The following is a 55,466-nucleotide window of genomic DNA, read 5'->3' on the forward strand; positions in this document are numbered from 1 at the left end:
AGTTCGCCAACCATCCGCTGCTGCTGTGCGGCTTCCGCCCCTTCTTCCTGTACACGGCCGGCTATGCCGTGCTGGCGCTGGGCGTCTGGCTGTTGCTGTTGTCCGGCCTGCTGCCGGCGCCCGACCTGGCCGGCGGCCTGCCGGCCTGGCACGCGCACGAGATGATTTACGGTTTTGCGATGGCCTCGGTGGCCGGCTTCCTGCTGACGGCCGTGCCGGAGTTCACGGGCGGGGCCGGCTTCGGCCGGAAGCGGCTGCTGGGCCTTGCCCTGCTGTGGCTGGGCGCGCGCCTGGCCTTCGGCCTGTCCGCCTGGCTGGGCGTGTGGCCGGCGGCCCTGTGCAACCTGGGGCTGAGCGCCGTGCTGCTGGCCACGCTGGCGCCGCCGATCTGGCGCGATCCGGGGCGGCCGCAGATGAGTTTCCTGTACGCGCTGGCCGCCCTCGGCCTGCTGGAGGCCGGCTTCTTCGTCGCCGGCGCGCGCGGCACGGCGGCGATGCCGTGGATGTACGCGGCCAACGGCGTGGCGATGATACTGATCGTCGCCACCGTCAGCCGCATCTCCATGCGCATCGTCAATGGCGAGGGCGCCGGCGCCGGCTATCTGGCGCGGCCGCCGCGGCGCAATCTGGCCACCTGGAGCATCGCGCTGTGCACGGCGGCCGAATTCTTCCTGCCGGGCAGCCCGGTGGCGGGCTGGCTGGCGCTGGCCGCCGCCGCCGCCATCCTGAACCTGCTCAACGACTGGCACATCGGCCGCGCGCTGCTGCAGCGCTGGGCGCTGATGCTATACCTCGTGTACTGGCTGATGGCGGCCGGGTATGCCGTGATGGGCGCCAGCCTGCTGCTCGACGGCGCGCTGGTGTCGGCCGGGCGGCATGTGCTGATGGCCGGCGCGATGAGCCTGGCCATCTTCACCGTGATGTGCATCGCCGGGCGCAACCACGCCGGCTATGCGCTGGAGCGGCGCCTGTGGGTCGTGGCGGCCGCTTGCGCCATCGTCGCGGCGGCGCTGCTGCGCGTGGCGGCGGCGCGCGCCCCCGCCCTGCTGGCGCTGGCCGGCCTCGTGTGGATGGGCGGCTTCGCGCTGTATCTGGCCCATTCCTGGCGCATCCTGTCCGGGCCGAGGCCGGACCGGGCCGACGGCTGCGACGGTCCGGTGCGCGCCGTCGCCGAGGCCAGCGATTTCGCCTGCTGAGGGCGGCGCCTTTTTTCGATCGCGCCTGCCGTTCATGGTATCTTCCGTGGCTGTCGTTTCCATGCAAAGAGCAGTGTCATGAATGTGAAGTCGGGTAAGCAGTTCGTCGCCAAGCTGCATCTGTATATCGGCCTGTGGCTGGGCGGCGTCTTCGTCGTGCTGGGCCTGACCGGCACGGCCATCGCCTGGCTGCCGGAGCTGGACGCCGCGCTCAATCCCGCATTGCTGCAGTCCGTGCCGCGTTACGCCGGCGCGCCCTTCCAGGTCACGTCGCGCACGGTGCAGGAGGTCGTCGAGCGGCTCAGCGGCGATACGGCCTATGGCCGGCCGGCCCAGCTGAACACCCCGGCCGATGGCCACGATGTCTACGTCGCCTATTACCGCGTGCCGCCGGCGGCCGGCGCCGGCCCCGCCACGCAGACGCGGCTGCGCCAGGTGATGCTCGACGCCGATACGCTGCAGGTCAAGGGCGAGCGCGAATGGGGCAGTTACGGCCTGTCGCGCCCGCTGCTGATGCCGACCTTGTTCCATTTGCACCGCTACCTGCTGTCCGGCGAGGTCGGCAAGATATTGACTGGTATCACCGGCGTGGCCTTGCTGGCGCTGGCGTTCAGCGGCCTGGTGCTGTGGTGGCCACGGCCGAACTGGCAGGCGCTGCGGCGCGCGCTGCGCATTTCCTACGGCGGCTCGTGGCCGCGCCTGCATTATTCCCTGCATAAGACGAGCGGCTTCTTCGCCGCTCCGGTGCTGGCCGTGCTGGCGTTTTCCGGCATCTACATGAATCTGCCGCAGATGGTGTTGCCGGTCGTCGGCATGCTGGCGGAGCTGTCGCCCGGCGATAAGGTGAGCAATGCCGCGCCCGGCGCCCATATCACGCCCGGCGCGGCGATGGCGGCGGCGCAGGCGCTGTATCCGAATGGCCGGGTGTCGCGCATCGCGCTGCCGGCGCAAGCGGGGCTGCCCTATGAAATCCGGGTGCGCCAGCCGGACGAGGTGGCGAAAGGCGACGGCGCCACCCGCGTGACGCTCGACGCCGTCAGCGGCAAGCTGCTGCGCGTGCGCGATCCCTTGCTGGCGCCGGGCGGCGAGCGCTTTCTCGGCTGGCAGTATCCGCTGCATAGCGGCCAGGCTTTTGGCGCGCCGGGACGGGCCTTCATCAGCGTCTTCGGGCTGCTGCCGCTGGGGTTTTTCCTGACGGGCGTGCTGATCTGGATGAAGCGCCGGCCCGCGGCCAGGAAGCGCTGACCGCTTCCCCGCCGGCGCCGGAAGGTTTGGCGAATAGTTGCTATCATCTGCGTCTGGCCAAAGCCGCGTCCGCCCGACGCGACCATTACTTGAGATGATATGACCGCAACGACCTTTACCCCCGCCTATTTCAACGAACTCAGCGTCGGCACGCTGCCGGCCCACATGGGCATCGTCATCACCGCCATCGGCGAGCGCACCCTGAGCGCGCACTTCGAGGTCGCGCCGCACCTGCTGGCGCCGAACGGCTATCTGCACGCCGGCAGCGTCGTCACGCTGGCCGACACGGCTTGCGGCTATGGCTGCATCGCCAAGCTGCCCGCCGGCGCCGCCAATTTCACGACGGTCGAGTTGAAGTCGAACCACCTGGGCACGGCCCGCGAGGGCGTCGTCGTCTGCACGGCGACGCTGGTGCATGGCGGCCGCACCACGCAGGTGTGGGATGCCGTCGTGTCGGACCAGGCCAGCGGCAAGACCATCGCGCTGTTCCGTTGCACGCAGATGATCCTGTATCCGAAGTAAGCCGGCGCGGCGGCGCGCCCGGGATCGCGCCGCCACCGGCTGAACGTGCTAGCCTTGTAGCGGGCAGCAAACGCCGGGGCGGGAGATGACTATGCGTAAACACATCAAAAAATGGGCCGGCATCGCCGTGCTGCTGGCCTCGACGCAGGCGCAGGCGCAAACGCCGTACACGGACGATGCCACCTACCGGGGCCTTGGCGCCAAAGCGGGCATCGACAGGATAGTCCACACCTTGATACCGCTGATCCAGGCTGACGCGCGCATCAGCGAAAGTTTCCAGGACAGCGATATGCTGCAACTGGCCGAGCGCCTGGCCGAGCAATTGTGCGAATTCAGCGGCGGGCCGTGCAAATACACGGGCAAATACAAGGGCAAGGATATGGAGTCGGTGCACATCGACCTCAAAATCAGCAATGCCCAGTTCAACGCGCTGGCCGAGGATTTGCAGATTGCCATGGAGCGCAACGGCATCGCCGCCGCCGTGCAAAACAAGCTGATCGCCAAGCTGGCGCCGATGCAGCGCGCCATCGTCACGCGCTAGGGCGCGCGCCTACAGCCTCACCCAGTTGCCCTTGTACAGAATCGGCCCGCTCGGCCCGTTCGGGTCCGGCGAGCCGCCCTTCGGCTCCAGGCTGACGGCCAGCAAGGCGACGTCGGGGCCCAGCGCCCGCTCGGACAGCGCCAGCCGCACGCTGCCGCGGTCGGCCAGCAAGCCCAGCGAACGGGGATTGCCGCGCGTCGGCACGGCCCACAGTTGCAGCGTCTTGTCGGCGGCCACGGGCGCGCCGCCCAGCACGCGCACGTCGAGCGCGCCGTGGCGGCGGTCGGCCGTCAGCAGCAGTACCGCGCGGGCCTGCCCGTCGCTGAGCGTGGCGACATAACTGATCTGCGGCGCATTCAGCGTCGTCGTCACCAGCGCCAGCGCCAGCAGCGCGGCGGCGGCGCTGGACGCCGCGCCCAGCCCGCGCCAGAACGCCAGCGACTGGCTGCGCCAGAATTGCCAGGCCGGCGCCGCGCGCAGGTGCAGGCGCCGCTCGATGTCGCGCCACACCTGGCGCGGTGGCGCCACCGGCGCGGTGAATTCGGCCATCGGCGCCAGGCGCCGCTGCCACTCGGCGGTGGTGTTGCGCAAATCCGCGTCCTGCAGCAACCAGCCCTCGAAGCGGCGGCGCGCGCCGCCCTTGAGCGTGCCCAGCACATATTCGGCGGCCAGTTTTTGCCGCAAGGGAGCGTTGCCGCGAATGTTCATGGCTGCTCCCGCGCCGCCAGGCAGGTGCGCAGGCGCTCCAGGCCGCGGCGTATCCAGGTCTTGACGGTGCCGACCGGCAGCGCCATCTGCTGCGCCACCTCGCTGTGCGACAAGTCGTGGAAATAGGCCAGCGCGATCACCTGCCGGTGCAGCCCTTCCAGCGCCGCCATGCAAAAGGCCAGCGCCTTCGCGTCGCCGCTCATTTGCAGCGCCTCGATCGGCGTGGCCTGGGGATCGTGTAATGCGTTCATGACTTCGCTATCAAATTGTTCGGCGTCGATTTCCACCGCGTCTGCGCTGCGCCGCAACAGGTCGAAAGCCTTGTTGCGCACGATGGTCGCCATCCACGTCAGCGGCGCGGCCAAATGGCTCTGGTAGGTGGCGGCGTGGTTCCAGACGGCGACGAAACCCTCTTGCAAGGCTTCTTCCGCGAGCTCTTGCTTATGCAATATACGCAGCGCGAAGCCGAACAGTTTCGCCGACGTGGCGTCGTAGAGCTGGCGGAAGGCGGCGGCATCGCGTTTCCCGACGGCGAGCAGCCAGGTTTTCAGTTGCTGCGGATCGGCTTGTCTGGTATCCATAAACGCGGCTTGGGCTGCGGTCGGTGAAAAGGGAGAAGCAAACTGGAGGGTATACCAAGTTCGCCGCGCCGGCTTGCCCGGTGTTGACGTTCGCCCACAAACGGGCAATTGGCCCTGGAAAGTTTCGCCCGTTTCGGTCAAGCTGTGTTGATACGCAACAAACACCACAATCTGCCCAGGCAGCGGGGGGAAGGATGCGACAAGCGGAGCGTTTGGCGGGCCTGGGCGGCGCGTTGCTGGCGGGCGCGCTGCTGTGCGCCGACGCCGCCGCGCAACCGGCGGCGCCCGACTTGGGCAAGTTGCTCGCCACGGGCGGCGTCAGCCAGTTGGAGGGCGCGGGCGGCGGCGGCATCACGCCGTGGGCGCTGATCACCGGCTACGGCAGCCGCGACAGCTACGGCGCGAACGCCCATTACACGGCTGTGCGCAGCCAGGACTACGGCCTCGATGCCTACGGCGTGGCGGTGGGCCTCGCCGACCGCGTCGAGCTGTCGCTGGCGCGCCAGCAGTTCCGTGGCAGCCTGGCGCCGCTGGCGCAACTGCGCATCCAGCAGGACATCGTCGGCGTCAAGCTCAGGCTGGCCGGCGACGCCGTCTACGACCAGGACCGCTGGCTGCCGCAGATCGCCGTCGGCGCCATGTACAAGCGCAACCGCGGCGTCGGCGGCCTGGGCGCGCTGGGCGTCGGCAATGTCCGGCAACTGGGGGCGAAGGACGACCGCGGTGTCGACTATTACGTCGCCGCGACGAAAATCCTGTTTGAATACAGTCTGTTATTGAACGGCACCCTGCGCGCCACCAAGGCCAACCAGATGGGCATACTCGGTTTCGGCGGCGACCGGGGCGACAACTACCAGGCGATGGCCGAGGTGTCGGCGGCCTATCTGATCAACCGCAAGCTGGCGGCCGGCGTCGAGTACCGGCGCAAGCCGCACAACCTGGGCGTGGACCGCGAAAAGGCTTACTACGACGTGTTCCTGGCGTATTTCCCCAACAAGCATGTGTCGGTGACGGCGGCTTACGCCGTGCTGGGCGACATCACGGTGTTCAATCCGCAGCGCCAGCACGGCTGGTACCTGTCCTTGCAGACGGGGTTTTGAGGCTGGGCTCAGCCCTGCAGGGCCTGTTCCAGCAGCTTGTGCAGCGCGGCGAACTCCGGCTCGCCGACGTAGCGCTTGATGATTTTGCCCTGTTTGTCGATGACGAAGGTGGTCGGCGTCAGCGCCACGTCGCCGTAGGCCTTGGCCGCTTCGCCGGAGACGTCGATGGCGACCTTGAACGGCAGTTGGCGCGTTTCGGCGTAGTTGACGACGTAGTTGGCGGGGTCGTATTTCATCGCCACGGCGACGAATTCCAGGCCCTGCGCCTTGTACTTATTGTACGTTTCGACCATTTTCGGCATCTCGGCGATGCAGGTGGTACACGAGGTGGCCCAGAAATTCACCATCACGACCTTGCCCTGCAGGCTTTGCGGCGTGATTTTCTCGCCCTTGATGCCGATGAAGGTCACTTCGGGGGCGCTGGTGCGCGTGTTCAGCGAAAAGTAGGCGGCGGCGCCCATCGCGGCAAGCGCGACGACGGCGATGGCCGGCTTGATCCAGGATGGCGAGGCGGTGGTGGTGGCGGACATGGGATTCTCGGGCGATATTCGACGGATGCACGGATTATAGCCCGGCCGGCTTAAGCCGGCCTTAGAGCCGGCCGGGCCGGCCCGCGGCCTTACTGGCTTTTCGCGGCCGGCGCCGGGTCCGGCTGCAGGCGCTTCAGTTCTTCTTCGCTGATGTAGTCGAACAGCTTGACCACTTTCTGCACGCCGCCGACGCCGCGCGCGACGTCGCTGCCGATGCTGCCTTCGCGCTGGGTCACGCGGCCCATCATGTAGACCGTGCCGCGCTCCGTCACCACCTTGAAGGAGTTGGCGGAGATGGTTTTCATGTCGACCAGGCTGGCCTTGACCTTGGTGGTGACCAGCGCGTCGCTGGAGCGCGAGGTGAAGCTCGACGGGCCGGCGATTTCCAGCTCGTTGGCGACGCCCTGCACGCCCTCGATGGCGCGCACTTCGCGCTCGACGGCGGCCTTCATCGCCTCGTCGCGCACCTCGCCGGTCAGCAGCACGCGGCGGTTGAAGCTGGCGACGTTGACGTGGCCGGCCTCGCCGACGATGTTCGGCACCCGCACCTCGCCCTTCAGGGTGATGGACTTGTCCTCGGTCTGCGCGCCGAAGGTGCGCCGGTCCGCCGCCGCGACGGTGCCCATGACGGCGCCGCCGATGACCATTTCGACGCAACCCGACAGCGTGGCAAGCATGGTTCCGCACAACAGCGCGGTGGCCAGGGGGCGTTGCATGCGCGACCAGCGTGGGCCTGCGGCGTAATCAGTCATTCGCGTCTCCTCCGAACAGCGCGACGTCGATGCCGTCGCAGATGCAGTGTATGGTTGTTAAATGGACTTCCTGGATGCGCGCGGTGCGCTCGGCCGGCACGCAGATGTGCACGTCGGCGTCCGTCAGCATCTTGCCGATGGCGCCGCCGCCCTTGCCGGTCAGCGCCACGACGCGCATTTCCCGCTCCAGCGCCGCCTCGATCGCCGCCATCACGTTGGCCGAATTGCCCGACGTCGAGATGGCCAGCAGGATGTCGCCGGCCTGGCCGAAGGCCTGCACCTGTTTCGAGAAGATCTCGCGGTAGCTGTAGTCGTTGCCGACGGCCGTCAGGATCGAGGTGTCGGTGGCCAGCGACAGGGCCGGCAGCGGAAAGCGCTCGCGCTCGAAGCGCCCGACCAGCTCGGCGGCGAAATGCTGGCAGTCGGCGGCGGAACCGCCGTTGCCGCAGGCCAGGATCTTGTTGCCGTTGGAGAGGGCGGAAAACATCAGGTCGACCGCCTCCATGATCGGATGCGCCAGTACGGTGGCGGACTGGATTTTGAGTTCGGCACTTTCGTGGAAGTGCGCCAGGATGCGTTGATTGTTCATAGCTGCCGATTATAGTGCAGGCGCGGGCCGCGGCGGGCAAGCACTGTTAAATATGCTTACACTTCGATGGCGTTGACCAGCCAGGACAGCGCGCCGGCGTCGATGGCGACGACGTCGAAGCGGCACGGCGGCAGGGTTGCCAGGCGCAGCAGATAGACCTGGGCGGCGACCACCAGGCGGCGGCGCTTGGCCGGCGTGATGCTGGCGGCGGCGCCGCCGTGGCTGGCGCCGCCGCGCTGGCGCACCTCGACGAACACCAGGCCGCCCCGTTCGCGCATGATCAGGTCGATTTCGCCGCCCTTGCAGCGGAAATTGCGCTCGACCAGGGTCAGGCCGTGCGCCAGCAGGTGGGCCAGCGCGGCGTCCTCGCCGGCCCGGCCCAGGCGCTGCTTGTCGCTGAGGCGGCCGGCCGGCATGGCGGCGTCAGGGCGCCGTCGCCGGCAGCGGCGCCAGCACGCCGTTCTTATACGTGGCCGTCTGCTCGACGCGCTCGAACTGGGCCGCGCCCTGGCCGAAGCTGATGGCCAGCTTGCCCGTCACGCCGTCGAGCGTGAAGCGCGAGGCCGGATGCAGGGCGATTTCGCGGGCGACCCGGAAGGCGTCGATGCCGAGCGCGTACAGGCGCTCCATGTCGGCCGTCGGCCGGCGCCCGTCGCCGCCCAGCGGCTGCGGATACACCATCACGGCCGGATGGTCGCGCTGCACCTGCCACGGCAGGTCGAGCAGGCGCACGCCGTCCATCGCCGGGCCGGCCTCGCCGCGCCCGGCGCCCGGGTTCAGCGAGGAGGTGCCGTACAGGGGCAGGTCGGCGCCTAGGGCGACGCGCAACTGGCGCGCCTGGTCGGCGTCGAGGGCGGCGAACAGCAGGCCGGGCGGGTGCGCCTGGACGCGCGCGCGCAGCTGCACCAGCTCGCTGTCGCTGAGGTAGCCGTTGAGCGCGCTCATGTCGACGTTGTCGGCGCTGCGGCCGAGGCGCTGCCACTGCGCGGCGAAGGCGGCGGCGATGCGGCGCTGCCAAGGCGCGCTGCCCGTCAGGATCAGCGCGCGGGCGCCGGGCTGCTCGGCGGCGGCCCAGGCGGCCGCCTGGCGCGCCTCGTCCTCGATCGACAGGCCCATGGCCAGCATGGCCGGCGGCAGCGCCGTCTCGGCGGCCGTGCCGCGCCCTTCCGGATAATTCAGCGCGATGGTCGGCTTGCGCACCAGCGCGCTGGCGGCGACGGCCGTGACGGCCGAGCGCGCCAGCGGGCCGACCAGGATGTCGTGCTGTTCCTGCGCCTGGGCGTAGCTGGCCAGCGCGTCCTGCGCGGCCTCGCCGCTGTCGATGACGCTGACGGCGAAACCGTCGCGGTCGCGTTCGTAGGCGGCCATGAAGCCGGCGCGCAGCGATGCGGCGGCCTGGCCCAGCGTGTCCGAGCGCAGCGGCAGCAGCAGGCCGATGCGCACCGGCGCGCCGTTGCGGGCGGCGGCCGGCGCGGTCCTGGCCGGCGGCGCCGCCAGGTCGGGGCTGTCGACGCGGAAGGTCTGGGCCGGCGCTTCCGCCGCCTCGGCCGCGGCCGCCGGGACGGCGCGCGGCGCCGGTGCGCTTGTAATTGACGAGATAGGCGCGCACAATCGGCCGGGTGCGTCGCACGGCGTGCTGCAAGCGCTTATCATTGCGATTGCCGTACCGGACAGCATTACCTTTACACTTTTAGCTAGCATTCCACCCCCAATGACCGCACAAGAATCCAGTTCCATCGCCACCCTGCCCGTGATGGCGGAGGCAGCTCTCCAAGCCTATCCTAGCGCAACATTGTACGTAGTGGCGACCCCGATCGGCAATGTCACCGATATTAGCTTGCGCGCGTTACATGTTTTGACCCTGGTCAATGCCGTCGCCTGCGAGGATACCCGCAACACGGCCCACCTGATGACGCGCTTCGGCCTGAACAAGCCGCTGATCGCGGCGCACCAGCACAACGAGCGCGAAGTGGCCGAGGTGCTGATCGCCCGTTTGCTGGCCGGCGAGCGCATCGCGCTGGTGTCCGACGCCGGCACGCCGGCCGTGTCCGACCCGGGCGCGCGCATCGTCGACGCGGTGCGCGCGGCCGGCCTGCGCGTGCTGCCGCTGCCGGGCGCGTCGGCGGCCGTGACGGCGCTCTCCGCCAGCGGCCTGGTCAACGACCAGTTCTATTTCGTCGGCTTTTTGCCGGCCAAGGCCAAGCAGCGCGACAACATGCTGCAGAGCCTGCGCACGGTCAGCGCGACCATGGTGTTTTATGAAGCGCCGCACCGCATCCTCGACTGCGCGGTGGCGCTGGAGGCCGCGTTCGGGCCGGCCCGCCAGGTGGTGTTCGCGCGCGAGCTGACCAAGATGTTCGAGGAAATCCACCGCTGCCCGCTGTCCGAGGCGGCGGCGTGGATCGGCGCCGACCCGCACCGCGAAAAAGGCGAGTTCGTCGTGCTGCTGGAAGGCGCGACGGCGGCCCAGGACGCCGAAGAGGCCGAGGCCGAGCGCATCCTGGCGATCCTGCTGGGCGAATGCAGCGTCAAGCAGGCCGCCAGCCTGGCGGCGCAGATCACCGGGCGCAAGAAGAACGCCCTGTATGAGCGGGCGCTGCAGATGAAGGACGAAGCGGCGTAAGCGTTGGGGTCTGACCCGTTTTTTGGGTCTGACCCCGGCTTTTTAGCGTAACAGCCGGGGTCAGACCCCGAAAGGCCGGGGTCAGACCCCTGGTGATCTACGCGATCAGATCGGCGGCCGACAGCGTGGCGGCCGCAATGCCCGCCTTCAGCGCGTAAACGGCGCTTTGCGCCAGGCGCAAGAAGAGCGTCCTATAAATGAAGGACGAAGCGGCGTAAGCGTTGGGGTCTGACCCGTTTTTTGGGTCTGACCCCAGCTTTTTGGCGTAACAGCCGGGGTCTGACCCCGAAAGGCCGGGGTCAGACCCCTGGCGGTCTACGCGATCAGATCGGCGGCCGACAGCGTGGCGGCCGCAATGCCCGCCTTCAGCGCGTAAACGGCGCTTTGCGCCGGCAGCTCGACGTCCGCCGTCAGCAGCGCCGCAAACACGGGCCGTTGCGGCGCCGGCCGGTAGTGTTCCAGCCGCTGGCCGGCGCCGCCGCGCAGCCGCTCCAGGAACGCCAGATTGTCCTCGCCGTCGTGACGCGCCACGGCCCGCATCGCGCCTGCGCCGCGCAGGACCACGCGTCCGCCCCTGGCGGCCGCGTGCAGCAAAGCCAGGTCATACATCGAAGTGCGCACCCCGCTGCCAAAATAGCCCATCATGGCCGGGCAGATCGTGGTGATCGCGGAATTCGAGGTGGCCACGTTGTTGAAGGCGAACTCGCCCTGCGAGTACACGTCGAGCCAATGCAGGCGGTTTTCGCGCAGGTCGAACACCATCGGCATGAAAATGCCGTTGCCGCCCTGTAGGTCGAATTTCAGTTCGACGCTGCGCGGATCGAAGTGCTCGCCGTGGACGTCGTCGCGGAACATGACGCCGGCAAAGGCGCGCTCCAGGTCTTCGAATGCCATGCCGTTGTAGTTGTTCAGCACGGCGACGGCATAGCGCACGCCCTCGCGCCGCGCCAGTTCGCAGTCGAGGTCGATAAATTCTGTGGCCCCTTCCGGGAACGGCGCGTCCTGCAGGTCGCCGGCGCTGGTGGCGATGGCCTGGCCATCCGCCGCGAGGAATTTGTGCTGGTAGTAGGAGCAGGTGCCCTGGTGCTGCCACTGCTCGTCGTAGAAGCCGACCGAGAGGTCGAGGTCGGTGCGGCTGCCGCCCTTTTCCGGTTCGCACCAGTGCAGGAACAGCCGCGCCGTCTTGCCCGCGGCGACGGCCAGCGTCGAGCCGCGCGGCAGCTGGATCGCCGAACGGCTGGCGCTGCGCTCATTGAATGGCGCGACGATGTCTTGCAGCGCCGTGTCGATGAGGAAGTCGTCAAAGGGCGGCAGCGCGGCGAAGCGTTCCAGCAGCACGGTTTCGACCGCCGCGACGGCGCGGCGTATCGCCTCGTCCGACAGGGGCGCCCGGTGGTCCGGCCGGAACACGCCTTTCGACACTTTCCCCTTGGGCCAGAAGATGCGCGTCGCCGCCGGCGCCGCGCGCGTCGGCAGCAGCGCGCGCAGGGTCAGCAGCACCGGCGTGGCAAAGCGCGGCGCGGCGCGCGCGAACGCGGCCATCAGCTCGTCGACGGCCGGGCCATCCGCATCGGCCACGCGCAGGGCATGGTCGAAGCGGCGCGCCAGCTCGCCGGGGCGCTGCCGCAGCAGGGCCGTCATCGCGCGCGGGTCCTGGCGCGCGGCCGCCAGCTCCAGTTGCGCGTAGTAGTTGCGGAAAACCGGCGCTGGCGTGCCGTCCGGCGCTTTGGTGCGGACGATGTCGAAGGCCAGCGCCACCTGCGGATAGCGCTGGCGGTATTCGCCGGGATGCAAGAATTCGCCCAGCCAGACCCAGTAGGAGCGATGCCTGAGCATGTCTTCGGTGAGGGAGTCGGGCCGCAGATTTTCCATGAAGGCCAGCAGCGCGCGGCGCAGGGGCCGGCCCAGCTTGGCCACCTTGAAGCGGAACAGGCGCACCGGCAGGTCGATGCTGCTCTGGCGCGACCAGTAGGAGTCGGCCGTGAACCAGTTCTGGTACTTGGGCAGGTGGCGGATCTCCGCCACCGCGCGTTTGCGCAGCTCGGTATGCCCTTGCAACGAGGGGTCGGCGCCCGAGTAGGCGGCGACGAGGCGCAGCACGTCGTTGGCCGTGCCCATGTGGCGCGCCGCCGCCGCCATGACGGCGGCCGGGTCGGCGTCCTGCAGCAGCGTGCCGAAGACCAGCGCGATGTTTTCGCGCACGGGTATCTCGTCAGGCAGCCAGGGCAGCGCGCGCAGGCCATAGGCGCGCAGCAGGACCAGCAAGGCGTCCCTGTCGACGGGCGACAGCGCCTGCTTGCGGGTGCACAGGGCGAGCAACAGCTCTTGCGCCGCGTCGTCGAGCGACGCGCCGAGGTCGAGCAGTTTCAGGCGCACCGTTTCCTTCGGCAGCGTCAGGCCGGGCGCCGGTTTGAAGAAGGCGTTGTTGCGGTCGACATGCCGTTCGCATACGGGGCAGGCCGAGTAATTGGCGCCGTCGTAGCAGGCGTCGCACACCACATGGCGGCAGGGATTGAGCACGTGGGTCGTGCCGGTCCTGCCGCAGTGCAGGCAGGGCTGATCCTGCGCCTGCATGAAATGGCTCAGCACCTTTCTGCACCACAGCTCGAAGGTGTCGTCGGGGATGTTGTCCGGGAATTGGCGGAACAGCGGCATGTGCACGTGGTTCGCGCCGACGTCTTCCAGCACCACCGCGCGGATGCCGGCCTGGATGGCGCTCAGATGTTGCGCCGGTAGGCTTTGCAGGCGCGCCCGCAGGCGGGTGGAGACGGCGTAGCCGATCGCGGCCAGGTTGATGTCGAATGCCTCCATCAGCGACGCGGGCAGCGTCTCCCCGCCGGCGTCGACGAACAGCGTGGCCTGGCGGCGCAAAAACAGGGTGTGCAATGGGGAGAATTCTGGAATCACGGCCGCTCCAAGCGAAAAAAAACGGAAGAAGGCTTGGCCATCATCCGTTCTTGAAAAAGGTGAGAAGGAAAGCGGTCAGACTGATTGGGAGGTAGAAGGAAGTCCGACCTGAGCCTTCTCAGCAGCCATCCTAACCGAGTGCCGGCAGATTGTCACGCCGCGCACGGCTGCCGGCTGGCCAGATGCAGCGCGCTCAGCTGGTGGCCGACGTATTGCCACTGCTCGCGGCTGGCGAAGGCCAGGTCCGGCCAGACATAGGTGTAGCCGAATTGCAGGCGGACCAGCACGAAACCGGGCAGGCGCCCCGGCGGCGGCTGGAAGACGACGGCCTCGACGGCGGACCAGGGGTGGCTGATGCGGCTGTCGCCGCGCTGCACCTGCAAGCCGTCCGCATCGAAGCGCAGCGTCAGCCGATGGGGGGCGATGAATTTCTGCTGCATCCACACGTAGAAGAACAGCCCCAGCATCACCAGCAGGGGCATGGCGGCGCCCAGCTGGATCAGCACGACCTTGCTCAGCAGCGCGTCGCTGAGGCGGGCGTTGACGAGCTTTGCCGCGCTCGTCAGCAAATCGCGGGCCGGCGGCACATCGGCCAGCGACACGAGGTCGGGATGTTGCAGCGCGGCGGAGACGGCCCCGGTGGCGATCCGGTTGGCGTGCTGCAGGCTGACCAGGTTGGCCGCCGCGAACAGCATGGCGCAGCAGGCGGCCACGGCGGCGAAGAACAGCAGCAGAAAGGGAAACGGCAGCCATTTGTAGCGGTCGAAAAAGAGCTGCGGTGCGACTTTTTTCAGCGCTTTCGCCGTCATGTCGATCTCGACCACGTTGAGGCCGGGCTGCTTCCCCGCCAAGTCGTCCTTCTGTTCCATGTAACTTGCCTTTCATGCGACATTATCCAATTGCCAAATCATAGCGCAGCCGGCGCCGGGAACGCGCCGGCTTGCCACCCCGGCTTGCCGCGTTCGCGGCGGCGGAACTTGCCGTTTTTTCAATTTAATCGATAAATTCGCGAGGGAGCCTTGACCGCATTCGATCCGGCCTGTATTATCTTGGTCTTCGGAGTGTAGCGCAGCCCGGTAGCGCACCTGGTTTGGGACCAGGGGGTCCAAGGTTCGAATCCTTGTACTCCGACCAGAATTGGCAGTAAAAGAAAAGACTCAAGAGCCTTGCGCTCCTGGGTCTTTTTTTTATTCGCCGCCCCAATAGCCGGGCGGCGCGCGCCCTACCCGGCCCGCTTGGCGGCGATGGCGTTGCCGGCCCGGCTGGCGCCCTTGCGGCCCAGGTGCTGCGAGATGAACTGGCCGGCGTCGACGACGATGTCGAGGTCGATGCCGGTGTCGATGCCCAGCCCCTGCATCAGGTACAGCACGTCCTCGGTGGCGACGTTGCCGGTGGCGCCCTTGGCATACGGGCAGCCGCCCAGCCCGGACACGGACGAGTGGAAGATGGCGATGCCCACTTCCAGGCTGGCGTAGATGTTCGCCAGCGCCTGGCCGTAGGTGTCGTGGAAGTGTCCGGACAGGCGCTTGAGGTCGAATTCCTGCGCCGCGCGCAGCATCACGGCCTGGGTCTTGCGCGGAGTCGCCACGCCGATGGTGTCGGCGATGTCGATCTCGTCGCAGCCGAGCTCGCGCATGCGGCCGACGACGTCGGCGACGGCGTGCAGCGGCACCTCGCCCTGGTAGGGGCAGCCGAAGGCGCAGCTGATGCTGCCGCGCAGGCGCAGGCCGCGTTCCCTGGCCGCCTGCGCCACGCCCTCGAAGCGGGCGATCGACTCGGCGATGGAGCAGTTGATGTTCTTTTGCGAGAACGCCTCCGAGGCCGAGCCGAAGATGACGACTTCGCCGGCGCCGGCCGCCAGCGCGGCGTCGAAGCCCTGCATGTTCGGCGTCAGCGCCGAGTAGATGACGCCGGCACGGCGCTCGATGGCGGCCATCACCTCGGCGCTGGTGGCCATTTGCGGCACCCATTTCGGCGACACGAAGGAGGCCGCCTCGATGTTGGCGAAGCCGGCCCGGCCGAGGCGGTCGATCAGTTCGACCTTGACGGCGGCGGGAATGGTTTGCTGCTCGTTTTGCAGGCCGTCGCGGGGGCCGACTTCGACGATTTTGACGTGCTGCGGCAAATTGGCTTGGGCGTCCATATCAGTATCCTTGCGTGCGGTTGACGATGCCGGCGATGGGCAGGCCGGCTTCTAGGCGGCGGATTTTCGCGGCGATCTGCTCGACGCTTTCGCGGCGCAGCGTCAGCGCCGAAATGTGCGGCGTGATGGTGATGCGCGGCTCCTGCCAGAACGGGTGCTGCACCGGCAGCGGCTCGTTGCGGAAGACGTCCAGCGTGGCGCCGGCGATGTGGCCGGATTTGATCAGCGTCAGCAGGTCCGGCTCGGCCACGTGGGCGCCGCGGGCGACGTTGATCAAATAGGCCTGGGGCGGCAGCGCCGACAGCCGGGCGCGGTCGAGCAGGTTGCCGGTGTCCGGCGTCAGCGGCAGCATGCAGACCAGCACGCGGCTGCCGCGCAGGAAGGCGTCGAGGCCGTCGGCGCCGGAGAAGCAGGCGACGCCGTCCAGCGTCTTCTGCGTGCGGCTCCAGCCGCGCAGCGGGAAGCCGAACGGCGCCAGCGCCTCCAGCACGCGGCTGCCCAGCACGCCCATGCCGAGCACGCCGACGGAGAAGTCTTCCTTGCGGTGGGCCGGCAGCGGCTGCCACTGGCCGGCGCGCGCCTGCGTCGCGTATTCGTCGAAGCGGCGGAAGTAGCGCAGCACCGCGTGGCTGACGTATTCGGCCATCTGCACGCCCATGCCGGCGTCGTCCAGGCGCACCACCGGCACGTGCTGCGGCAGCGCGTCGCCGAATTTGAGCAGGGCGTCGACGCCGGCGCCGGCGTTGAATACCGCCTTCACTTCGCTGAGCTCGCGCAGGATCGCCTGCGGCGGCGACCACACCAGCGCATAGTCGCAGGGGCGCGCTTTCTGGCCCTCGCGCCAGACGTGCACTTCGGCTTCCGGCAGCAGCTCGGCGAAGTCGGCGATCCACGGCGCCGTGTCGCCGTCGGCCCGGTGTAAGAGAATATGCATGGCCAGGGCTCCTGTTAAACGGTTTTGAATGCCAGCAGCGGGGCGCCGTCGGCCACCTGGTCGCCGACCGTGTACAGGATTTCCTCGACCAGGCCGTCGTGCGGGGCGGCGATGGTGTGCTCCATCTTCATCGCCTCCATGATGACCAGCGGCTCGCCCTTCTTGACTTCCTGGCCGGCGCCGACCAGCACCGCGACGACCTTGCCGGGCATGGGCGCGGTCAGGCGGCCGCCCTCGGCCTCGACTTCGCCGGCGTGCGCCATCGGGTCGTTGTAGTGCAGCGCGTAGTGGTTGCCGCCGGTGAAGACGTGGAACAGCTCGCCGTCGCGGCGCACCGTGCCGTGCACGGCGTTGTCGCCCAGCTTGACGCTCAGGTACAGGCCGTCGCGCGTCATCAGCGTCAGCGGTTTTTCATTCAGCAGCCAGCCGCCGCTGTGGTACTCGACTTCGCTCAGGTAGGCCTTGGCCTGGCTCGCCTGCGCGTAGTCGTCGGTGAACGAGAGGCGGCGCTTGAAGGCGCTGTTCAGGCGCCAGCCCAGCGCCTGGCCCCACGGGTCGGATGGATGGTCGCCGGACTGCGCCGCCGACTGCTCCTTCTCCGCTTCGATCAGCGCCACGGCCGCCAGCGCCAGTGCGCCCGGCGGGGCCGGCTGCGGCGCCGGGAACAGCGTGTCGTGGTTGCGTTCGATCAGGCCGGTGTCGAGGTCGGCCGTGGCAAACGCGGCGCCCTCGACCAGGCGTTTCAGGAAGGCGATGTTGCTGGCCAGGCCGACGATCTGGTATTCGGAGAGCGCCTGCGACATGCGCGCCAGCGCCTCGCGGCGGTCGGCGCCCCAGACGATCAGCTTGGCGATCATCGGATCGTAGAACGGCGAGATGGCGTCGCCTTCGCGCACGCCGGAGTCGATGCGCACGCCGGCCGGCACGCCGCTGCCCTGCACCCCGCCCAGGGCGAAGGTGACGGCGGCCGGCGTGTCCAGGTGGCGCAGCGTGCCGATCGACGGCAGGAAGCCCTTCTCGGGATTTTCGGCGTAGATGCGCGCCTCGATGGCGTGGCCGTGGATGGCCAGCTCGTGCTGCTGTTTCGGCAGCGCTTCGCCGAAGGCGACGCGCAACTGCCATTCGACCAGGTCGGTGCCGGTGATCATTTCGGTGACCGGGTGCTCGACCTGCAGGCGCGTGTTCATCTCCATGAAGTAGAACGAGCCGTCCTGGTTGGCGATGAATTCGACGGTGCCGGCGCCGACGTAGCCGACCGCCTTGGCTGCGGCGACGGCGGCCTCGCCCATCGCGGCGCGGCGCGCCGCCGGCAGGTTCGGCGCCGGCGCCTCTTCCAGCACCTTCTGGTGGCGGCGCTGCACCGAGCAGTCGCGCTCGAACAGGTAAATGCAATTGCCCAGCGTGTCGGCGAACACCTGGATTTCGATGTGCCGCGGGCGCAACAGGTATTTCTCGGCCAGCACCTTGTCGTCGCCGAAGGAGCTGATGGCCTCGCGCTTGCACGAGGCCAGCGCGGCCTTGAACTGCTCCGAGCTGTCGATCACGCGCATGCCCTTGCCGCCGCCGCCGGCGGACGCCTTCAGCAGCACCGGGTAGCCGATCTTGTCGGCCTGGGCGTGCAGGAAGTCGGCGTCCTGCACCTCGCCGTGGTAGCCGGGCACCAGCGGCACCCCGGCCTTTTCCATCAGCGATTTGGCGGCCGACTTCGAGCCCATCGCGCGCATCGCGGCGGCGGGCGGGCCGATGAAGACCAGGCCGGCGGCGGCGCAGGCGTCGGCGAAGTCGGCGTTCTCCGACAGGAAGCCGTAGCCCGGATGCACGGCCTGCGCGCCGCTGGCCAGCGCGACGGCGATGATCTTGTCGCCGCACAGATAACTTTCCTTGGCCGCTGCCGGCCCGATCAACACTGCCTCATCGCACGCCGCAACATGTTTTGCGCTGGCGTCCGCCTCCGAGTAGACGGCGACGGTTTTTATGCCCATGCGGCGCGCGGTAGCGGCCACCCGGCATGCAATCTCGCCACGGTTGGCGATCAGGATTTTTGTGAACATAGTCTCTTTCTCAAGCTGGCGGCAGTTTTAAAAACAAAGTCAACAGCTGGGGCCGGCCCCCGACGGCGCCGGGCGGGCCCCTGGCTCACGCCGCCGCTTTGCTCCGGGGCGGCGGCGCGTGGGCGATTCTCAGCAGCCGCACTTTTCCTTCGGCGCCGATTCGAGCGTCGCGGCGCGGGTTTTCAGGCCCAGTTTTTCCAGCAGCGCGCGGTCGTCCTCGGCTTCCGGGTTGCCGGTGGTGAGCAGCTTGTCGCCGTAGAAGATCGAGTTGGCGCCGGCCAGGAAGCACATCGCCTGCACCGCTTCGCCCATCTGGCGGCGTCCGGCCGACAGGCGCACGCGCGCCTTCGGCATCGTGATGCGCGCCACCGCGATGGTGCGCACGAACTCGAAGGGGTCGAGCGCGTCGATGCCGTACAGCGGCGTGCCTTCGACCTGCACCAGGTGGTTGACCGGCACCGACTCCGGGTAGGGGTTCAGGTTCGCCAGCTGGGCGATCAGGCCGGCGCGCTGCAGGCGCGTCTCGCCCATGCCGACGATGCCGCCGCAGCACACTTTCAGGCCGGCGCTGCGCACCCGGCCCAGCGTGTCCAGGCGGTCCTGGTATTCGCGCGTCGAGATGACGTTGTCGTAGAACTCGGGCGCCGTGTCGAGGTTGTGGTTGTAGTAGTCGAGGCCGGCGTTCTTCAGGCGGTCGGCCTGGCCCTCTTCCAGCATGCCCAGCGTGGCGCAGGTTTCCAGGCCCAGGGCCTTCACCTCGCGCACCATTTCCTCGACCTTGTCCATGTCGCGATCCTTCGGGCTGCGCCACGCGGCGCCCATGCAGAAGCGCGTGGCGCCGCTGGCGCGGGCCTGGCGCGCGGCGTCGAGCACGGTGTCGATGTCGAGGATTTTCTTGGCCTCGACGCCGGTGTCGTAGCGCGCCGCCTGCGGGCAGTAGCTGCAGTCTTCCTCGCAGCCGCCGGTTTTGATCGACAGCAGCGTGGCCAGTTCGACGTCGCCGTCGGGGAAGTTCAGGCGGTGGCTTTGCTGGGCCTGGAACATCAGCTCGTTGAATGGCAGTTCGAACAGCGCCAGCACGTCTTCCAGCGGCCAGGTGGCGGCCTTCGGCAGCGTGATCGCGGGGACCGGGCGGTGCAGTTCGACGGACTTTGTTGCTTGCGTCTGGGTTTCGGACATTGTGCTTCCTTCAGCGTTCATTTGTGTTGGTGGTTGCCCGGCCAGTTCGGCAGGCAGGAAAAATTCAGGTACTCGGCGGCCTTGGCGGCGCTCGGCTTTTTCAGCCGCGGCACACGGCCCAGCAGCGGCGCCGGGATGCGTTCGAGCAGCGCCTCGATGTTCTCGTCGGCGAAGTTCATCGGCATCTCCAACTCGTTTGCGACCCAGCCGGCCAGCACCAGGCCGCGCGCGACGATGGCTTCGGCCGTCAGCAGCGCATGGCTGATGCAGCCCAGGCGCAGGCCGACCACCAGCACCACCGGCAGTTCCAGCTGGCGCGCCAGGTCGGCCGTGTCGAAACCGCCCGACAGCGGCACGCGGAAGCCGCCGACGCCCTCGACGACGACGGCGTCGGAGGCGGCGGCCAGCTCCAGGTAGGCCGCCAGGATGGGCACGGATTCTATCGTCACCCCCTCCAGCGCCGCGGCGATGTGCGGCGCCGCCGCCTCCTTGAGCAAATACGGCGTCGTCAGCGAGGCTAACATACTGACGTTGCCGGCGGCGATCAGGCTGTCGGCGTCGTCATTGTGCCAGACGCCGTCGCGCAGCTCGGCGCCGGCGGCCACCGGCTTCATGCCGCAGGCGCGCACGCCGGTCTGCACCAGCGCGTGCAGCATCGCCGACGAGGTCAGCGTCTTGCCGATTTCCGTGTCGGTGCCGGTGACGAAGCAGGCGAAGCGGTGCGGCCCGCCGGCGGCGGCCGGCGCCGGCGCCGTTTGCTCCGCCAGGGCGGGCGCGAGGATGGGGGCGAGAACGGGATCGTCGAGGCTCATATCAAGTCCTTTCCAGTGCGTTGAGCGCGTCGACGAGGCGGGCCACGTCGGCGCTGCTGTGTCCGGCCGACAGCGTCACGCGCAGGCGCGCGGTGCCGGGCGGGACGGTCGGCGGGCGTATCGCGCCGACCCACAGGCCCTGTTCGTACAGGGCGGCGCCGGCGCGCATGGTTTCGTCGTTGGCGCCGATCAGCAGCGGCTGGATCGGCGTGCGCGAGGGCAGCCGGGTCCAGCGCCGCAGGCGCAGGCCGGCGTCCATCTGCGCCAGCAGTTGCTGCAGGTGGGCGCGGCGGCGCGCGCCCTCCTCGCCGCCTATCAGCTCGAGGCTGGTCAGCAGGGCGTGCGCCAGCGCCGGCGCGGCGGCCGTCGTGTAGATGTAGGGGCGGGCCCTCTGGATCAGCGTCTCGATGACGCTCCGGTGGGCCGCGACGAAGGCGCCGGCGGCGCCGGCGGCCTTGCTCAGCGTGCCCATGTAGACCAGGTGGGGCGAGCGCAGCCCGAAGTGCTCCAGCGCGCCGCGGCCGTGCGCGCCCAGCGTGCCGAAGCCGTGGGCGTCGTCGACGACCAGCCAGGCGCCGTGCCGTTCGCACAGGGCCAGCAGGGCCGGCAGCGGCGCCAGGTTGCCGTCCATGCTGAAGACGCTGTCGGTGACGACGATCTTGGTGGCCGAGCCGCTGCCGGCCAGCAGCGCGGCCAGCGCGTCCAGGTCGGCGTGCGGATAGACCTGGACGGCGACGCGCGACAGGCGCGCGCCGTCGATCAGCGAGGCGTGGTTCAGCGATTCGGAGAAGATCTCGGCGCTCTTGTCGCTGCCGCTCAAGCCCGTCAGCACGGCCAGGTTGGCCATGTAGCCGGTGCAGAAGTACAGCGCGCGGGCCGATTCCAGGTGCGCGCCGACGAATTCGGCGAGGCGCTCTTCCAGCGCCGCGTGGGCGCGGCTGTGGCCGCTGATCAGGTGCGAGCCGCCGCTGCCGACGCCGTAGCGCGCGGCGCCCTCCCGCAGCGCGGCGACCATGCGCGGGTGCCCGGCCAGGCCCAGGTAGTCGTTGCTGCAAAAGGCCAGCAGTTCGCGGCCGTCGACCGTCACGCGCGGGCCGCACGGCGTCTCGACGGTGCGGCGGCGGCGCGTCAGGCTGCGCTCGTCGAGGGCGCGCAACTGCTGTTCCAGTTTGGCGATCAGCTCCATGTCAGGCCCCGATCACATGCTCGAAGACGGCCAGCGTGCGCGCCGCCAGGCCGTCGCTTTCCGCCTCGCTGAGTATGTACGGCGGCATCATGTAGACGGTCGGGCCGATCGGCCGCATCAGCAGCTCCCGTTCGACGGCGGCGGCGAAGAAGCGCCGCGAAAAGTCCGGCGCCGCGTCGACGGCGTCGAAGGCCCAGATCATGCCGCGCTGGCGGAAATTGCGCACCCGCGCGTGCCGGGCCAGCGGCGCCAGCGCCCCGGTCAGGCGGGCGGCGCGCACGCGGTTGGCCGCCAGCACGTCGTCTTCCTGGAAGATGTCCAGCGTCGCCAGCGCGGCGCGGCAGGCCAGCGGATTGCCGGTGTAGGAGTGCGAGTGCAGGAAGCCGCGGCGCACGTCGCTGCTGTAGAAGGCCTGGTAGATCTCTTCGCGCGTCATCACCAGCGACAGCGGCAGGTAGCCGCCGCTGATGCCCTTCGACAGGCACAGGAAGTCCGGCCAGATGCCGGCCTGCTCGCAGGCGAAGAAGGTGCCGGTGCGGCCGCAGCCGACGGCGATCTCGTCGAGGATCAGGTGCACCTGGTGGCGCTCGCACAGCTCGCGCACCAGCGTCAGGTAGAGCGGGTCGTGCATCGCCATGCCGGTGGCGCACTGCACCAGCGGTTCGACGATGATGGCGGCGATGTGGCGGCCGCGCTCGGCGAACAGGCGCGCCACGTCGGCGGCGGCGCGGCGCGCCACGTCGGCGGCCGTCTCGTCCCCGGCCGCCTGGCGCGCGTCCGGCGAGGCCACCACGTGGCAGCTGCGCAGCAGCGGGCCGTAGGCGTCCTTGAACAGCGCGACGTCGGTGACGGCCAGCGCGCCGATGGTTTCGCCGTGGTAGCTGCCCTGCAGGCAGACGAATTCCTGCTTGTCGGCCTGGCCGCTGTTGCGCCAGGCGTGGAAGCTCATCTTCAGGGCGATTTCGACGGCGGAGGCGCCGTCGGAGGCGTAGAAGCTGTGGCCCAGCACGTGGCCGGTCAGCGCCGACAGGCGCTCGGACAGCTCGACCACCGGCTCGTGGGTGAAGCCGGCCAGCATCGCGTGTTCGAGCCGGTCCAGTTGGTCCTTCAGGGCGGCGTTGATGCGCGGGTTGGCGTGGCCGAACAGGTTCACCCACCACGAGCTGATCGCGTCGAGGTAGCGCCGGCCCTCGTGGTCGTACAGCCAGGCGCCGCGGCCGTGGCTGACGGGGATCAGCGGCACGTGCTTGTCACCGGGCGCGTGGTGCTGCATTTGCGTGCACGGATGCCAGACACTGCGCAGGCTGCGTTCGACCCAACTTGATTGCTTATCTAATTCCAAAACCACTCCAGACTAATTCAGCCAATTCGGCTTGCGCTTTTCGAGGAAGGACTGCACGCCTTCGCGGCCCTGCTCCGACGCGCGGATGTGGGCGATGCGCTCGGCCGTGTCGGCCAGCAGCGCCTGCGTGACAGGCTGGCCGCCGACCTCGCGCACCAGCGTCTTCGCCTGCCGCACCGCGTTCGGGCTATTCGTTACCAATGCCTTGACCAGCTCCGCCGTCCTGGCGTCGAGCGCGTCGGGGGACGCGAGCTCGTGGACGAAACCGATGCGGTGCGCCTCGCGCGCGGTAAAGCGCTCGGCGGTCAGGAAGTAGCGGCGCGCGGCGTTTTCGCCCATCGCCTTGATGACATAGGGCGAGATCGTCGCCGGTATCAAGCCCAATTTTACTTCGCTCAGGCAAAAGTTGGCTGTCTCGGCCGCGACCACGATGTCGCAGGCGGCCACCAGGCCCATGCCGCCCGCGTAGCAATCGCCCTGCACCTTGGCCAGCACGGGCTGCGGGCACAGGTAGATGGCGCGCAGCATCTCGGCCAGTTGCATGGCGTCGGCCTGGTTCTCGGCGTGCGAATAGCCGGCCATCTTCTTCATCCAGTTCAGGTCGGCGCCGGCGCAGAAGGCCGGGCCGTGCGCCGCCAGCACGACGGCGCGCACGCTGTCGTTGCGGCCCAGCCGCTCGAAGGCCAGCGTGAGGTCGGCGATGCTCTGCTCGTTGAAGGCGTTGCGCACGTCCGGGCGGTTCAGCGTGACGGTGGCGAGCTGCTCGTCGATGCTCAGTGTCAGGGTGTGGTAGGTCATCTCTCGGTTCCTATGAAGACGCCGGGGAGTCCGAAACCGCCGGCGTGCCGTGCCAATTACATGCGGAACACACCGAACTTGGTATCCGCTATCTCCGCGTTGAGCGCCGCCGACAGCCCCAGCCCCAGCACCATGCGCGTGTCGGCCGGGTCGATGACGCCGTCGTCCCACAGGCGCGCGGTGGCGTAGTAAGGGTGGCCCTGGTGCTCGTACTGCTCCTTGATCGGCTGCTTGAAGGCGGCCTCCTCGTCGCTGGACCAGGCGCCGCCCTTGCCCTCGATGCCGTCGCGCTTGACCGTGGCCAGCACGCTGGCGGCCTGGTCGCCGCCCATCACGGAGATGCGCGCGTTCGGCCACATCCACATGAAGCGCGGCGAGAACGCGCGGCCGCACATGCCGTAGTTGCCGGCGCCGAAACTGCCGCCGATGATGACGGTGAACTTCGGCACGGCGGCCGTGGCGACGGCCGTGACCATCTTGGCGCCGTTGCGGGCGATGCCCTCGTTTTCGTATTTGCGCCCGACCATGAAGCCGGTGATATTCTGCAGGAACACCAGGGGGATCTTGCGCTGGCAGCACAGCTCGATGAAATGGCTGCCCTTCAGCGCCGACTCGGAGAACAGGATGCCGTTGTTGGCGATGATGCCGACCTTGACGCCGTAGATGTGGGCGAAGCCGCAGATCAGCGTGGTGCCGTAGCGCGCCTTGAACTCGTCGAAATCGCTGGCGTCGACGATGCGGGCGATCACCTCGCGCACGTCGAAGGGCTTGCGGGTGTCGACGGGGATCACGCCGTACAGCTCCTGCGGCGGATACTTCGGCTCGCTGGACTCGCGCAGGGCCATCTGCCGCGGCTTGCTGCGGTTCAGGTTGGCGACGATGGTGCGGGCCAGCGACAGCGCGTGCAGGTCGTTGTGCGCCAGATGGTCGACGACGCCGGACAGGCGCGTGTGGACGTCGCCGCCGCCCAGGTCCTCGGCCGTGACGACCTCGCCGGTGGCCGCCTTCACCAGCGGCGGGCCGCCGAGGAAAATCGTGCCCTGCTCCTTGACGATGATGGACTCGTCGCTCATCGCCGGCACATAGGCGCCGCCGGCCGTGCACGAGCCCATGACGACGGCGATCTGCGGAATGCCCTTGGCCGACAGGTTCGCCTGGTTGTAGAAGATGCGGCCGAAATGCTCGCGGTCGGGGAAGACCTCGTCCTGGTTCGGCAGGTTGGCGCCGCCCGAGTCGACCAGGTAGATGCAGGGCAGATTGTTCTGGTCGGCGATTTCCTGGGCGCGCAGATGCTTCTTGACCGTCATCGGATAATAGGTGCCGCCCTTGACGGTGGCGTCGTTGCAGACGATCACGCACTCCTGGCCGGAGACGCGGCCGATGCCGGTGATGATGCCGGCCGCCGGCGCGGCGTCGTTGCCGTTGGCGTCCTGGTACATCTGGTAGGCGGCCATCTGCGACAATTCGAGGAAGGGCGTGCCGGGGTCGAGCAGCATCTGCACGCGCTCGCGCGGCAGCAGCTTGCCGCGGGCGACGTGCTTGGCGCTGGCGGCCGCGCCGCCGCCGGCGGCGATCCTGGCGACCTGGTCGCGCAGATCGTCAACGACGGCCTGCATGGCGGCCGCGTTGGCCTTGAAATCGTCGCTGCGCGGATTGAGTTTGCTTTCGATATGCGGCATTACTGGTCCTTTTTTCTGGTCGTCTTGTCCGGGAAACTACCGTCGAGATAAAACCAGCGCAGGCCGCCGTCCGAGGGTTCGCGCAGGAAACGGCTGACCTCATGCAGGCGGTGGGCGCGGCCGCCGGTCTTGTAGCGGGCCACGAATTCGACGCTGTCACTATTTGCTTCGGTATCGGATTCTGCTTTACGTTGACGTAAACGTAAAGCGGATTTTACCTCAAGTCCCAGCCAGCGCAAGCTTTCATCGTCGCTGACGATGGGTTCGGGCGGGCAGGTGCTGGGATGCCAGGTGGCGCGCAGATAGGCTTCCCGGCCCAGCGTATAGGCGGTATAGCGCGAGCGCATCAGCGCCTCGGCCGTCGGCGCGATGGCGGCGCCGTCCAGGTAGGGGCCGCAGCACGTGGCGAAGGAGGGGCCGCCGCAGGGGCAGGTCGCGGGAATTTTCATGGGTGAGCGTCGTCGTCGTGGAATGGCCGTGCGCAATTATCCGCCATAAACGGCGGCGCCGGGCGGCGCGCGGGCGGGCCCTGCCGGGCGGGGACTGTGGGTTTTTTGCCGCAGATGACTGGCGGTTGGGTATGATCTGTGTCATTTACTGCTGCTGGGCGCTACGCGATTCCTCCATCGCCATTACACTAGCGGATAAGGAGAAGTGTATGAACCAGACCAGCTTTGAACTCAAGGTCGACTTAAACGACAATTCGCCTTTATACATGCAAATTGCGCGCAAACTCAGCGACGACGTCAAAAGTGGCCGCTACCAGGTCGACCAGGCCCTGCCGTCCGAACGGCTGCTGTCCGAATTGCTGGACGTCTCGCGCGTGACGGCGCGCAAGGCCATCGACCAACTGGTCGACCAGGGCCTCGTCGTACGCCGCCGCGGCTCGGGCAACTACATCGCGCCGCGCATCGAACAACCGCTGTCGAACCTGTCCAGCTTCTCGGAGCAACTGCAGCAGCGCGGCTACCGCTCCGGCTCGCGCTGGCTCAAGCGCGAAGTGGTCATTGCCGGCGCCGACGAACAACTGAGCCTGGGGCTGTCGCCGAACACCAAGGTGGCGCGGCTGGAGCGGCTGCGGCTGGCGGACGACGTCGTCATGGCCTACGAAGTGAGCGTGCTGCCCTACAGCGTCGTGTCGGACCCGGAAGCGGTGGGCGCCTCGCTCTACGAATACCTCAGCAGCATCAACAAAGCGCCGGTGCGGGCGCTGCAGCACATCCGCGCGATGAACTCCTCGGCCGAGCTGGCCGAGCAACTGGGCGTGCCGGAGGGGCAGGCGGTGCTCTTCATCACCCGCGTGGCCTACCTGGCGTCGGGCGAAGCGGTCGAACTGACGCACTCCTACTGCCGCAGCGACCACTACGACTTCGTCGCCGAAATGCGCCGCGCGCCGTAAAGCTTGCCTACCCCCAATGGGGTCAGGTCTAGACATGACGGTTTTTGTATTTGCAAGCTGTTTTTTGCACGGTTTTTCCACGGGGGCGCGCGCAAAAACCGCCATGTCTAGACCTGACCCCAATGTTGTTTTGAGTAAAACCGCCATGTCTAGACCTGACCCCAATGTTGCTTGAAGGTGGATGGCCATGCTGAAGACTGAAGCGCCCAGTCCTTTGTACGCGGAGCTCGATTTGTTGCCGCTGCCGGCTCTCGTCGCCGCCTTGGTCGGCGATCAGTTCGGGGCGGTCGAGGCGGTGCGCGCGGCCGCGCCGGCCATCGCCGCCGCCGTCGCCGCCGCCCTGCCGCGTATCGCCGCCGGCGGGCGCCTCATTTATGTCGGCGCCGGGACGTCGGGCCGCCTCGGCGTGCTCGATGGCGTGGAGTTGTACCCCACTTTTTCCTGGCCGCGCGAGCGTGCCCTCGGTGTGCTGGCCGGCGGCAGGCAGGCGATGTTCGAGGCCGTCGAGGGCGCCGAGGATGACCGCGCCGAGGGCGCCGCGCAGTTGCGCGCCTGCGCCGCCGGCCCCAATGATGTCGTGGTGTTGCTGGCCGCCTCAGGAACGACGCCTTTCGTGCTGGGCGCGCTGGACGCGGCCCGCGCCCTCGCTTGTCTGGCCATCGGTATCGCCAATAATCCCGGCGCGCCCCTGGTGCGCGATGCCGACATCGGCATTACGCTCGATACGGGCCCGGAGGTGATTTCCGGCAGCACCCGCTTGAAGGCCGGCACGGCGCAAAAGATTGCCTTGAATACGTTTTCGAGCGCCTTGATGGTGCGCTTGAACAAGGTTTACGGGAACTTGATGGTAGACTTGAAGCCGACGAACGCCAAGCTGTTGCGGCGCGCCGTCGCTCTGACCATGCACGCGACCGGCGCCGACGAGGCGAGCGCGCGCGGCGCGTTGGAGCAGTGCCATTTTCATGTCAAGGTCGCCATCGTGGCCTTGTCCAGACAAGTTACGATAGACCAGGCGCAGCGATTGTTGGCCGGAGCGGCCGGCAGCGTGAGGGCGGCGCTGGCTTCCTAGCATTCTTCGTCTTGGTCGTTGACGAAGGATGTAAAAGTGCAAGATAAAAGCCCGTGGGTGTGGATTCCCTCCTTGTATTTCGGCCAGGCCATTCCCTATGTCGTCGTGATGTTGTTGTCGGTGGTGATGTACAAGAACATCGGCATTTCGAACACCGACATCGCGCTCTATACCAGTTGGCTGTATCTGCCGTGGGTGATCAAGCCGCTGTGGTCGCCCTTCGTCGAGTTGTTCCGCACCAAGCGCTTCTGGATCGTCACGCTGCAGTTGTTGATCGGCGCCGCGCTGGCGGCCGTCGCGCTGACGCTGCCGCTGCCGAATTTCTTCCAGCTCAGCCTGGCCGTGCTGTGGTTGATGGCCTTCAGTTCCGCCACGCATGACATCGCCGCCGACGGTTTTTATATGTTGGGGCTGGAGGAGCACCAGCAGGCCGCCTTCGTCGGTGTGCGCAGTACCTTCTACAAGCTGGCGATGATCGCCGGCCAGGGCGGCCTGGTGTCGCTGGCCGGCTGGCTGACGGAGTCCAGCGGCGACGTGCGCCATGCCTGGTCGGTGGTGTTTGTCCTGCTCGCGCTGGGTTTCGTCGGCCTGGCCTTGTACCACCGTTTGACGCTGCCGAGGCCGCCGGCCGACCGCCCGGCCGCGCGCGGCGGCCGTTTGCTGGCCGATGTGCTGGCCACTTTCAGCACCTTCTTCAAGAAAGACGGCATTCTCGTCATCCTCGGTTTCCTGCTGTTGTTCCGCTTCGGCGAGGCGCAGTTGCTGAAGCTGGTGGTTCCCTTCCTGCTCGATCCGCCGGCCAAGGGCGGCCTCGGCCTGAGCACCACGCAGATCGGCTTCGTCTATGGCACGCTGGGCGTGTGCATGCTGGTGCTCGGCGGCTTGCTGGGCGGGTATGCGATTTCCCGCTTCGGTTTGAAGCGTTGCCTGTGGCCGATGGTGGTGGCGGTGCATTTGCCCGATCTGGTGTTCGTCTACCTGGCGACGGCCATGCCGGACAATATTTATGTGATCGCGGCCGGCATCGCCATCGAGCAATTCGGCTACGGTTTCGGCTTCGCCTCGTATCTGCTGTACATGATGATGATCGCCGACGGCCCCCATAAAACGGCGCATTACGCGATTTGCACCGGCTTCATGGCCCTCGGCATGATGTTGCCCGGCATGGTCAGCGGCTGGATTCAGCAGCAACTCGGTTATCAGCACTTCTTCATCTGGGTGTGCATCGCCACGCTTCCCGCCTTCGCGATGACGGCCTTGGTGCGCATCGACCCGGAGTTCGGCAAGAAGTAGTCGCCCCGCGCCAGCCGCCCCGCGCGCAGTAAAATGCCGGCACTTATAGAATTCGAGGAAATAGTTTTGTTTTTTAATGTGAAAAGACGCTTGGGCGCGGTCGCCGCGCTGGCCGCGGCGGCGTTGTTGAGTAGCTGCGCCACGAATGTGCCTTTGACGCCGGGCGCCCTGCCGCCGGCGCCGGCCCCGTCCGGGGTGGCGGGCGAGGCGCCGCCGCCGGCGCCGCGCGAATTCCGCGCCGCCTGGGTGTCGACGGTGGCCAATATCGACTGGCCCAGCCGCAGCAATCTGACGGTGGAGAAGCAGCAGGCGGAGGCGCGCGCCATCCTCGACCGCGCCAGGGCGCTGAACCTGAATGCGATTGTGCTGCAGGTGCGGCCCAGCGCGGACGCGATGTATCCGTCGAAGCTGGAGCCGTGGTCGGAATTTCTGACGGGGCAACAGGGCCGCGCGCCGCAGCCCGTCTACGATCCCCTCCAGTACTGGGTCGAGCAGGCGCACGCGCGCGGCTTGGAGTTGCACGCCTGGTTCAATCCCTACCGTGCGCGCCACGCGACGGCGAAGACGGCGCTGGCGCGCGAGCATTTCGCGCTGACGAATCCCGAGGCCGTCAAGCAATACGGCCGCTACCTGTGGATGGACCCGGGCGAGGCGGCTTCGTCGCAGCGCACCCAGGAGGTGGTGTTCGACGTGGTGCGCCGCTACGACATCGACGGCGTGCATATCGACGATTATTTCTATCCGTATCCGATCGACGCGCCCGGCGGCGGCCCCGGCGCCGAAGCGGCCGCGCTGGACGGCGCGGCCTCGCCGCGCACCGAGCTGGAGTTTCCCGACCAGCCGTCGTGGCAGCGTTATCTGCTGGCCGGCGGCAAGCTGGAGCGGGCCGCCTGGCGCCGCGAGAATGTCAACCAGTTGATCGAGGCCCTGTACGCCGGCATCCACCGCGAGAAGAACTGGGTGCGCTTCGGCATCAGCCCCTTCGGCATCGGCCGCCCGGACCGGCGCCCGCCCGGCATCGCCGGCTTCAGCCAGTACGATAAATTGTATGCGGACGCGGAGCTGTGGCTGGCCAAGGGCTGGCTCGACTATCTGTCGCCGCAGTTGTACTGGCCGATCGCCCAGCCGGCGCAAGCCTTCGACGTCTTGCTCGACTATTGGCTGGCGCAGAATCCGCGCGGCCGCCACGTCTGGCCGGGGCTGTACACGAGCCGCATCGACAATTCGGCGAAAGCCTTTCCGCCCGAAGAAATCGTCAGGCAGGTGGCGCTGACGCGCACCCGGCCCGGCGCGAACGGCCAGGTGCATTTCAGCATCGCGCCGCTGATGGACAACCGCAAGGGCATCGGCGATCAATTGAAGGCCAATGCCTACCAAAGCCCGGCCCTGGTGCCGGCGACGCCGTGGCTGGGTTCGGAGGCGCCGGCCGCCCCGCTCGTGACGGCGCGGCGCGAGGGCGCCGCCCTCGGCCTGAAATTGGCGGGCGCGCCGGGCAAGGCCGTGGCGCAGTATGCGGTGTGGTCGCGCTACGGCACGCAATGGCGTTTCGCCGTCGTGCCGGGCGCGCGCACGGACTGGGCGCTGGCCGACGACGCCGTCGCCGGGCCCGTCAACGCGGTGGTGGTCAGCGCCGTCGACCGCCTGGGCAATGAAAGCGAGCGCGTGCAGGTTTTGCGGGCCGTCAAGCAGTGATGCGGGCGGACGGCGGCCTGGGCCTGGGCATCGACGCCGGCGGCACGCAGACCCGCTGGGCGCTGGCCGCGCCGTCCGGGGAGATCGTCGCCGAGGGGCAGTTGGCGGGCCTGTCGGCCCTGCAGATGGGCAGCGCGGACGGGCGCCGGGCGGTGCGCGCCGCCTTCGCCGACCTGTGCGGCGCCGTGCTGGAAGCGGGCCGGCCCGCGCGCGTGCGCGCCGGGCTGAGCGGTTTCGGCGGCGACGGCGCCCTGCTGGGGGGCTGGCTGGCCGAGTTGTTGGCGCTGCCCGGACAGGCGGTCGCGCTGTGCAACGATATTCACATTGCCTATCTGGACAGTTTCGCCCCGGGCCAGGGTTATCTGGTGTACGCTGGCACGGGCTCGATTGCCGCGTGGCTGGACACGGACGGCGCGCTGCACCGGGCCGGCGGCCGCGGCGTGACGCTCGACGACGGCGGCGGCGGCTTCTGGATCGCGCGCGAGGCGATGCGCCAGGTGTGGCGGCGCGAGGATGAATGTCCGGGCAGTTGGCGCGGCTCGGCGCTGGCGCGGGCGCTGTTCGCGCAGATAGGCGGCAGCGACTGGGCCTTGTCGCGCAACTTTATTTACGGGCAGGAGCGCGGCGCCATCGGCAAGCTGGCGCTGGCGGTCGCGGCGGCGGCCGACGCCGACCCGGCCGCGCTGGCGATTTTGCAGCAGGCTGGGCGGGAACTGGCGCGGCTGGCGCTGGCGCTGACGGCGCGCTACGGGCCGCGTCCGGTGGTGCTGGCCGGGCGGGCGTCGGCCCTGCATCCGGCGATAGCGGCGGCGATGCGCGCCGCGCTGCCGGCCGCGCTGGCGCTGGAGCAGCGGGTGGTGCGGCCGCACCACGCCGCCGCGCGCATCGCCGCGTCCGGGACTTGAATGACGGCCGATTCTTTGTCGGCAGACCTTATTGACTACACAATTCACTATGAAACCGATACTTCTGAGTCTGCTTGTCGCCCTGCTGGGCGGCTGCGCCAGCACCACCCTGCCCGGCCCGCCGCCGCATCTGGACCACAGTTACACGGCGCGCAGCCAGAGCAGCCGCGTCAAGTTCGTCGTGCTGCACTACACGGTCAGCGACACGCCCCGCTCGATCAAGATCCTGACGGAGCAGGTCGTCAGCAGCCACTATCTGCTGACGGACACGGCGCCGCCGCGCATTTACGCGCTGGTCGACGAGTCGCGCCAGGCCAACCACGCCGGCGTCAGCAACTGGAAGAATTACACGCTGCTCAACAGCAGCTCGGTCGGCATCGAAATCGTCAACCCCGGCTACACGGACACGCCGGAAGGCCGGCTCTGGCACCCCTTCCCGCAGGCGCAGATCGACGAGCTGATCGCGCTGCTCAAGCAAATCGTCGCCCGCCACAACATTCCGCCGGAAAACATCCTCGGCCATAACGAGATCGCGCCCCAGCGCAAGCAAGACCCGGGGCCGATGTTCCCGTGGCGGCAGCTGGCCGCGGCCGGCCTGGTCGCGTGGCCGGACGGCGAGCGGGTCGCCGCCCAGCGCGCGCTGTACGAGCGGCAATTGCCGGACACGGCCTGGTTCCAGCAGCGCCTGGCGCAGCACGGTTACGCGCTGGCGCAGACGGGCACGCTGGACGGCGCCACCCGCGACGCGCTGGTCGCCTTCCAGATGAAGTTCCGCCAGTCGCTGTTCGCCGGCATCCCGGACGCGGAAACGGCCGCCATCCTCGATGTGTTGACGACGCCGGCGGGCGCGCCGGCGCCGCTTGCTGTAAAGTAGGCGGCATCGCGGCGTCGCGCCGCACCCGAGGGAGGCAGCCATGCCACCGGCCACACTGGACAGCGAAGCGGTGCCGGGCAGCGCGGCATTCCGCCATCTGAGCGGCATCGCCGGCATCCTCGTCGATTTGCGCTACGCCACGCCCGGCAACTTCGTCGGGCGCGACCTGTATTCCCCGCTCGACTGCGCCTGGCTGCACCGCGACGCTGCCGTCGCGCTGGAACAGGCGGTGGCCTGGCTGGCCGCCCACCACCCCGAACACCGCCTGCTGGTGCTGGACGCCTTGCGGCCGCAGCGCGTCCAGCAGCAACTGTGGGACGCCCTGCAGGGCAGCGAGCTGCTCGGCTACATCGCCGAGCCGGGGCGCGGCTCCATCCATTCCTTCGGCATGGCGCTGGACGTGACCCTGGTCGACGCGGACGGCAGGGAGCGCGATATGGGCAGCGCCTTCGATGAGTTCAGCGAGCGCTCGCAGCCGTCGCAGGAGCCGGCATTGCTGGCTTGCGGCGCCATCAGCGGCGCGCAGGTGGCGAACCGCGCCGTGCTGCGCGCGGCCATGTTCCAGGCCGGCTGGCAGGGCATCCGCAGCGAGTGGTGGCATTTCGACTGCGGCGACCGGGCGCTGGTGCGCCAGACCTATGCGCGGGTGTGGTGATTTTCGCCTTGGCGGGCGCCTTGGCGGCCGCCGGAGCGGCCGCGCCTTGGCTCAGTGGCGGAAGAATTGCGCGATGACGGTGGCGCCGAGGAAGGTGCCGGCGTTGGCCGCGAACGAGACGACGACGATGCGCCAGCCCAGCCGGCGGAAGGCGGGGATGTCTTTCGCCAGCGACAGGCCGGCGAAGGTCAGCATGGCCGGCGTCACGGCGAGGAAGTTGATCTTGCCGGTGATGGCGATGATCTGCGCGCCCCACGGGCAGAGCGGCGAGGTCAGCGCCATGGCGATCAGCGACACCCAGCACACGGCCGGTATCTTGCGGCCGGTGACCTTGGCGAGGAAGTCGCCGACGCCGACGGCGAACAGCATGATCAGCATGCCGGGCAGCGTGTCGACCGGCTTGCTGCCGTAGAGTATCCAGTCGCTGAGGATGGTCAGCGCGGCCGCCGCCCCCCAGGCTCCCCATTTTTGCAGCAGGCTCAGGGCCGGCACGCTGGCGCCCGGGTCTTGCGCCGTCACGTCGCCGGCATGCACCGTGGCCTTGGTCGTGCGCCCGAGGATGGGTTCGAGCACCTTGTAGCCCCACACGGCCAGCGGCAGCGAGATGAACAGCGTGAAATAGGTGCCCACGGTGGTGGTGATCAGGTTGCTGGCGGCGGCGAAGGTCATGACGTCCTTGGCCATTTCCGGCGTTTGCTGGGCGGCGATGGCGCCGGCGGCGGCCGCCATCATGCTGCCCGAGCCGACGCCGGAGCCCATCGCCAGGGCCAGCGGGTCGAACAGGTTCAGGCTGGCGATGAAGCCGGCGAAGACGGCCAGGAAGACGGCGCCGAAGACGGTGCCGGTCAGGTATTCGGCCAGCACGCCGCGGCCTTCGGGCGAGTCCATGCCGTAGCGCTCGCCGATGATGGCCAGGCTGGGCTCGCGGCCGACGGAGAAGGTGGCGCCGATGGCTTCGCGCTTGATGCCCAGCAGCAGGGCCAGCGGCAGGCCGATGATGATGGTGCCGACGAAATGGCCCAGTTCCTGGAAGGCCAGCGCCCAGCCGGCCGCGGCCAGCTTGGGCAGCGAGCCGCCCACCATCAGGCCCAGTTTGGCGACGAACAGCAGCAGGGCCGGCTGCAGGATGGCGGCGGCGCGAAATTGCAGGCCCGTGTCCAGGCTCAGCGGCCCGGGCAGGCGCCGGTGCAGCAAGCCCAGCGCGGTGGCCATCAGGATGGCCCAGACCATCGGCAGCAGCACGACCTTGCCGGGCCCCACATTGAAGGTGACGGCGCCCATCAGGTCGGCGACGACCATGACGACGCCGGCCAGCAGGTACAGTTTCAGGTAGGGCCAGCGGGTGTTGGCGCCGGACGGGTAGGCGGTCGGTAGGGACTGGGCTTGCGGCATAGGGCTTCCAAGGTTGCGCCGCGCCGCGCCTGGGCGCCGTGCGGCAGGTTGGCGAAGCGTCGCCTTGCTTGCGCGACGCGGGTAGGGTGTATCAATTCATGGCGTCGGGCGGGCCGCCGCCGGCCGCCGCCCACAGGCGCCCGGCCGCCCGGCCCAGCGGGGCGGCGGCGCTGCTGGCGTCGATCAGGTGCATGGCCAGGTTCAGGTCCGACTGCAGGTGGCGGGCGTCGGTGACGCCGTCGTAGAGTTGCCGCGCGCGGTGCAGCGTCAGGCGCGGGTCCAGCCCCAGCGCCGCGGCGATGCGCGCCGCCTCGTCGGCGATCAGCAGCTCGGTGCCGACGACGAGTTGGCGGAGCAGCCGGGCGGCGTGGCCGGCGCCGGCCGGGCCGGCATGCACCCGCCGGGTGCTGATGGCGGCCAGCACGGGCGCGATGGTGTCGATGTGCGCCTGTTCGCCGCCCAGCAGCAGGTCCAGCGTGCCGGTGATGGCCGCTTGCGGACCGCCGCTGGCGGCGCCGTCGAGGTAGTGGATGCCCATCGCCTCCAGCGCGCCGGCCACCTTGCGGGCGCTGTGCGGCGCCGTCGGGGTGGTGTCGAGCACGATCAAGCCGGCCGGCCCGTTGAGCAGCAGGCCGTCGGGGCCGAAGACGAGTTGTTCGACGGCCGCCGAGTTCGGCAGCGCCAGGATCAGCAGTCCGGCCGTGCTGGCGGCGCCGGCCAGGGTGCGGGTGACGGCGACGCCCTCGTCCTGCAGCGTGTCGCGGGCCTGCGCCGAGTCGTCATGGCCGAGCACGCGGAAGCCGCCGCGCCGCAGCGACATGATGATGCCCCTCCCCATACTGCCCAAACCAATCACACCGACTCTGTTCACGGTCATTCCTAACGGTTCATGCGGCATCGGCATAGCGGACGATGCACTATTTTGCGTGGCCTTGAGTGTGGTTGTTTTGCTTGCAAGAATCAATTACAATAAATGCCCTCTTTTGTTCTAATTCAGAGAACACCCCGATGGCAGAATCAATCAATGAAAGCCGCATCGCCTATCTGTACGAGGCGGTGCGTTGCGGCACGGTGCGGGGCGCGGCCGACTGGCTGGACGTGGCGCCGTCGGCCGTCAGCCGGCAAATCACCCTGCTTGAGCAAGAGCTGGCCGTCAACCTGATGGAGCGCAACAAGCGCGGCGTCAGCCCGACCGAGGCCGGCAAGCTGCTCGTCGAGTATTTCCGCGAGCAGCGCTCGCACCAGGCCGACCTGTTGTCGAAATTGCAGGAAATCCGCGGCCTGCGGCGCGGCGCCATCTCCGTCATCATGGGCGAGGGCTTCATCGCCGACGTCGTCGGCGGCCCCATCAACCAGTTTTGCACGCGCCACCCGGACATTTCCGTGGTGCTCAACATCGCCGGCACGAACGAGGTGATACGGGCGGTGGCCATGGACGAGGCGGAAATCGGCCTGGTCTTCACGCCGCCGGCGGACCCGAAGATCGTCAGCCGGGCGTCGATGGTGCAGGCCGTGCATGCCATCGTCGGGCCGGACTTTCCCCTGCTGGGCAAGGTGGACTCGCTGACGCTGGCCGATTTGCAGCCGTATCCGCTGGCCCTGACGCACATGACCTATGGCATGCGCCAGGTGGTCGAGGCGGCGATGATGCTCGACAAGGTGCGCCTGACGCCGACCGTGACGACCAATTCCATCACCGTGCTGCGCCACTTCGTCCGTTCGGGCCTGGGGGTGACGTTGCTGCCGACCTTCGCCATACGGGGCGAGCTGGAGCGCGGCGAATTGTTCGCCATCCCCGTCGCCAATGCGGCGCTGGCCGGCGCCGAAACCCATCTGATCACCCGCGTCGGGCGCAAGCTGTCCGTGGCCGCCAACCGCCTGATGCAGCAGATCAACAGCCAGATGTGAAGCGGCCGCCGTTGCGCTAAACAGAACAAGATCGCGCAAGCGGAGTGCTGGCGGTGCCGGATGGGAGCGGTTAGATTGTCAGCCGATCAGCATCCCACCGGAGAACAAGATGACGGACGACCAGATTGTCGAAGTAATGCGCAGCTGCCGCAGAGCCCTGCACGCCCGCCCCGAGACGGCTTTCGAGGAACATGCCACGGCGCGCCTGCTGGCGGAAACGCTGCGCGCCCACGGCATCGACGTCTTCGAGGGCGTGGGCCGCACCGGCCTGGTGGCCGTGCTGCGCAACGGCGCGGGGCCGTCGATCGGCCTGCGCGCCGACATGGACGCGCTGCCGGTGCAGGAGGCCAACAGCTTCGGCCACCGCTCCGTGCACGATGGCAAGATGCACGCCTGCGGCCACGACGGCCACGCGGCGATGCTGCTGGGCGCGGCCCTGCACCTGAACGCCAACCGCGACTGGCGCGGCACCGTCCACTGCATCTTCCAGCCGGCCGAGGAGGCGCTGGGCGGCGGCAAGGTGATGGTCGAGGAGGGCCTGTTCGAGCGCTTCCCCTGCGACGCCGTGTACGGCTTGCACAACTGGCCGGGGCTGCCGGCCGGCAGCTTCGCCGTCAACCACGGGCCGATGATGGCGGCCTTCGACACCTTCGAGATCAGCGTCGACGGCAAGGGCTCGCATGCGGCCATGCCGGAAAAGGGCATCGACAGCCTGGTCATCGCCAGCGAGATCGTGCTGGCGCTGCAAACCATCGTCAGCCGCCGCCTGGCGCCGCAAGTGCCGGCCGTGGTGACGGTGACGCAGATCCACGGCGGCGACGCCTGGAACGTGATCCCGGCGCAGGCCGTGCTGCGCGGCACGGTGCGCTGTTTTTCCGAGCCGGTGCAAAGGCAGATCCACGGCCTGATCGGCGAAATCGCCGGCGCGGCGGCGGCCATGCACGGCGGCCGCGCCACGCTGACCTACCATTACGCGTATCCGCCGACCATCAACAGCGACGCGGAAACGGACCTGGCGATTGCCGCGGCGACGCAGACGGTGGGCGCCGACAAGGTGATATACGACTGCCAGCCGTCGATGGCCTCGGAAGACTTTTCCTTCATGCTCAGGGTCAAGCGCGGCGCCTACATCTGGATGGGCGTCGACGGCGACGTGCCCAGCGCCACGCTGCACAACCCGCACTACGACTTCAACGACGACACCCTGGTGGTCGGCATGCGCTACTGGCACAACCTGGTGCTGGCCTGCGGCGCCGCATAGGGGCGGCGAGGCCGTTCCGGCCGGGGCCGACATTTTTGCTATGCTTACGTCTTTACACCGGCCGGCGCCGCCGCCCTGGCCGGTGGCCCCCATTTACGGAGTAGCACGATGGTCTCGTTACAAGAGCAGTTTTTGAAAGCTGGCCTGGTCGACAAAAACAAGGTCAAACTGGCCAACCAGGACAAGAGCAAGCAGAAGAAGGTCGAACGCCGGACCGGCACGCAAAGCGTCGACGAGGCGCGCGTGGCCGCGCTGGAGACGCAGCGCAAGAACGCCGAACGGGCCCGCGAGCTCAATGCCCAGCGCGACGCGGCCGCCAACCAGAAGGCGATCGTGGCGCAAATCGCCCAGATGGTGGAGAAGAACCGCCAGAGCAAGGGCGCCGGCGACATCGCCTACAATTTCACCCACGACAATAAGATCGAGCGGCTGTATGTGTCGGCCGCCGTCCAGGCGCATTTGGTGGCCGGGCGGCTGGTGATTGTCTGCCTGGGCGGCGTCAGCGAATTGGTGCCCCGCGTCATTGCCGACAAGATCGCCGAGCGCGACCCCGCGCTGGTGGTGCGGGTCAAGCAGAGCAGCGCCGTGGTCGAGGAGGACGATCCCTATGCCGCCTTCCAGATCCCCGACGACTTGATGTGGTAGCGCGGGCCAGGCCGCCGTCTCAAGCCGGCGGCAGCCCGGACGCGGCCACCCAGTCGATCAGCGCGTCGAGCGCGGCGCGGCCGGCGCCGTTGCCGACCCGCTCGTGGTTGATGAAGGCCACCACCACGCACTGCTCGTTGTTGGCGTCCGGCACATAGCCGGCGATCGCGACGACATTCTCCAATCCCCCCGTCTTGATGCGCGCCCGCGCCGCCGCCGCGCTGTCGCGCAGGCGCCGGCGCATGGTGCCGTCGAGCGCGGCGATCGGCAGGCTGGAGAGGAATTCCGGCGCCCACACGCTCTGGCTGCCGACGCGCAGCACGGCGGCCAGCTGGGCCGGGCGGATGCGCTCCGTGCGCGACAGGCCGGAGCCGTTTTCGATCACCAGGTCGGCCTCGTCGATGCGGTGGCGCAGGAACCAGTCGCGCACCACCTGGCGGGCGCGCACGGCCGTGTCCGCGTCGCCGGCCGCCAGCGGGCGGCTGCCGAAGTAGGCGTCCGACTCCAGGCTGCCCAGGCTCAGGTAGAGCAGGCGGGCCTGGGTGTTGTCGGAGATTTTATTGATGTCGCGCAGCACCTCGGGCAGGGCGCGGGCCACGTGGTCCGCCAGCAGGCGCGTGCCGGCCGGCGTGGCCGCCTCGCGCACGGCGCCGCCGAAGCTGCCGCCCAGGCGGCGCCAGGTGGCGCGGAACAGGCGGTCGGCGTAGTCCTGCCGGTCGAGCACGTTGACATGCACGGTGTGCGCGCAATTGCGCGGGAAGCTGCCGTGCAGCAGCACCTTCAGCTTGCCGTCCTCGCCCCGCACATAGTCGGGCGTGCGCCAGCCATCCTCCCATTTCGCGCAGGGGGCGTCGACCAGCTTCATGTCGGCGCCGACGCTGACGCCTTCCAGCGGCGGCATCATCAAGAGCTTCAACTGCTGCTGCGTCGAGCTGATGTCGATCTGCAGCATGTTGGTGTTGAGCAGCAGGGCGTCCGGCACGACGTTGTAGCGGAATTCCGGCATCCGGTCGAACTGCGGCGTGACGCGGTCGGGCCGGGCCGGCCGGAACAGCTGGCGGTCCAGCAGCAGGTCGCCCTTGATCTTCTTGACGCCCTGGTTGCGCAGCTTTTGCAGCATGTGCTCCAGCACGTCGGCGTCGAAGTCGGCGTCGCCGCCGCCGCGCAGCACCAGGTCGCCCTGGAGCACGCCGCCGACCAGATCGGCGCCGCTGCGCAGCTCCGTGCGGCCGCGGAAGATCGGCCCCAGTTGCTCCAGCCCGACCAGGGTGGTCACCAGCTTCATCGTCGAGGCCGGCTGCATGCTGCGCTCGGCGCCATGGGCCAGCACGGTGGCGTTGCCGCGCAGGACGACGGCGCCGACGGCCTCGTCGGGGATATTGGCCGCGCGCAGCAGGCGGGCGACCGGCTCGGGCAGCTCGGCGTGGGCGGCGGCGCTGCAGGCCAGCAGCGCGGCGAAGGTGGCGCGTCGTAACATAGTGACCTCAGTGGAAAAAGACATAGGCGACGCCGATGGCGGCGAGCACGCCGGCCAGGTCGGCGATCAGGCCGGCGGAGATGGCGTAGCGGGTTTTGCGGATGCCGACGGAGCCGAAATACAGGGCGACGATGTAGAAGGTGGTGTCGGCCGAGCCCTGGAAGATGCAGGCGAGGCGGCCGACGAAGGAATCGACGCCGTAGGTTCGCATGGCGTCTATCATCATGGCCTTCGAGCCGCTGCCGCTGAGCGGCTTCATCAGCGCGGTCGGCAGGGCCGGCACGAAGTCCGTGTTCATGCCCAGTTGCGTGAAGGCCCAGTCCATGCCGGCGACGACGAAGCCGAACACGCCGGCGTTGCGCACGACGCCGATGGCCACCAGCATGCCGACCAGATAGGGGATCACCGTCAGCGAAGTCTGAATGCCGCCCTTGGCGCCCTCGATGAAGGCTTCGTAGACGTTGACGCGCTTGCGCAGCGCGCCGATGATGAAGCCGGCGATGACGCCGATGAGTATCAGGTTGCTGGCCACCTTGGACACCAGCTCGATCTCCTGCTTGCTCAGATACTGCGTGAAATACCAGATCAGGGCGACGATGGCCGCCGTCATGCCGCCCAGCCAGCCCAGCACGGTGGCGTTGAGCAGGTTGATGCGCTGCTTGATGGCGACGGTGATGATGCCGACGACGGTGGCGACGTAGGTGGCGATCATGCAGGGGATGAAGATGTCGGACGGGTCGGCCGCGCCGAGGATGGCGCGCTGCGCCATGATGGCCAGCGGGATCAGGGTCAGGCCGGAGGTGTGCAGCACGAGGAACATGATTTGCGCGTCGGTGGCCTCGTCCTTGTTCGGGTTCAGGGTCTGCAGGCTCTCCATCGCCTTCAGGCCGAAGGGCGTGGCGGCGTTGTCGAGGCCGAGCAAATTGGCCGAGAAATTCATCACCATATGGCCGGTGGCCGGGTGGTTTTTCGGCACGCCGGGGAAGATGCGCGAAAAGAAGGGCGAGATCAGGCGCGCCAGCAGGCCGACGGCGCCGGCCTTTTCGCCGATGTTCATGATGCCCAGCCACAGGGTCATGACGCCGGCCAGCGGCAGCGCGATATCCATCACGCCCAGGCGGGCCGACTCGAAGGTGCCGTCGATGATGCGCTTGAAGATCTCATTGTCGCCGAGGAAAATCCACTGGGCCAGCGCCGCCAGGAAACCCACCAAAAAGAAGCCGGACCAGATGTAATTAAGTGCCATGTCGTTGTGTGCCTGGAATGGATGCGCAATGTTGCAGACAGAGAGTATAGAGCGGCGCGCGCCTTCGCGGGTGGGTACAATGCACAGCCGGGGACAGACCACGATTTTTTCGGCGCGCGCGGCGCGCGCGCCGAAAAAATCGTGGTCTGTCCCCTCACGCGGCGAAAAAATCGTGGTCTGTCCCCTTCGCCCCTTGCGCCGCCGTCCGTTTGCCTACGTTTGGATCCTTCATGCTTCGTTTCTGCCGCACCGCCCTCGCCGCCGCCTTCCTGTCGCTGTCCTGCTGCGGCCAGGGCCAGGCCGCCGATGCCGCCGCGCCGCCGAAGACGCTGCATATGCTGCTGACCACGGCCGAGAGCAGCCTCGACCCGGCCGTCGCGTCCGACCTCGCCAGCCTGAACCTGCTGGAAAACCTGTTCGACCCGATGCTGCGCTACGACTATCTGGCGCGGCCGCTGAAGCTGCAGGAAAACACGCTGGCGGCCATGCCCGGCGTCGAGGACGGCGGCCGCAGTTATCTGTTCCGTATCAGGCCGGGCATCTTTTTCACGCCCGATCCGGCCTTCAAGGGCGTCAAGCGGGAGGTGACGGCGCAGGATTATGTGTACAGCCTGAAACGCCTGTACGACCCCGGCCTGAAATCGCCGTGGTTGTTCCTGTTCGAGGGCAAGATCGCCGGCGACGCCGCCTTGAAGCCGGGCCAGTTCAGCTACGACAGCGCGATCGACGGCTTGCGCGCGCTGGACCGCTACACGCTGCGCATCGGCCTGACGGCGCCCGACCCGAATTTCCTGTTCTACCTGGCGATGCCGGCCACCGGCGTCGTCGCGCGCGAGGTCATCGAGGCCTATCCCGGCCAGAGCGGCAACCATCCGGTCGGCAGCGGTCCCTTCATGGTCGGCGAGTGGCGCCACAGCGACAAGATCGTGCTGCTGGCCAATCCTGGCTTCCGCAGCACCGTGTTCCACGCCGGGCCGGACGTGGCGCCGGAAGACCGGGCGCTGGCCGCCGCGCTGGAAGGCCGGCGCCTGCCGCTGGTGGAGCGGGTCGACGTGCGCATCGTCGAGGAATACCAGTCGCGCGTGCTGGGCTTTTTGAAGGGCCAGTTCGACTACCTGGAGCAGGTGCCGGAGTCGCTGACGGACATGGTGCTGGCCGGCGGCGCGCTCAGGCCCGAGCTGGCCGCCAAGGGCATCGCCCTGTCGCGCTTCCCCGTGCTGCAAACGTATTACATGTGGATGAATATGGACGATCCCTTGCTTGGCGGCTATGGCAAGGACAAGCTGGCGCTGCGGCGCGCCATCGCCCTCAGCTACAACGGCACCGAGGATGTCGCGCTGCTGAAGAAGGGGCTGGCGCTGCCGGCCCAGTCGCCGCTGCCGCCGAACGTGCTGGGCTATGACGCGGCCTACCGCGGCCCGACGCGCTACGACCCGGCGCTGGCGCGGGCGCTGCTGGACCGCTACGGCTACCGGGCGCAGGCGGACGGCTTCCGGGCCCTGCCCGGCGGCAAGCCGCTGACGCTGGTGATGCACACGGAGGCGAGCGCGGCCGGGCGCCTGCGCGACGAGTTGTGGCGGCGCAGCCTGGCGGCGGTCGGCCTGCGCGTCGTCTTCAAGAGCGACAAGAAGGGGGAAATCATCAAGGCTTCGCGCCTGGGCCAGGTGCAGATGTTCGAGACGAACTGGATCGCCGACTTCCCCGACGGCGAGAATTTCTTCCAGCTGCTGTATGGCCCCAACAGCGGCCGCGCCAACTATGCCCGCTTCAAGCTGCCCGCCTACGACAGGCTGTACGAGCAGGCGCGCCTGCTGCCCGACTCGCCGCGCCGGCGCGCGCTGTACCACGACATGGCGCAGCTGATCCATGCCTACGCGCCCTGGGTGCTGCTGACGCATCCCGTGTCGGCCGACCTGCGCCAGCCGTGGCTGAAAAATTACAAGCGGCATCCGGTCGAATTCACGGCCTGGCGTTATCTGGATGTGGCGCCGCGCCAGCATTGAAGCGGGCAAGGGCCGGCGCCCGGCACCCTTTTGCCGGCGACGAAGCCGGCGCCGGCCTTGGCGCCAGGCTCGGTAGAATACTGGTGTGGCCGTTTGGCCAGGCAACCTTGGGGTGCGCCCATGTCGACCATCCAGCGCCGCGCCGGCGCCTATGTGCTCAGCCATCCGCTGGCGTTCTTCCTGCAGACCCTGAAGGGCTTCCGCGCCAACCAGGGCCTGCTGCTGGCGGGCGCCGTCGCCTATTACTCGCTGCTCTCCATCGTGCCGCTGCTGATGCTGGTCGTCGTCGCCCTGTCGCACGTGATCGACCAGGACGAGCTGCTGGGCACGATGGCGCGCTATCTGGAGTGGCTGGTGCCGGGGCAGTCGGCCGCCATCGTTGCCGAAGTCGCGCACTTCCTCGCCCATCGCGACGTCATCGGCTGGGTGGTGCTGGCGACGATGCTGTTCTTCAGTTCGCTCGCCTTCACCGTGCTGGAAAACGCCATGAGCGTCATCTTCGTGCACCGCGTGGCGATACGGCGGCGGCGCTTCCTCGTCTCGGCGATCCTGCCCTACTGCTATATCGTCTCGCTCGGCGCCGGCATCCTGCTGGTGACGCTGGTGGCCGGCTCGCTGCAGGTGCTGGGCGAGGAAAGCCTGCAGTTTCTCGGCCGCAGCTGGTCGCTGGGCGGCGTCTCCGGCGTGCTGCTCTACCTGCTCGGCCTGGGCGGCGAAATCCTCGTGCTCAGCTCGATCTACCTGGTGATGCCGGTCGGCCGCCTGTCGGTCTGGCACGCGCTGATAGGCGGGATCACGGCGGCCCTGCTGTGGGAGGTGGCGCGCCACGTGCTGGTCTGGTACTTCTCCACCTTGTCGCAGGTGAACGTCGTCTACGGCTCGATGACGACGGCCATCGTCGTCATGTTCAGCCTGGAAATCGGCGCCACGCTGCTGCTGTTCGGCGCCCAGGTGATCGCCGAGTACGAGCGGGTCGGGCGCGGCGAGCAAGACCAGGCGGCGCAGCGCCTGCACACGGCGCCGTGAAATGAATGCGATAATTTGTTGCGCTGCACAAAATGCTGTGCTACACTACGTTCAGTGGTGAGGTTTGTTCGCAGACAGTCCCGCTATCCAAGGCCTACGCCGCGAGCCAATATGTGTAATGTTGGGGTTGTGCATGGTTGTAAGGCTTGGATTTGTAATTCCGGATACGTTGGTCGATTTACACGTCAGGGCACCACGCAGATAGCATGGGCGCCTGGGACACGATTAAAGCATTGGTAATACATTGGAACAAAGCTCGCTTCGGCGGGCTTTTTTTTCGTCCCGACAGCGGGGGACAGACCACGATTTCCAAGAAATATTTCTCGGAAATCGTGGTCTGTCCCCCGCTTTTACAGGGCGCGGGCGATGAGGATTTTCTGGATGTCGCTGCTGCCTTCGTAGATTTGGCAGACGCGCACGTCGCGGTAGATGCGCTCGACCGGGAAGTCGCTGACGTAGCCGTAGCCACCGTGCACTTGGATGGCGTCGGAGCAGACGCGCTCGGCCATTTCGGAGGCGAATAGCTTGGCCATCGCCGCCTCTTTCAGGCAGGGCAGGCCGGCGTCTTTCATCGACGCCGCGTGGCGCACCAGCTGGCGCGCCGCCTCGATCTGCGTGGCCATGTCGGCCAGGCGGAATTGCACGGCCTGGTGCTCGAAGATGGGCTTGCCGAAGCTTTCGCGCTCGCGCGCGTAGCCCAGGGCCGCCTCGTAGGCGGCGCGCGCCATGCCGACGGCCTGCGAGGCGATGCCGATGCGCCCGCCCTCCAGCCCGGACAGGGCGATTTTGTAGCCCTGGCCTTCGGCGCCGATCAGGTTGGCGGCCGGGATGCGGCAATTCTCCAGCAGGATTTGCGCCGTGTCCGAGGAGTGCTGGCCCATCTTTTGCTCCAGGCCGGCGACGATGTAGCCGGGCGCCGAGGTCGGCACCCAGAAGGCGCTGATGCCGCGTTTGCCGGCGGCCTTGTCGGTGACGGCCATGACGATGGCGACGTCGGCGTATTTGCCGCTGGTGATGAATTGTTTGACGCCGTTGAGCACGTAGTCGTCGCCGTCGCGCACGGCCGTGGTGCGCAGCGCCGCCGCGTCGCTGCCGGTGTGCGGCTCGGTCAGGCAAAACGCGCCCAGCATGTCGCCCTGGGCGAGCGGCCGCAGCCATTGTTCCTTTTGCGCCTCGTCGGCGTACATCATGGCGATGCTGCACACGGGGCAGTTGTTGACGGAGATGATGGTCGACGTGCCGCCGTCGCCGGCGGCGATTTCTTCCAGCACCAGGGCCAGCGAGACGTAGTCGAGGCCGGCGCCGCCCAGCGCTTCCGGCACGGCCACGCCGAAGGCGCCCAGCGCCGCCAGTTCCTTCAGTTCGGCCTGGGGAAAGTAGTGTTCCTTGTCCCAGCGGGCCGCGTGCGGCGCCAGGCGCTCCTGCGCAAACGTGCGCAGGGCGTCGCGTATCATTTCGTGTTCGTCGCTCAGTATCATGGGGGGCTCGGGAAAAGGGTTTACCAGCCGATCGGCTTGCCGTCGTGGTGGAGGTAGGCGGCCTGGCTGGACGGGGCCAGCGCGGCCAGCGTGGCGCGGATGCCGGCGGCGCTTTCTTCGGCCGACAGGTCGGCGCCCTGCCCGCCCATGTCGGTGCGCACCCAGCCCGGGTGCAGGGCGACGCAGGTGGCGCCCTTGGCGCCGAAGCGCTGCGCCGTGTCGATCAGCACCGAGTTCAGCGCCGCCTTGCTGGCGCGGTACAGCGTGCCGGTCGGATTGTCGCGCTCGCTGAGGGAGCCCATGTGCGAGGACAGCGCCGCCAGTTTGCCGCGCGCCGCGCAGACCATGGGCGCGATCAGCGGCAGCAGGCGCATCGCCGCCAGCACATTGGTGTGCATGACCGCGTCGAAGTCCGATTGCAGCGGGAAGCCGTCGTGGCGCGGGCCGTAGACGCCGGCGTTGAGGATGGCCACGTCGAGGTGCTCGCCGTCGAGCTTCCAGCCCAGGGCGGCGCAGCCTTCGACGTCGGTGACGTCGAGCTGGTGGGCTTCCGCGCCCAGTTCCTTGAGGGCGGCGCAGTGGTTTTCCTGGCGCGCGGTGGCGATGACGCGCCAGCCCTGGCCCAGGTACTGGCGCACCAGTTCCTGGCCGATGCCGCGCGATGCGCCGATGATGAGTGCTGTTGGCATACTTTCCTTGAAATGTGGGGGGCGCACCCGCGGTGCGCGGGCGCCGCCGGGCAAGGCCCGCCGGCGCGCCCTTGTTTACGCCAGTTCGATGGCCATCGCCGTCGCTTCGCCGCCGCCTATGCACAGGGCCGCGACGCCGCGCTTGCCGCCGCTTTTCTTCAGCGCGCCGATCAGCGTGACGAGGATGCGCGCGCCCGAGGCGCCGATCGGGTGGCCCAGCGCGCACGCGCCGCCGTGGACGTTGATTTTGCTGTGCGGGATGTCGAGATCGTGCATGGCCGCCATCGGCACGGCGGCGAAGGCTTCATTGATTTCGTACAGGTCGACGCTGCCGCTGCTCCAGCCGGTCTTGGCGAACAGCTTGCGGATGGCGCCCACCGGCGCCGTCGTGAACAGCGCGGGCGCCTGGGCGTGGGTGGCGTGGCCGTGGATGGTCGCCAGCACCGTGCAGCCGAGCTGCTTGGCGGTCGAGGCGCGCATCAGCACGAGGGCGGCGGCGCCGTCGTTGATCGACGACGAGGAGGCCGCCGTGATGGTGCCGTCCTTTTTGAACGCCGCCTTCAGCGCGGGGATTTTTTCCAGGCGCGCCTTCAGCGGGCCCTCGTCCTGCTCGATGACGCTGTCGCCGCCGCGGCCGGAAACGGTCACGGGCGCGATTTCCCAGGCGAAGCCGCCGTCCTTGGCGGCCGCCTGGGCGCGCTGCACGGAGGCGATGGCGAAGGCGTCCTGCGCCGCGCGGGTGAACTGGTATTGGCTGGCGCATTCCTCGGCGAAGGTGCCCATCGAGCGGCCGTTGCCCTTCTCGTCCTTGGTGTAGGCGTCCTCCAGGCCGTCCAGCATCATGTGGTCGTAAATCATGCCGTGGCCGATGCGGTAGCCGCCGCGCGCCTTGGGGATCAGGTAGGGGGCGTTGCTCATCGATTCCATGCCGCCGGCGACGATCACGTCGGCGCTGCCGGCCAGCAGGGTGTCGTGGGCGAAGATGGCCGCCTGCATGGCCGAGCCGCACATTTTCGACAGCGTGACGGCGCCGGCCGAGGTCGGCAAGCCGGCCTTCAGCGCCGCCTGGCGGGCCGGCGCCTGGCCCTGGCCCGCCATCAGGCAATTGCCGAAGAAGACGTGTTCGACGGCGTCCGGCGCGACGCCGGCGCGCGCCACCGCGGCCCGGATGGCAACCGCGCCCAGGTCGCTGGCGCTGACGCCGGCGAAGTCGCCCTGGAAGGCGCCCATGGGGGTGCGGGCCGCACCGACGATAACGATAGGATCATTCATGATGGTGGTTCTCCGAAAAAAGCGGCTGTGACACGGCCGGGATGGTGTGGGTGGTTTGATTGCAAAAACGAATGTGCTGCGGGTAGGGGAACACGTCTTCGATGATGCCGTCCTGGATGCGCTGCTTGCGCGCCTGCCAGAACGCCGGCGTCAGCAGGTCGGCGTGGTGCTTCATGAAATACTTGCGGATGCGCGGATTGCCCAGCAGGAAACGGCCGAACTGCTCGGGGAAGACGTCGTGCTTGCCGATCGCGTACCACGGCTCGGCCGACATTTCCTCTTCCTCGTTGCGGGCCGGCGGAATCAGGCGGAAGTTGCAGTCGGTGATGTACTCGATTTCATCGTAGTCGTAGAAGACGACGCGCTGGTGGCGGGTGACGCCGAAGTTCTTGTAGAGCATGTCGCCGGGGAAGATGTTGGCCGCGACCAATTCCTTGATCGCGTTGCCGTATTCCAGCAGGCCATGCTCGACCTTCGCTTCGTCGGCCTCTTTTTCCGCGTTGCTCAGCCAGATGTTGAGCGGCATCATGCGCCTCTCGATGTAGAGGTGCTTGATGATGATCTTGTCGTCTTCGTACTCGACCAGGGAGGGCGCGAAATGCTCCAGCTCGGCCAGCAATTCCTCGGCGAAGCGGGCGCGCGGGAAGGCCACGTTCGAGTATTCCAGCGTGTCGGCCATGCGGCCGACGCGGTCGTGGTGCTTGACCAGCAGGTATTTTTCCTTGATCTGGGCGCGCGTGGTTTCCTTCGGCGCCGGGAAGAAGTCCTTGATGACCTTGAACACATAGGGGAAGGACGGCAGCGCGAACACCAGCATGACGAGGCCGCGGATGCCGGGCGCGCTCTCGAAGCGGTCCGAGGAGTGCTTCAAGTGCTGCAGGTAGTCGCGGTAGAACAGGGTCTTGCCCTGTTTTTGCAGGCCGAGTATCGTGTAAATCTCGCTGCGCGGCTTGCGCGGCAGCAGGCTGCGCAAGAACTGCACATAGGCGGAGGGCACTTCCATGTCGACGAGGAAGTAGGCGCGCGTGAACGAGAACAGTATCGTGATCTGCTCCTGGTCGAACAGCACGGTGTCGAGGAAGAGCTGGCCCCGGCGGTCGTGCAGGATCGGCACGATGAAGGGGTATTCGCGGTTGCCGTTGATGCCCTTGCCGACGATGTAGGCGCCCTTGTTGCGGTAGAACAGGCTCGACAGCACCTGGATCTGGTGGTTCGGCTCCAGCCGGTCGGCGCCGAAAATCTGTTTCAGGCGCGCCTCGACGAGGCCGACGTCGCGGTCCAGGTCGGCAAAAACGCAGTTCAGCTGGAAATTCGTGATGATGCGCTTGAGCGTGAAGCGCAAGCCGTCCTTGCCCGGATAGTAGACGCGGTAGGTCGGATTCAGCTCCTCCGTCTCGATGTACTCGGTGGAGACGACGGGGCGCACGAAGATGAAATCGTTATGGAAATAGGTGCGGTGCAGGATGTTGCAGCAGACGGAGTTGAAGAAGGTTTCCGCCAGCTCCGGCTGCTTGTGGTCGGACAGCATGCCGATGTAGTGCAGCTTCAGCTCGCGCCACACTTCGTCCGTCAACTCCGCCTCGTCGTACTCATCTTCGAGCATCTGCACGCATTCCTGCACGCGCTGGTCGTAAAAGCCGATGCGCTCGCGGGCCGCCTGCTGGGCCGCGGCCCAGGCGCCGTGCTCGAAATGCTGCTTGGCGTGGCGGCTGGTGCGGCGGAACAGGCGGTAGTGCTTGTCGAAGCCGTCGCGTATCGTGCGCGCGATGTCGAAGGCGATTTGCGAAGACAGCAGTTTGGGGAAAGCAATTTGTGTCATCGTCCGTCCCGATCGAAGATTAGTTCAGCTAATAAAAAACCCGTTTTCATCAGGGTAGCTAATCCGCGCGCGCCCGGCTACCTTACAGCGTTTCCGCGAACAATTCGCGGCCGATCAGCATGCGGCGGATTTCGCTGGTGCCGGCGCCGATTTCATACAGTTTCGCGTCGCGCCACAGGCGGCCGGCCGGATACTCGTTGATGTAGCCGTTGCCGCCCAGCGCCTGGATCGCCTCGCCGGCCATCCAGGTTGCCTTCTCCGCACTATACAGAATGGCGCCGGCGGCGTCCTTGCGCAACTGGCGCACCGCCTCCGGCGTCGTGGCGCGGTCGCAGGCCTGGCCGACGGCGTAGACGTAAGCCTTGCAGGCCATCATCGTCGAATACATGTCGGCGAGCTTGCCCTGCATCAGCTGGAATTCGCCGATGGGCTGGCCGAACTGCGTGCGCTCGTGCACATACGGCACCACCAGGTCCATGCAAGCCTGCATGATGCCGAGCGGGCCGCCGGACAGCACGGTGCGCTCGAAGTCCAGGCCCGACATCAGCACGTTGACGCCCTTGCCCAGGCCGCCCAGCACGTTCTCGGCCGGCACTTCGCAATCCTGGAACACCAGTTCGCCCGTGTGCGAGCCGCGCATGCCCAGCTTGTCGAGTTTTTGCGCGATCGAGAAGCCCTTGAAATGCTTTTCGATCAGGAAGGCCGTCATGCCTTTCGAGCCGGCCGCCAGATCGTTCTTCGCGTACACCACCAGCACGTCGGCGTCGGGGCCGTTGGTGATCCACATCTTGGTGCCGTTGAGCACCCAGCGGTCGCCCTTCCAGTCGGCGCGCAGCTTCATGCTGACGACGTCCGAGCCGGCGTTCGGCTCCGACATGGCCAGCGCGCCGATGTGCTCGCCCGACACCAGCTTCGGCAGGTACTGGGCTTTTTGCGCGTCCGTGCCGTTGCGCTTGATCTGGTTCACGCACAGGTTCGAGTGGGCGCCATACGACAGGCCGACCGAGGCGGAGGCGCGGGAAATCTCTTCCATCGCGATGATGTGGGCCAGGTAACCCATGCCGCTGCCGCCGTACTGCTCGTCGACGGTGATGCCGAGCAAGCCCAGCTCGCCCATCTTGCGCCACAGGTCCATGGGAAACTGGTCGCTGCGGTCGATCTCGGCGGCGCGCGGGGCGATCTCGGCGGCGGCAAATTGTTGGATCGCTTCGCGCAGCGCGGCGATGTCTTCGCCGTGGTCAAAAGTTAAGCCTGGAAGATGGAGCATGTCGTCCTCGTCGAATAGACAGTTAGCGGAAAGAGTGAAGAGCCAATGATACGCTTATGTGACGTTAACGTAAACGTAAAGTGCCTGCCGCGCCGTTGCCGGCGCGGCCCCGGCCTTAGGGCGCCGGCACATGCGCGCCGGCGGCCACGCCGGCCAGCAGGCGCTTGCATTCCTCCTCGTGGGCGGTGATCTCGGCCAGCGCCATTTCGATGTCCTCGCGCTGCTGCTCCAGGGTTTCGCGGTGCTGCGCCAGCACGCCGAGGAAGCGGTTCATCTGCGCGCTGGTGTCCTTCGGCGTTTCATACATATCGACCAGGCTCTTGATCTCGGACAAGGCCAGGCCCAGGCGCTTGCCGCGCAGCGTCAGCTTCAACCGGGTGCGGTCGCGCGGCGTGTAGACCCGGTTGCGGCCGCCCGCGCCTTCCCGTGTCGGGCTGAGCAGCCCCTGATCTTCATAAAAACGGATCGCGCGTGCGGTGACGTCGAATTCGCGCGCCAGTTCGGTGATGGTATAGGTCGGCATCTTTTTCTTGCTTACTGTTAAAGTTCTTCGGCAACGCCGCATGCGGGACAGCCCGTGCGGCGGCTTCCGTTTACGTCAACGTCAATCGCATTGTAGCGCGCCTGTCCGAAAAGTGAAGCCGAAAGATCGCCCGCGAATCGGCGCGCCGCCGCACCCGTCCGGCCGGCCGCGCCGGGGCAGATGCCGGAATGCAAGAATTAGCATCCATCGCTTGTGTCCGCCCTGGCGCCGGCCTACACTCGCATGCAGGATGGACTATTAGTCGCAATTGGTGACCAGAACTGGCGGGTCGCCACGGCGGGCGGCCGCGCGCCCCGCGCCGCGCCGGCTGGCCGGCGACGATACGGGGCAATACGGCTTGCCGCGCATGCCCAACGATGCGCCGCTGCCTGCGCCGCGGCGGCGAGGCCATCCCCGGCGCCGCCGGCCGGATGCACCGGGCCGATGCGCCGGCCGGCCTGTGCGCGGGGGCGTGCGGCGGCCGGCGTCATGTCGCCGCCGCGCCGTGCGCACCGGCTCAGTTTTACCCTGGGGGAAGCATTGACCCATCTGTATAAGGTGTGGGCCGACACAATTGTGAAACGCGAAACCGGTTTGGACGAAATCGTCCGTTTCCGCACGAAGTAGAGAAATATGGCCGGATTTTGCGGTGCCGCTGCGCCGGCCGCCGCCGTGGCGGGAAATTTCAACCCCGGACCCCGCCAGCCGCAGTATTTTATTCGGTTTCTGCCATGGCAAAAAAACACGATAAGGAGTGTGAAGTGTTAAATAACAATATTAGGCAAGTCACAATTAAGTTGTCTATTCAAGAGACTGACTTTCATGTTGCAACATGAAATAGTGCAACTATGAATTCTTCAAATGAACGCGAAAGTTTTAGCCAGCGCCTCCAGCAGGCGCTGAAAAACGCCCACTACTCCCCAGACAGTCCAACGCGACTGGCCCGGGAATTCAATATACGCTTCGATGGACGCCCGATTACCGTGCACGCAGCCCGAAAATGGCTGGTGGGCGAGGCCATCCCGACGCAGGAAAAGCTGCGCATGATCGCCCAATGGCTGGGCGTGCCGGCCGAATGGCTGCGTTTTGGCGGCCCGGAAAGTGCCGCCGCGGCCGGTGAGGCGTCGAACGGCTTGTCGCGGTTTGAGTCCGCTGATGTAAAATTAATTGCCGACTTGCAACGTTTAGACGAGCATCATCGCCAAATCGCGCGCGAATTTATTCGCATGCTGGTGCGGGTGAACTACCAAAAGTAACAAATTCCGGCATGCAGACCGGAACGGGCCTGGCCTTGGGAGGTGGCCGGCAGGCAATAAAATGAACGTTGGCGCGGCCTTGTGTTTTGTCATGGCCGTGACATGAAACTGATGCACAATGAATCGCCGGACGCCCTTGCGCGTCGACCTTTCTGATATAAAACTGATATAAAACGCAAGGAAAAATACGCGAAATCAAATAGTGGCTCATAATCACATGAGTTTTAGCCGGGGCGCCCAGCCTTGCCATTTACTACGGAGCCGAGCATTTGAGCCGTCTTATGAAAAGTAATTACAGCAATACCGCGCAGCTAAAAGATTTGATGACCGTGCCACCGATGACCGCCGCCCAGCATGCGGAAGTGATGCGCAAGCGCATAGCCCACCGCCGCATGGTGGAGGAGGCCAGGGATTTGAAGCACGCCAGCGGCACGCAGTTCGAGAAGCGCTGACGGGCAAGCTGGTAGCAAGCGTATTGTGTCTTTGCCGACGGGCTGAACCGTCGGCGGCGACAGTGTCGGCCCGCGTCCGGGGCGATACGGCGCCGTAAACCGCCCGAGGCCGTCCGGCCCGCGGCATGAATCAGCACTTGAGCCAGCCAGCCATACCGCCAGCCCGCTCGGGCCCCTTCCCCTATTCCTCCGCGGCGCGGGCCTTCAGGCCGGTCCAGCGCGGCGCCAGGCCATGCTCGATGCCAAACAAGTCGATGACACGGGCCAGCGTATGGTCGACCATGTCCGCCATGCTTTGGGGGTGGTGGTAAAAGCTCGGCAGCGGCGGGAAGATGATGCCGCCCATTTCCGTGACGGCCGTCATATTGCGCAGGTGCGCCAGGTTGAAGGGGGTTTCGCGCACCATCAGCACGAGGCGGCGGCGCTCCTTGAGCACGACGTCGGCGGCGCGGGCGATCAGATTGTCGGAAAAGCCATGCGCGACCGAGGCCAGGGTCTTCATCGAACAGGGCGCGACGACCATGCCGTCGGACTGGAAGGAGCCGCTGGCGATGGCGGCGCCGACGTCGCGCAGCTTGTGCACGACATGGGCCAGCGCCTCGACCTCCTTGCGCTGCAGGCCGGTTTCCTGGTGCAGCGTCAGCACGGCGGCGTCGGACAAAACCAGATGCGTCTCGACGCCGGGGATGGCGCCGAGCAGTTGCAGCAGACGCACGCCATACACGGCGCCGGTGGCGCCCGTGATGGCGACGATCAGCCGCTGCGGCCTATCAGGCATCCAGCAGGGTCTTCAGTTCGCCGGATTCGAACATTTCATTCATGATGTCGGAACCGCCGATGAACTCGCCCTTGATGTAAAGCTGGGGAATGGTTGGCCAGTTCGAGTATTCCTTGATGCCCTGGCGCACTTCCGGGTCGTCCAGCACGTTGACGGTGGCGATGTTTTCCACGCCGCAAGCCTTCAGGATCTGAATGGCGCGGCCGGAGAAGCCACACTGCGGGAACTGGGCGGTGCCCTTCATGAACAGGACGACAGGCGTGCCCGTCACGGTTTCTTTGATCCAGGTTTGTACGTCGCTCATGGCTACCTCGTGTGGTGAAAAAAATTAGATGCCGATATTGTAAACCAGAAGCGCGAAGCTGGGGACAAGCCGGGGACAGACCACGATTTTCGAGCAATCAAAGCCGGGGACAGACCACAATTTTTGAGAAATATTTTCTCAAAAATTGTGGTCTGTCCCCAAGGCGCCCTAGCCGCGCAGCTTGGCGAAGGCCGCCGCCATGCTGCCGCCCGGCGCCGCCGCCGGACGGCTCTGCTGGTGCTGGGCCATGCTGCGGCGGTCGTTGCGGTCGCCGCGCTGCTCCGGCTTGGCGCCGGCCTGCGGCGCGCTGTCCGTCAGGCGCATCGTCAGCGCGATGCGCTTGCGCTTTTCGTCCACTTCCAGCACTTTCACGCGCACCACCTGGCCCGCCTTGACGACCGTGTGCGGGTCCTTGACGAAGGTGTTCGACAGCGCCGAGATGTGCACCAGGCCGTCCTGGTGCACGCCGATGTCGACAAAGGCGCCGAAGGCGGCGACGTTGGTGACGACGCCTTCAAGGATCATGTCCGGACGCAGGTCGCGGATTTCCTCGACGCCTTCCTTGAAGGTGGCCGTGGTGAATTCGGGGCGCGGATCGCGGCCCGGTTTTTCCAGTTCCTTGAGGATGTCGCTGATGGTCGGCACGCCGAATTTTTCGTCGGCGTACTTGGCCGGGTTGAGCGTCTTCAGCAGCGCCGTTTCGCCGATGACGGCCTGGATGTCTTTCTTGATGTCGGCGAGGATCTTCTCCACCAGCGGATACGATTCCGGGTGCACGGCCGAGGCGTCCAGCGGATTGTCGCCGCCCATCACGCGCAGGAAGCCGGCGGCCTGCTCGAAGGTCTTCTCGCCCAGGCGCGGCACGGCTTTCAGCGCCGCGCGCGAGGTGAAGGCGCCCTTCATGTCGCGGTAATTGACGATGCTCTGCGCCACGCTGGAGGACAGGCCGGAGACGCGCGCCAGCAGCGGCGCCGAGGCCGTGTTGACGTCGACGCCGACGGCGTTCACGCAGTCCTCGACGACGGCGTCGAGCGAGCGCGCCAGCTGGGTCTGGCCGACGTCGTGCTGGTACTGGCCGACGCCGATGGATTTCGGGTCGATCTTGACCAGCTCGGCCAGCGGGTCTTGCAGGCGGCGGGCGATCGAGACGGCGCCGCGCAGCGACACGTCCATGTCGGGCAGTTCGCGCGAGGCGAATTCGGACGCCGAGTACACCGAGGCGCCCGCCTCGGAAACGACGATCTTGCTCATCTTCTGTTCCGGGTGCTGCTTGATCAGGTCCTGCGCCAGCTTGTCCGTTTCGCGCGAGGCGGTGCCGTTGCCGATCGAGATCAGCGAGACGTTGTGCTTGGCGGCCAGGCGGCC

At 67.5% G+C, this 55,466-nt stretch carries 53 protein-coding genes and 1 tRNA gene (3 of these 54 only partly in view); 22 read left to right on the top strand and 32 right to left on the bottom strand.

The features are described 5' to 3' along the window. A protein-coding gene (locus tag OIK44_RS09965; protein ID WP_273670591.1) for an ABC transporter ATP-binding protein crosses the window boundary here: on the top strand, position 1 shows a 1-nt sliver of it. It extends 758 nt beyond the left edge of the window; just 1 of its 759 coding nucleotides falls inside the window; the start codon falls outside the window, past its left edge; its stop codon straddles the left edge of the window (only 1 of its three bases is visible, at position 1). Continuing rightward, positions 1-1,196: the 3' portion of an NnrS family protein gene (locus OIK44_RS09970; RefSeq protein ID WP_273670592.1), read on the top strand. 7 nt of this gene lie to the left of the window's left edge; 1,196 of the gene's 1,203 nt are visible here — the last part of the coding sequence; its start codon lies off the left edge, out of view; the stop codon is at positions 1,194-1,196. Before OIK44_RS09965 ends, OIK44_RS09970 begins: the two co-directional genes overlap by 8 nt. 78 nt (positions 1,197-1,274) lie before the next feature. Next, positions 1,275-2,441: a PepSY-associated TM helix domain-containing protein gene (locus OIK44_RS09975; RefSeq protein WP_273670593.1), complete on the top strand. Its 1,167-nt coding sequence runs from the start codon at positions 1,275-1,277 to the stop codon at positions 2,439-2,441. A gap of 99 nt (positions 2,442-2,540) precedes the next feature. Then, positions 2,541-2,963 (top strand): PaaI family thioesterase, encoded by a 423-nt coding sequence (locus OIK44_RS09980; protein ID WP_273670594.1) that lies wholly within the window; start codon positions 2,541-2,543, stop codon positions 2,961-2,963. A gap of 91 nt (positions 2,964-3,054) precedes the next feature. Then, entirely contained in the window at positions 3,055-3,504 is a 450-nt protein-coding gene (locus tag OIK44_RS09985; RefSeq protein ID WP_273670595.1) for a group I truncated hemoglobin, read from the top strand. Between the two features lie 9 nt (positions 3,505-3,513). On the opposite strand, the gene OIK44_RS09990 is transcribed toward OIK44_RS09985, so the two are convergent. Continuing rightward, the gene (locus OIK44_RS09990; protein ID WP_273670596.1) at positions 3,514-4,212 is read right to left on the bottom strand and encodes an anti-sigma factor; all 699 of its coding nucleotides are present in this window, start codon (positions 4,210-4,212) and stop codon (positions 3,514-3,516) included. After that, positions 4,209-4,793 (bottom strand): sigma-70 family RNA polymerase sigma factor, encoded by a 585-nt coding sequence (locus tag OIK44_RS09995; protein WP_273670597.1) that lies wholly within the window; start codon positions 4,791-4,793, stop codon positions 4,209-4,211. Before OIK44_RS09995 ends, OIK44_RS09990 begins: the two co-directional genes overlap by 4 nt. Before the next feature lie 194 nt (positions 4,794-4,987). On the opposite strand from OIK44_RS09995, the gene OIK44_RS10000 reads away from it, so the two are divergent. Continuing rightward, positions 4,988-5,893, top strand: coding sequence for a DUF3034 family protein (locus OIK44_RS10000; RefSeq protein WP_273670598.1), 906 nt, complete (start codon positions 4,988-4,990; stop codon positions 5,891-5,893). An 8-nt stretch (positions 5,894-5,901) separates the two neighbouring features. Here OIK44_RS10000 and OIK44_RS10005 read toward each other — a convergent pair whose 3' ends face one another. The 5 genes from OIK44_RS10005 to OIK44_RS10025 form a co-directional block, all read right to left on the bottom strand. Then, a complete protein-coding gene (locus OIK44_RS10005) occupies positions 5,902-6,423 on the bottom strand; it encodes a TlpA family protein disulfide reductase (RefSeq protein ID WP_273670599.1) in 522 nt (173 codons plus the stop codon). Between the two features lie 89 nt (positions 6,424-6,512). Further along, the gene (locus OIK44_RS10010; protein WP_420213841.1) at positions 6,513-7,139 is read right to left on the bottom strand and encodes a BON domain-containing protein; all 627 of its coding nucleotides are present in this window, start codon (positions 7,137-7,139) and stop codon (positions 6,513-6,515) included. A gap of 28 nt (positions 7,140-7,167) precedes the next feature. Beyond that, positions 7,168-7,764: a phosphoheptose isomerase gene (locus tag OIK44_RS10015; protein ID WP_273670601.1), complete on the bottom strand. Its 597-nt coding sequence runs from the start codon at positions 7,762-7,764 to the stop codon at positions 7,168-7,170. 56 nt (positions 7,765-7,820) lie between these two features. Next, entirely contained in the window at positions 7,821-8,180 is a 360-nt protein-coding gene (locus OIK44_RS10020; RefSeq protein WP_273670602.1) for a YraN family protein, read from the bottom strand. 7 nt (positions 8,181-8,187) lie between these two features. Continuing rightward, complete coding sequence (locus tag OIK44_RS10025; RefSeq protein ID WP_273670603.1) at positions 8,188-9,417, bottom strand: penicillin-binding protein activator; 1,230 nt, start codon at positions 9,415-9,417, stop codon at positions 8,188-8,190. 58 nt (positions 9,418-9,475) lie between these two features. Here OIK44_RS10025 and rsmI point away from each other — a divergent pair, with 58 nt between their 5' ends. Beyond that, positions 9,476-10,387, top strand: coding sequence for a 16S rRNA (cytidine(1402)-2'-O)-methyltransferase (rsmI, locus tag OIK44_RS10030; RefSeq protein WP_273670604.1), 912 nt, complete (start codon positions 9,476-9,478; stop codon positions 10,385-10,387). 315 nt (positions 10,388-10,702) lie between these two features. Here rsmI and OIK44_RS10035 read toward each other — a convergent pair whose 3' ends face one another. Together OIK44_RS10035 and OIK44_RS10040 are read right to left on the bottom strand one after the other, a co-directional pair. Next, positions 10,703-13,294 carry an MXAN_6230/SCO0854 family RING domain-containing protein gene (locus tag OIK44_RS10035; protein ID WP_273670605.1) on the bottom strand — a complete coding sequence of 864 codons (2,592 nt, stop codon included), beginning with the start codon at positions 13,292-13,294 and terminating at the stop codon, positions 10,703-10,705. A gap of 152 nt (positions 13,295-13,446) precedes the next feature. Continuing rightward, the gene (locus tag OIK44_RS10040) at positions 13,447-14,163 is read right to left on the bottom strand and encodes a hypothetical protein (RefSeq protein WP_273670606.1); all 717 of its coding nucleotides are present in this window, start codon (positions 14,161-14,163) and stop codon (positions 13,447-13,449) included. Between the two features lie 188 nt (positions 14,164-14,351). Here OIK44_RS10040 and OIK44_RS10045 point away from each other — a divergent pair. After that, positions 14,352-14,428, top strand: a tRNA-Pro gene (locus OIK44_RS10045). 88 nt (positions 14,429-14,516) lie between these two features. Here OIK44_RS10045 and OIK44_RS10050 read toward each other — a convergent pair. The 10 genes from OIK44_RS10050 to OIK44_RS10095 form a co-directional block, all read right to left on the bottom strand. Further along, positions 14,517-15,437 carry a hydroxymethylglutaryl-CoA lyase gene (locus tag OIK44_RS10050; protein ID WP_273670607.1) on the bottom strand — a complete coding sequence of 307 codons (921 nt, stop codon included), beginning with the start codon at positions 15,435-15,437 and terminating at the stop codon, positions 14,517-14,519. A gap of 1 nt (position 15,438) precedes the next feature. Then, positions 15,439-16,371, bottom strand: coding sequence for a 2-hydroxyacid dehydrogenase (locus OIK44_RS10055; RefSeq protein WP_273670608.1), 933 nt, complete (start codon positions 16,369-16,371; stop codon positions 15,439-15,441). A 14-nt stretch (positions 16,372-16,385) separates the two neighbouring features. Beyond that, complete coding sequence (locus OIK44_RS10060) at positions 16,386-18,422, bottom strand: acetyl/propionyl/methylcrotonyl-CoA carboxylase subunit alpha (protein ID WP_273670609.1); 2,037 nt, start codon at positions 18,420-18,422, stop codon at positions 16,386-16,388. Positions 18,423-18,551: 129 nt separating this feature from the next. Beyond that, complete coding sequence (gene bioB, locus OIK44_RS10065; RefSeq protein ID WP_273670610.1) at positions 18,552-19,601, bottom strand: biotin synthase BioB; 1,050 nt, start codon at positions 19,599-19,601, stop codon at positions 18,552-18,554. 17 nt (positions 19,602-19,618) lie between these two features. Beyond that, entirely contained in the window at positions 19,619-20,413 is a 795-nt protein-coding gene (gene bioD / locus OIK44_RS10070) for a dethiobiotin synthase (RefSeq protein ID WP_273670611.1), read from the bottom strand. Position 20,414: 1 nt separating this feature from the next. After that, entirely contained in the window at positions 20,415-21,599 is a 1,185-nt protein-coding gene (bioF, locus tag OIK44_RS10075; protein WP_273670612.1) for an 8-amino-7-oxononanoate synthase, read from the bottom strand. A gap of 1 nt (position 21,600) precedes the next feature. Beyond that, positions 21,601-22,941, bottom strand: coding sequence for an adenosylmethionine--8-amino-7-oxononanoate transaminase (bioA, locus tag OIK44_RS10080; RefSeq protein WP_273670613.1), 1,341 nt, complete (start codon positions 22,939-22,941; stop codon positions 21,601-21,603). A 12-nt stretch (positions 22,942-22,953) separates the two neighbouring features. Then, complete coding sequence (locus tag OIK44_RS10085; protein ID WP_273670614.1) at positions 22,954-23,739, bottom strand: enoyl-CoA hydratase/isomerase family protein; 786 nt, start codon at positions 23,737-23,739, stop codon at positions 22,954-22,956. A 56-nt stretch (positions 23,740-23,795) separates the two neighbouring features. Next, positions 23,796-25,418, bottom strand: coding sequence for a carboxyl transferase domain-containing protein (locus OIK44_RS10090; protein ID WP_273670615.1), 1,623 nt, complete (start codon positions 25,416-25,418; stop codon positions 23,796-23,798). Then, a complete protein-coding gene (locus OIK44_RS10095; protein ID WP_273670616.1) occupies positions 25,418-25,867 on the bottom strand; it encodes a YchJ family protein in 450 nt (149 codons plus the stop codon). Before OIK44_RS10095 ends, OIK44_RS10090 begins: the two co-directional genes overlap by 1 nt. A gap of 209 nt (positions 25,868-26,076) precedes the next feature. Here OIK44_RS10095 and OIK44_RS10100 point away from each other — a divergent pair, with 209 nt between their 5' ends. The 7 genes from OIK44_RS10100 to OIK44_RS10130 all read left to right on the top strand — a co-directional run bounded on the left by OIK44_RS10100 (position 26,077) and on the right by OIK44_RS10130 (position 33,305). Next, positions 26,077-26,817 carry a GntR family transcriptional regulator gene (locus OIK44_RS10100; protein WP_273670617.1) on the top strand — a complete coding sequence of 247 codons (741 nt, stop codon included), beginning with the start codon at positions 26,077-26,079 and terminating at the stop codon, positions 26,815-26,817. A 187-nt stretch (positions 26,818-27,004) separates the two neighbouring features. Beyond that, the gene (locus tag OIK44_RS10105) at positions 27,005-27,886 is read left to right on the top strand and encodes an N-acetylmuramic acid 6-phosphate etherase (RefSeq protein WP_273670618.1); all 882 of its coding nucleotides are present in this window, start codon (positions 27,005-27,007) and stop codon (positions 27,884-27,886) included. 108 nt (positions 27,887-27,994) lie between these two features. Then, a complete protein-coding gene (locus OIK44_RS10110) occupies positions 27,995-29,179 on the top strand; it encodes an MFS transporter (RefSeq protein ID WP_273670836.1) in 1,185 nt (394 codons plus the stop codon). A 33-nt stretch (positions 29,180-29,212) separates the two neighbouring features. Beyond that, positions 29,213-30,871, top strand: coding sequence for a glycoside hydrolase family 10-like protein (locus OIK44_RS10115; protein WP_273670619.1), 1,659 nt, complete (start codon positions 29,213-29,215; stop codon positions 30,869-30,871). After that, positions 30,871-31,776 (top strand): BadF/BadG/BcrA/BcrD ATPase family protein, encoded by a 906-nt coding sequence (locus tag OIK44_RS10120; protein ID WP_273670620.1) that lies wholly within the window; start codon positions 30,871-30,873, stop codon positions 31,774-31,776. Before OIK44_RS10115 ends, OIK44_RS10120 begins: the two co-directional genes overlap by 1 nt. A 49-nt stretch (positions 31,777-31,825) precedes the next feature. Further along, on the top strand, positions 31,826-32,650 hold the full coding sequence (locus tag OIK44_RS10125) for an N-acetylmuramoyl-L-alanine amidase (RefSeq protein ID WP_273670621.1): 825 nt from the start codon (positions 31,826-31,828) through the stop codon (positions 32,648-32,650). Between the two features lie 40 nt (positions 32,651-32,690). Further along, positions 32,691-33,305, top strand: a complete 615-nt coding sequence (locus tag OIK44_RS10130; RefSeq protein WP_273670622.1) for a M15 family metallopeptidase — start codon at positions 32,691-32,693, stop codon at positions 33,303-33,305. Positions 33,306-33,356: 51 nt separating this feature from the next. Here OIK44_RS10130 and OIK44_RS10135 read toward each other — a convergent pair whose 3' ends face one another. After that, entirely contained in the window at positions 33,357-34,604 is a 1,248-nt protein-coding gene (locus tag OIK44_RS10135) for a DUF3100 domain-containing protein (protein ID WP_273670837.1), read from the bottom strand. 184 nt (positions 34,605-34,788) lie between these two features. Beyond that, entirely contained in the window at positions 34,789-35,568 is a 780-nt protein-coding gene (locus tag OIK44_RS10140) for an NAD(P)-dependent oxidoreductase (protein ID WP_474522665.1), read from the bottom strand. Between the two features lie 137 nt (positions 35,569-35,705). On the opposite strand from OIK44_RS10140, the gene OIK44_RS10145 reads away from it, so the two are divergent. From OIK44_RS10145 to OIK44_RS10155, 3 genes are all read left to right on the top strand, one after another. Beyond that, entirely contained in the window at positions 35,706-36,605 is a 900-nt protein-coding gene (locus OIK44_RS10145; RefSeq protein ID WP_273670623.1) for a LysR family transcriptional regulator, read from the top strand. A 109-nt stretch (positions 36,606-36,714) separates the two neighbouring features. Next, complete coding sequence (locus OIK44_RS10150) at positions 36,715-37,866, top strand: M20 aminoacylase family protein (RefSeq protein ID WP_273670624.1); 1,152 nt, start codon at positions 36,715-36,717, stop codon at positions 37,864-37,866. A 108-nt stretch (positions 37,867-37,974) separates the two neighbouring features. After that, entirely contained in the window at positions 37,975-38,511 is a 537-nt protein-coding gene (locus OIK44_RS10155; RefSeq protein ID WP_273670625.1) for a DUF2058 domain-containing protein, read from the top strand. A 19-nt stretch (positions 38,512-38,530) separates the two neighbouring features. On the opposite strand, the gene dacB is transcribed toward OIK44_RS10155, so the two are convergent. Both dacB and OIK44_RS10165 read right to left on the bottom strand, forming a co-directional pair. Continuing rightward, positions 38,531-39,988 (bottom strand): D-alanyl-D-alanine carboxypeptidase/D-alanyl-D-alanine endopeptidase, encoded by a 1,458-nt coding sequence (gene dacB / locus OIK44_RS10160; protein WP_273670626.1) that lies wholly within the window; start codon positions 39,986-39,988, stop codon positions 38,531-38,533. Positions 39,989-39,995: 7 nt separating this feature from the next. Then, a complete protein-coding gene (locus OIK44_RS10165; RefSeq protein WP_273670627.1) occupies positions 39,996-41,234 on the bottom strand; it encodes a nucleoside recognition domain-containing protein in 1,239 nt (412 codons plus the stop codon). Positions 41,235-41,464: 230 nt separating this feature from the next. Between OIK44_RS10165 and OIK44_RS10170 the strand changes: the two genes are divergently transcribed. Beyond that, positions 41,465-43,237, top strand: coding sequence for an ABC transporter substrate-binding protein (locus OIK44_RS10170; protein WP_420213842.1), 1,773 nt, complete (start codon positions 41,465-41,467; stop codon positions 43,235-43,237). A gap of 120 nt (positions 43,238-43,357) precedes the next feature. Next, positions 43,358-44,263, top strand: coding sequence for a YihY/virulence factor BrkB family protein (locus OIK44_RS10175; protein WP_273670628.1), 906 nt, complete (start codon positions 43,358-43,360; stop codon positions 44,261-44,263). 350 nt (positions 44,264-44,613) lie between these two features. On the opposite strand, the gene OIK44_RS10180 is transcribed toward OIK44_RS10175, so the two are convergent. The 6 genes from OIK44_RS10180 to OIK44_RS10205 form a co-directional block, all read right to left on the bottom strand. Next, positions 44,614-45,741, bottom strand: coding sequence for an acyl-CoA dehydrogenase family protein (locus tag OIK44_RS10180; protein ID WP_273670629.1), 1,128 nt, complete (start codon positions 45,739-45,741; stop codon positions 44,614-44,616). Positions 45,742-45,761: 20 nt separating this feature from the next. Next, positions 45,762-46,430, bottom strand: coding sequence for an SDR family oxidoreductase (locus OIK44_RS10185; RefSeq protein WP_273670630.1), 669 nt, complete (start codon positions 46,428-46,430; stop codon positions 45,762-45,764). Positions 46,431-46,505: 75 nt separating this feature from the next. Then, positions 46,506-47,702: an acetyl-CoA C-acyltransferase gene (locus tag OIK44_RS10190; protein WP_273670631.1), complete on the bottom strand. Its 1,197-nt coding sequence runs from the start codon at positions 47,700-47,702 to the stop codon at positions 46,506-46,508. Beyond that, positions 47,695-49,521 (bottom strand): bifunctional isocitrate dehydrogenase kinase/phosphatase, encoded by a 1,827-nt coding sequence (gene aceK, locus OIK44_RS10195; protein WP_273670632.1) that lies wholly within the window; start codon positions 49,519-49,521, stop codon positions 47,695-47,697. Before aceK ends, OIK44_RS10190 begins: the two co-directional genes overlap by 8 nt. 82 nt (positions 49,522-49,603) lie before the next feature. Next, entirely contained in the window at positions 49,604-50,788 is a 1,185-nt protein-coding gene (locus tag OIK44_RS10200; RefSeq protein WP_273670633.1) for an isovaleryl-CoA dehydrogenase, read from the bottom strand. A 115-nt stretch (positions 50,789-50,903) separates the two neighbouring features. Beyond that, positions 50,904-51,311, bottom strand: coding sequence for a MerR family transcriptional regulator (locus OIK44_RS10205; protein ID WP_273670634.1), 408 nt, complete (start codon positions 51,309-51,311; stop codon positions 50,904-50,906). Between the two features lie 848 nt (positions 51,312-52,159). Here OIK44_RS10205 and OIK44_RS10210 point away from each other — a divergent pair. Further along, positions 52,160-52,567 carry a hypothetical protein gene (locus tag OIK44_RS10210; protein WP_273670635.1) on the top strand — a complete coding sequence of 136 codons (408 nt, stop codon included), beginning with the start codon at positions 52,160-52,162 and terminating at the stop codon, positions 52,565-52,567. Positions 52,568-52,848: 281 nt separating this feature from the next. After that, a complete protein-coding gene (locus OIK44_RS10215) occupies positions 52,849-53,019 on the top strand; it encodes a hypothetical protein (RefSeq protein WP_273670636.1) in 171 nt (56 codons plus the stop codon). A gap of 181 nt (positions 53,020-53,200) precedes the next feature. On the opposite strand, the gene OIK44_RS10220 is transcribed toward OIK44_RS10215, so the two are convergent. The 3 genes from OIK44_RS10220 to OIK44_RS10230 form a co-directional block, all read right to left on the bottom strand. Then, complete coding sequence (locus OIK44_RS10220) at positions 53,201-53,797, bottom strand: UbiX family flavin prenyltransferase (RefSeq protein WP_273670637.1); 597 nt, start codon at positions 53,795-53,797, stop codon at positions 53,201-53,203. After that, positions 53,790-54,101: a Grx4 family monothiol glutaredoxin gene (gene grxD, locus OIK44_RS10225; protein WP_273670638.1), complete on the bottom strand. Its 312-nt coding sequence runs from the start codon at positions 54,099-54,101 to the stop codon at positions 53,790-53,792. The genes OIK44_RS10220 and grxD overlap by 8 nt, the downstream gene beginning before the upstream one ends. A 168-nt stretch (positions 54,102-54,269) precedes the next feature. After that, positions 54,270-55,466 carry the 3' portion of a Tex family protein gene (locus OIK44_RS10230; RefSeq protein ID WP_273670639.1) on the bottom strand. It continues 1,149 nt past the right edge of the window, so only the last 1,197 of its 2,346 coding nucleotides appear in the window; its start codon lies beyond the right edge, outside the window; the stop codon is at positions 54,270-54,272.

The sequence above is a fragment of the Janthinobacterium fluminis genome, from assembly GCF_028595325.1.
GTDB lineage: Bacteria > Pseudomonadota > Gammaproteobacteria > Burkholderiales > Burkholderiaceae_D > Janthinobacterium > Janthinobacterium fluminis.

Bases quoted from the DNA above. Each gene is read 5' to 3' on its own strand.
- OIK44_RS09975 (WP_273670593.1), top strand. From the start codon at position 1,275: ATGAATGTGAAGTCGGGTAAGCAGTTCGTCGCCAAGCTGCATCTGTAT.
- OIK44_RS09980 (WP_273670594.1), top strand. From the start codon at position 2,541: ATGACCGCAACGACCTTTACCCCCGCCTATTTCAACGAACTCAGCGTC.
- OIK44_RS09985 (WP_273670595.1), top strand. From the start codon at position 3,055: ATGCGTAAACACATCAAAAAATGGGCCGGCATCGCCGTGCTGCTGGCC.
- OIK44_RS09990 (WP_273670596.1), bottom strand. From the start codon at position 4,212: ATGAACATTCGCGGCAACGCTCCCTTGCGGCAAAAACTGGCCGCCGAA.
- OIK44_RS09995 (WP_273670597.1), bottom strand. From the start codon at position 4,793: ATGGATACCAGACAAGCCGATCCGCAGCAACTGAAAACCTGGCTGCTC.
- OIK44_RS10000 (WP_273670598.1), top strand. From the start codon at position 4,988: ATGCGACAAGCGGAGCGTTTGGCGGGCCTGGGCGGCGCGTTGCTGGCG.
- OIK44_RS10005 (WP_273670599.1), bottom strand. From the start codon at position 6,423: ATGTCCGCCACCACCACCGCCTCGCCATCCTGGATCAAGCCGGCCATC.
- OIK44_RS10010 (WP_420213841.1), bottom strand. From the start codon at position 7,139: ATGCAACGCCCCCTGGCCACCGCGCTGTTGTGCGGAACCATGCTTGCC.
- OIK44_RS10015 (WP_273670601.1), bottom strand. From the start codon at position 7,764: ATGAACAATCAACGCATCCTGGCGCACTTCCACGAAAGTGCCGAACTC.
- OIK44_RS10020 (WP_273670602.1), bottom strand. From the start codon at position 8,180: ATGCCGGCCGGCCGCCTCAGCGACAAGCAGCGCCTGGGCCGGGCCGGC.
- OIK44_RS10025 (WP_273670603.1), bottom strand. From the start codon at position 9,417: ATGATAAGCGCTTGCAGCACGCCGTGCGACGCACCCGGCCGATTGTGC.
- rsmI (WP_273670604.1), top strand. From the start codon at position 9,476: ATGACCGCACAAGAATCCAGTTCCATCGCCACCCTGCCCGTGATGGCG.
- OIK44_RS10040 (WP_273670606.1), bottom strand. From the start codon at position 14,163: ATGGAACAGAAGGACGACTTGGCGGGGAAGCAGCCCGGCCTCAACGTG.
- OIK44_RS10050 (WP_273670607.1), bottom strand. From the start codon at position 15,437: ATGGACGCCCAAGCCAATTTGCCGCAGCACGTCAAAATCGTCGAAGTC.
- OIK44_RS10055 (WP_273670608.1), bottom strand. From the start codon at position 16,371: ATGCATATTCTCTTACACCGGGCCGACGGCGACACGGCGCCGTGGATC.
- OIK44_RS10060 (WP_273670609.1), bottom strand. From the start codon at position 18,422: ATGTTCACAAAAATCCTGATCGCCAACCGTGGCGAGATTGCATGCCGG.
- bioB (WP_273670610.1), bottom strand. From the start codon at position 19,601: ATGTCCGAAACCCAGACGCAAGCAACAAAGTCCGTCGAACTGCACCGC.
- bioD (WP_273670611.1), bottom strand. From the start codon at position 20,413: ATGAGCCTCGACGATCCCGTTCTCGCCCCCATCCTCGCGCCCGCCCTG.
- bioF (WP_273670612.1), bottom strand. From the start codon at position 21,599: ATGGAGCTGATCGCCAAACTGGAACAGCAGTTGCGCGCCCTCGACGAG.
- OIK44_RS10085 (WP_273670614.1), bottom strand. From the start codon at position 23,739: ATGACCTACCACACCCTGACACTGAGCATCGACGAGCAGCTCGCCACC.
- OIK44_RS10090 (WP_273670615.1), bottom strand. From the start codon at position 25,418: ATGCCGCATATCGAAAGCAAACTCAATCCGCGCAGCGACGATTTCAAG.
- OIK44_RS10095 (WP_273670616.1), bottom strand. From the start codon at position 25,867: ATGAAAATTCCCGCGACCTGCCCCTGCGGCGGCCCCTCCTTCGCCACG.
- OIK44_RS10100 (WP_273670617.1), top strand. From the start codon at position 26,077: ATGAACCAGACCAGCTTTGAACTCAAGGTCGACTTAAACGACAATTCG.
- OIK44_RS10105 (WP_273670618.1), top strand. From the start codon at position 27,005: ATGCTGAAGACTGAAGCGCCCAGTCCTTTGTACGCGGAGCTCGATTTG.
- OIK44_RS10110 (WP_273670836.1), top strand. From the start codon at position 27,995: ATGTTGTTGTCGGTGGTGATGTACAAGAACATCGGCATTTCGAACACC.
- OIK44_RS10115 (WP_273670619.1), top strand. From the start codon at position 29,213: ATGCCGGCACTTATAGAATTCGAGGAAATAGTTTTGTTTTTTAATGTG.
- OIK44_RS10120 (WP_273670620.1), top strand. From the start codon at position 30,871: ATGCGGGCGGACGGCGGCCTGGGCCTGGGCATCGACGCCGGCGGCACG.
- OIK44_RS10125 (WP_273670621.1), top strand. From the start codon at position 31,826: ATGAAACCGATACTTCTGAGTCTGCTTGTCGCCCTGCTGGGCGGCTGC.
- OIK44_RS10130 (WP_273670622.1), top strand. From the start codon at position 32,691: ATGCCACCGGCCACACTGGACAGCGAAGCGGTGCCGGGCAGCGCGGCA.
- OIK44_RS10135 (WP_273670837.1), bottom strand. From the start codon at position 34,604: ATGGTCGTCGCCGACCTGATGGGCGCCGTCACCTTCAATGTGGGGCCC.
- OIK44_RS10145 (WP_273670623.1), top strand. From the start codon at position 35,706: ATGGCAGAATCAATCAATGAAAGCCGCATCGCCTATCTGTACGAGGCG.
- OIK44_RS10150 (WP_273670624.1), top strand. From the start codon at position 36,715: ATGACGGACGACCAGATTGTCGAAGTAATGCGCAGCTGCCGCAGAGCC.
- OIK44_RS10155 (WP_273670625.1), top strand. From the start codon at position 37,975: ATGGTCTCGTTACAAGAGCAGTTTTTGAAAGCTGGCCTGGTCGACAAA.
- dacB (WP_273670626.1), bottom strand. From the start codon at position 39,988: ATGTTACGACGCGCCACCTTCGCCGCGCTGCTGGCCTGCAGCGCCGCC.
- OIK44_RS10165 (WP_273670627.1), bottom strand. From the start codon at position 41,234: ATGGCACTTAATTACATCTGGTCCGGCTTCTTTTTGGTGGGTTTCCTG.
- OIK44_RS10170 (WP_420213842.1), top strand. From the start codon at position 41,465: ATGCTTCGTTTCTGCCGCACCGCCCTCGCCGCCGCCTTCCTGTCGCTG.
- OIK44_RS10175 (WP_273670628.1), top strand. From the start codon at position 43,358: ATGTCGACCATCCAGCGCCGCGCCGGCGCCTATGTGCTCAGCCATCCG.
- OIK44_RS10180 (WP_273670629.1), bottom strand. From the start codon at position 45,741: ATGATACTGAGCGACGAACACGAAATGATACGCGACGCCCTGCGCACG.
- OIK44_RS10185 (WP_273670630.1), bottom strand. From the start codon at position 46,430: ATGCCAACAGCACTCATCATCGGCGCATCGCGCGGCATCGGCCAGGAA.
- OIK44_RS10190 (WP_273670631.1), bottom strand. From the start codon at position 47,702: ATGAATGATCCTATCGTTATCGTCGGTGCGGCCCGCACCCCCATGGGC.
- aceK (WP_273670632.1), bottom strand. From the start codon at position 49,521: ATGACACAAATTGCTTTCCCCAAACTGCTGTCTTCGCAAATCGCCTTC.
- OIK44_RS10200 (WP_273670633.1), bottom strand. From the start codon at position 50,788: ATGCTCCATCTTCCAGGCTTAACTTTTGACCACGGCGAAGACATCGCC.
- OIK44_RS10205 (WP_273670634.1), bottom strand. From the start codon at position 51,311: ATGCCGACCTATACCATCACCGAACTGGCGCGCGAATTCGACGTCACC.
- OIK44_RS10210 (WP_273670635.1), top strand. From the start codon at position 52,160: ATGAATTCTTCAAATGAACGCGAAAGTTTTAGCCAGCGCCTCCAGCAG.
- OIK44_RS10215 (WP_273670636.1), top strand. From the start codon at position 52,849: ATGAAAAGTAATTACAGCAATACCGCGCAGCTAAAAGATTTGATGACC.
- OIK44_RS10220 (WP_273670637.1), bottom strand. From the start codon at position 53,797: ATGCCTGATAGGCCGCAGCGGCTGATCGTCGCCATCACGGGCGCCACC.
- grxD (WP_273670638.1), bottom strand. From the start codon at position 54,101: ATGAGCGACGTACAAACCTGGATCAAAGAAACCGTGACGGGCACGCCT.